At 61.3% G+C, this 56595-nt stretch carries 55 protein-coding genes and 2 tRNA genes (2 of these 57 running past the window's edge); 29 read left to right on the top strand and 28 right to left on the bottom strand.

Going from position 1 to position 56595, the window contains the following annotated elements:
* Window positions 1-108, top strand: partial view of a glycine-betaine demethylase subunit GbcA gene (gene gbcA / locus IRZ56_RS05235; protein ID WP_196143947.1) — the final stretch only. 1185 nt of this gene lie to the left of the window's left edge; 108 of the gene's 1293 nt are visible here — the last part of the coding sequence; the start codon falls outside the window, past its left edge; the stop codon is at window positions 106-108.
* A gap of 673 nt (window positions 109-781) precedes the next feature.
* On the opposite strand, the gene IRZ56_RS05230 is transcribed toward gbcA, so the two are convergent.
* The 6 genes from IRZ56_RS05230 to IRZ56_RS05205 form a co-directional block, all read right to left on the bottom strand.
* Window positions 782-1552, bottom strand: a complete 771-nt coding sequence (locus IRZ56_RS05230) for an electron transfer flavoprotein subunit beta (RefSeq protein ID WP_196143946.1) — start codon at window positions 1550-1552, stop codon at window positions 782-784.
* 10 nt (window positions 1553-1562) lie between these two features.
* A complete protein-coding gene (locus tag IRZ56_RS05225) occupies window positions 1563-2795 on the bottom strand; it encodes an electron transfer flavoprotein subunit alpha/FixB family protein (RefSeq protein WP_196143945.1) in 1233 nt (410 codons plus the stop codon).
* Window positions 2795-4747 (bottom strand): dimethylglycine demethylation protein DgcB, encoded by a 1953-nt coding sequence (gene dgcB, locus IRZ56_RS05220; protein ID WP_196143944.1) that lies wholly within the window; start codon window positions 4745-4747, stop codon window positions 2795-2797. The genes IRZ56_RS05225 and dgcB overlap by 1 nt, the downstream gene beginning before the upstream one ends.
* A gap of 208 nt (window positions 4748-4955) precedes the next feature.
* Complete coding sequence (gene dgcA / locus IRZ56_RS05215; protein WP_196143943.1) at window positions 4956-7016, bottom strand: dimethylglycine demethylation protein DgcA; 2061 nt, start codon at window positions 7014-7016, stop codon at window positions 4956-4958.
* A 15-nt stretch (window positions 7017-7031) separates the two neighbouring features.
* Window positions 7032-7562: a DUF5943 domain-containing protein gene (locus IRZ56_RS05210; RefSeq protein ID WP_043211077.1), complete on the bottom strand. Its 531-nt coding sequence runs from the start codon at window positions 7560-7562 to the stop codon at window positions 7032-7034.
* Between the two features lie 77 nt (window positions 7563-7639).
* Entirely contained in the window at window positions 7640-8617 is a 978-nt protein-coding gene (locus tag IRZ56_RS05205; protein ID WP_084856366.1) for a dipeptidase, read from the bottom strand.
* A 284-nt stretch (window positions 8618-8901) separates the two neighbouring features.
* Between IRZ56_RS05205 and IRZ56_RS05200 the strand changes: the two genes are divergently transcribed.
* Window positions 8902-9303: a lysozyme inhibitor LprI family protein gene (locus IRZ56_RS05200; RefSeq protein WP_196143942.1), complete on the top strand. Its 402-nt coding sequence runs from the start codon at window positions 8902-8904 to the stop codon at window positions 9301-9303.
* Window positions 9304-9708: 405 nt separating this feature from the next.
* On the opposite strand, the gene IRZ56_RS05195 is transcribed toward IRZ56_RS05200, so the two are convergent.
* Window positions 9709-10653 carry a GlxA family transcriptional regulator gene (locus IRZ56_RS05195; protein WP_196144016.1) on the bottom strand — a complete coding sequence of 315 codons (945 nt, stop codon included), beginning with the start codon at window positions 10651-10653 and terminating at the stop codon, window positions 9709-9711.
* 146 nt (window positions 10654-10799) lie between these two features.
* Between IRZ56_RS05195 and IRZ56_RS05190 the strand changes: the two genes are divergently transcribed.
* The 5 genes from IRZ56_RS05190 to IRZ56_RS05170 all read left to right on the top strand — a co-directional run bounded on the left by IRZ56_RS05190 (window position 10800) and on the right by IRZ56_RS05170 (window position 14780).
* Window positions 10800-11744, top strand: coding sequence for a choline ABC transporter substrate-binding protein (locus IRZ56_RS05190; protein ID WP_196143941.1), 945 nt, complete (start codon window positions 10800-10802; stop codon window positions 11742-11744).
* 122 nt (window positions 11745-11866) lie between these two features.
* Window positions 11867-12751, top strand: coding sequence for a 3-keto-5-aminohexanoate cleavage protein (locus tag IRZ56_RS05185; protein WP_196143940.1), 885 nt, complete (start codon window positions 11867-11869; stop codon window positions 12749-12751).
* Between the two features lie 19 nt (window positions 12752-12770).
* Window positions 12771-13736: an L-carnitine dehydrogenase gene (locus tag IRZ56_RS05180; protein ID WP_196143939.1), complete on the top strand. Its 966-nt coding sequence runs from the start codon at window positions 12771-12773 to the stop codon at window positions 13734-13736.
* A gap of 10 nt (window positions 13737-13746) precedes the next feature.
* Window positions 13747-14217: a thioesterase family protein gene (locus IRZ56_RS05175; protein ID WP_196143938.1), complete on the top strand. Its 471-nt coding sequence runs from the start codon at window positions 13747-13749 to the stop codon at window positions 14215-14217.
* Between the two features lie 305 nt (window positions 14218-14522).
* On the top strand, window positions 14523-14780 hold the full coding sequence (locus IRZ56_RS05170) for a hypothetical protein (RefSeq protein ID WP_196143937.1): 258 nt from the start codon (window positions 14523-14525) through the stop codon (window positions 14778-14780).
* Window positions 14781-14916: 136 nt separating this feature from the next.
* Here the strand turns inward: IRZ56_RS05170 and IRZ56_RS05165 are convergent, their stop codons facing one another.
* Window positions 14917-16023, bottom strand: coding sequence for a GlxA family transcriptional regulator (locus IRZ56_RS05165; protein ID WP_196143936.1), 1107 nt, complete (start codon window positions 16021-16023; stop codon window positions 14917-14919).
* Window positions 16024-16416: 393 nt separating this feature from the next.
* Window positions 16417-17793 carry an L-serine ammonia-lyase gene (locus tag IRZ56_RS05160; protein ID WP_196143935.1) on the bottom strand — a complete coding sequence of 459 codons (1377 nt, stop codon included), beginning with the start codon at window positions 17791-17793 and terminating at the stop codon, window positions 16417-16419.
* 443 nt (window positions 17794-18236) lie between these two features.
* On the opposite strand from IRZ56_RS05160, the gene IRZ56_RS05155 reads away from it, so the two are divergent.
* The 3 genes from IRZ56_RS05155 (at window position 18237) to choV (ending at window position 21294) form a co-directional block, all read left to right on the top strand.
* Entirely contained in the window at window positions 18237-19184 is a 948-nt protein-coding gene (locus IRZ56_RS05155; RefSeq protein WP_196143934.1) for a choline ABC transporter substrate-binding protein, read from the top strand.
* 86 nt (window positions 19185-19270) lie between these two features.
* The gene (choW, locus tag IRZ56_RS05150) at window positions 19271-20119 is read left to right on the top strand and encodes a choline ABC transporter permease subunit (RefSeq protein WP_196144015.1); all 849 of its coding nucleotides are present in this window, start codon (window positions 19271-19273) and stop codon (window positions 20117-20119) included.
* On the top strand, window positions 20116-21294 hold the full coding sequence (gene choV, locus IRZ56_RS05145; protein WP_196143933.1) for a choline ABC transporter ATP-binding protein: 1179 nt from the start codon (window positions 20116-20118) through the stop codon (window positions 21292-21294). Before choW ends, choV begins: the two co-directional genes overlap by 4 nt.
* Window positions 21295-21419: 125 nt before the next feature.
* On the opposite strand, the gene hisF is transcribed toward choV, so the two are convergent.
* Genes hisF through hisB form a run of 5 tightly spaced genes read right to left on the bottom strand, consistent with a single transcriptional unit; the run spans window position 21420 to window position 24458 of the window.
* Entirely contained in the window at window positions 21420-22190 is a 771-nt protein-coding gene (gene hisF / locus IRZ56_RS05140) for an imidazole glycerol phosphate synthase subunit HisF (protein ID WP_084856393.1), read from the bottom strand.
* A 10-nt stretch (window positions 22191-22200) separates the two neighbouring features.
* Entirely contained in the window at window positions 22201-22938 is a 738-nt protein-coding gene (gene hisA / locus IRZ56_RS05135; protein WP_084856396.1) for a 1-(5-phosphoribosyl)-5-[(5-phosphoribosylamino)methylideneamino]imidazole-4-carboxamide isomerase, read from the bottom strand.
* A gap of 27 nt (window positions 22939-22965) precedes the next feature.
* Window positions 22966-23226: a DUF2164 domain-containing protein gene (locus tag IRZ56_RS05130; protein WP_196143932.1), complete on the bottom strand. Its 261-nt coding sequence runs from the start codon at window positions 23224-23226 to the stop codon at window positions 22966-22968.
* Window positions 23227-23865, bottom strand: a complete 639-nt coding sequence (hisH, locus tag IRZ56_RS05125; protein WP_196143931.1) for an imidazole glycerol phosphate synthase subunit HisH — start codon at window positions 23863-23865, stop codon at window positions 23227-23229.
* Window positions 23865-24458 carry an imidazoleglycerol-phosphate dehydratase HisB gene (hisB, locus tag IRZ56_RS05120; protein ID WP_084856616.1) on the bottom strand — a complete coding sequence of 198 codons (594 nt, stop codon included), beginning with the start codon at window positions 24456-24458 and terminating at the stop codon, window positions 23865-23867. Before hisB ends, hisH begins: the two co-directional genes overlap by 1 nt.
* A 353-nt stretch (window positions 24459-24811) precedes the next feature.
* Here hisB and IRZ56_RS05115 point away from each other — a divergent pair, with 353 nt between their 5' ends.
* The 5 genes from IRZ56_RS05115 to IRZ56_RS05095 all read left to right on the top strand — a co-directional run bounded on the left by IRZ56_RS05115 (window position 24812) and on the right by IRZ56_RS05095 (window position 29199).
* Window positions 24812-27061, top strand: coding sequence for an AsmA family protein (locus IRZ56_RS05115; protein WP_196143930.1), 2250 nt, complete (start codon window positions 24812-24814; stop codon window positions 27059-27061).
* The gene (mutY, locus tag IRZ56_RS05110) at window positions 27058-28125 is read left to right on the top strand and encodes an A/G-specific adenine glycosylase (RefSeq protein WP_196143929.1); all 1068 of its coding nucleotides are present in this window, start codon (window positions 27058-27060) and stop codon (window positions 28123-28125) included. Before IRZ56_RS05115 ends, mutY begins: the two co-directional genes overlap by 4 nt.
* Window positions 28122-28394: an oxidative damage protection protein gene (locus IRZ56_RS05105; protein ID WP_196143928.1), complete on the top strand. Its 273-nt coding sequence runs from the start codon at window positions 28122-28124 to the stop codon at window positions 28392-28394. The genes mutY and IRZ56_RS05105 overlap by 4 nt, the downstream gene beginning before the upstream one ends.
* 91 nt (window positions 28395-28485) lie before the next feature.
* Window positions 28486-28561: transfer RNA gene (locus IRZ56_RS05100), tRNA-Phe, on the top strand.
* A 194-nt stretch (window positions 28562-28755) separates the two neighbouring features.
* The gene (locus tag IRZ56_RS05095; protein ID WP_196143927.1) at window positions 28756-29199 is read left to right on the top strand and encodes a hypothetical protein; all 444 of its coding nucleotides are present in this window, start codon (window positions 28756-28758) and stop codon (window positions 29197-29199) included.
* A gap of 175 nt (window positions 29200-29374) precedes the next feature.
* On the opposite strand, the gene gabP is transcribed toward IRZ56_RS05095, so the two are convergent.
* Window positions 29375-30775, bottom strand: a complete 1401-nt coding sequence (gene gabP / locus IRZ56_RS05090; RefSeq protein WP_196143926.1) for a GABA permease — start codon at window positions 30773-30775, stop codon at window positions 29375-29377.
* Between the two features lie 606 nt (window positions 30776-31381).
* On the opposite strand from gabP, the gene IRZ56_RS05085 reads away from it, so the two are divergent.
* From IRZ56_RS05085 to IRZ56_RS23115, 13 genes are all read left to right on the top strand, one after another.
* On the top strand, window positions 31382-32155 hold the full coding sequence (locus tag IRZ56_RS05085) for an ABC transporter ATP-binding protein (protein WP_196143925.1): 774 nt from the start codon (window positions 31382-31384) through the stop codon (window positions 32153-32155).
* 11 nt (window positions 32156-32166) lie between these two features.
* Complete coding sequence (locus IRZ56_RS05080; RefSeq protein ID WP_196143924.1) at window positions 32167-32919, top strand: ABC transporter substrate-binding protein; 753 nt, start codon at window positions 32167-32169, stop codon at window positions 32917-32919.
* Between the two features lie 55 nt (window positions 32920-32974).
* Entirely contained in the window at window positions 32975-33667 is a 693-nt protein-coding gene (locus tag IRZ56_RS05075) for an ABC transporter permease (RefSeq protein WP_196143923.1), read from the top strand.
* Window positions 33667-34356, top strand: a complete 690-nt coding sequence (locus IRZ56_RS05070) for an ABC transporter permease (protein ID WP_196143922.1) — start codon at window positions 33667-33669, stop codon at window positions 34354-34356. Before IRZ56_RS05075 ends, IRZ56_RS05070 begins: the two co-directional genes overlap by 1 nt.
* Window positions 34357-34503: 147 nt before the next feature.
* Window positions 34504-35739, top strand: coding sequence for a methyltransferase (locus tag IRZ56_RS05065; protein ID WP_196143921.1), 1236 nt, complete (start codon window positions 34504-34506; stop codon window positions 35737-35739).
* 379 nt (window positions 35740-36118) lie between these two features.
* The gene (locus IRZ56_RS05060) at window positions 36119-36700 is read left to right on the top strand and encodes a hypothetical protein (RefSeq protein ID WP_196143920.1); all 582 of its coding nucleotides are present in this window, start codon (window positions 36119-36121) and stop codon (window positions 36698-36700) included.
* A gap of 9 nt (window positions 36701-36709) precedes the next feature.
* Window positions 36710-36916, top strand: coding sequence for a helix-turn-helix domain-containing protein (locus tag IRZ56_RS05055; protein WP_043211003.1), 207 nt, complete (start codon window positions 36710-36712; stop codon window positions 36914-36916).
* 18 nt (window positions 36917-36934) lie between these two features.
* On the top strand, window positions 36935-37315 hold the full coding sequence (locus IRZ56_RS05050; protein ID WP_196143919.1) for a hypothetical protein: 381 nt from the start codon (window positions 36935-36937) through the stop codon (window positions 37313-37315).
* 22 nt (window positions 37316-37337) lie between these two features.
* Window positions 37338-37586, top strand: coding sequence for a hypothetical protein (locus IRZ56_RS05045; RefSeq protein WP_196143918.1), 249 nt, complete (start codon window positions 37338-37340; stop codon window positions 37584-37586).
* 87 nt (window positions 37587-37673) lie between these two features.
* Window positions 37674-37749, top strand: a tRNA-Thr gene (locus IRZ56_RS05040).
* A gap of 163 nt (window positions 37750-37912) precedes the next feature.
* Window positions 37913-39232 (top strand): tyrosine-type recombinase/integrase, encoded by a 1320-nt coding sequence (locus IRZ56_RS05035; RefSeq protein ID WP_196143917.1) that lies wholly within the window; start codon window positions 37913-37915, stop codon window positions 39230-39232.
* Between the two features lie 928 nt (window positions 39233-40160).
* Window positions 40161-41141, top strand: a complete 981-nt coding sequence (locus IRZ56_RS05030; RefSeq protein WP_196144014.1) for an integrase domain-containing protein — start codon at window positions 40161-40163, stop codon at window positions 41139-41141.
* Window positions 41138-41413 (top strand): hypothetical protein, encoded by a 276-nt coding sequence (locus tag IRZ56_RS23115; RefSeq protein WP_230390334.1) that lies wholly within the window; start codon window positions 41138-41140, stop codon window positions 41411-41413. The genes IRZ56_RS05030 and IRZ56_RS23115 overlap by 4 nt, the downstream gene beginning before the upstream one ends.
* A gap of 120 nt (window positions 41414-41533) precedes the next feature.
* Here the strand turns inward: IRZ56_RS23115 and IRZ56_RS05025 are convergent, their stop codons facing one another.
* Genes IRZ56_RS05025 through IRZ56_RS05015 form a run of 3 tightly spaced genes read right to left on the bottom strand, consistent with a single transcriptional unit; the run spans window position 41534 to window position 44629 of the window.
* The gene (locus tag IRZ56_RS05025; RefSeq protein WP_196143916.1) at window positions 41534-43453 is read right to left on the bottom strand and encodes an ATP-binding protein; all 1920 of its coding nucleotides are present in this window, start codon (window positions 43451-43453) and stop codon (window positions 41534-41536) included.
* Complete coding sequence (locus tag IRZ56_RS05020; protein ID WP_196143915.1) at window positions 43440-43961, bottom strand: ABC-three component system middle component 5; 522 nt, start codon at window positions 43959-43961, stop codon at window positions 43440-43442. Before IRZ56_RS05020 ends, IRZ56_RS05025 begins: the two co-directional genes overlap by 14 nt.
* Complete coding sequence (locus IRZ56_RS05015; RefSeq protein ID WP_185830243.1) at window positions 43958-44629, bottom strand: ABC-three component system protein; 672 nt, start codon at window positions 44627-44629, stop codon at window positions 43958-43960. Before IRZ56_RS05015 ends, IRZ56_RS05020 begins: the two co-directional genes overlap by 4 nt.
* 543 nt (window positions 44630-45172) lie before the next feature.
* On the opposite strand from IRZ56_RS05015, the gene IRZ56_RS05010 reads away from it, so the two are divergent.
* Entirely contained in the window at window positions 45173-45484 is a 312-nt protein-coding gene (locus IRZ56_RS05010; protein ID WP_196143914.1) for a hypothetical protein, read from the top strand.
* A 121-nt stretch (window positions 45485-45605) separates the two neighbouring features.
* Here the strand turns inward: IRZ56_RS05010 and IRZ56_RS05005 are convergent, their stop codons facing one another.
* The 10 genes from IRZ56_RS05005 to IRZ56_RS04960 form a co-directional block, all read right to left on the bottom strand.
* A complete protein-coding gene (locus IRZ56_RS05005) occupies window positions 45606-46979 on the bottom strand; it encodes an ABC transporter ATP-binding protein (RefSeq protein WP_196143913.1) in 1374 nt (457 codons plus the stop codon).
* A gap of 9 nt (window positions 46980-46988) precedes the next feature.
* A complete protein-coding gene (locus tag IRZ56_RS05000; protein WP_230390333.1) occupies window positions 46989-47684 on the bottom strand; it encodes a DUF6875 domain-containing protein in 696 nt (231 codons plus the stop codon).
* A gap of 503 nt (window positions 47685-48187) precedes the next feature.
* A complete protein-coding gene (locus IRZ56_RS04995) occupies window positions 48188-48622 on the bottom strand; it encodes a hypothetical protein (RefSeq protein WP_196143912.1) in 435 nt (144 codons plus the stop codon).
* Window positions 48623-48757: 135 nt separating this feature from the next.
* Window positions 48758-49195: a hypothetical protein gene (locus tag IRZ56_RS04990; RefSeq protein WP_196143911.1), complete on the bottom strand. Its 438-nt coding sequence runs from the start codon at window positions 49193-49195 to the stop codon at window positions 48758-48760.
* The gene (locus tag IRZ56_RS04985) at window positions 49192-50097 is read right to left on the bottom strand and encodes an NAD synthetase (protein WP_196143910.1); all 906 of its coding nucleotides are present in this window, start codon (window positions 50095-50097) and stop codon (window positions 49192-49194) included. The genes IRZ56_RS04990 and IRZ56_RS04985 overlap by 4 nt, the downstream gene beginning before the upstream one ends.
* A 73-nt stretch (window positions 50098-50170) precedes the next feature.
* Window positions 50171-51079, bottom strand: a complete 909-nt coding sequence (gene tagQ / locus IRZ56_RS04980; protein WP_196143909.1) for a type VI secretion system-associated lipoprotein TagQ — start codon at window positions 51077-51079, stop codon at window positions 50171-50173.
* Window positions 51080-51156: 77 nt separating this feature from the next.
* Window positions 51157-52941 (bottom strand): formylglycine-generating enzyme family protein, encoded by a 1785-nt coding sequence (locus tag IRZ56_RS04975; protein WP_196143908.1) that lies wholly within the window; start codon window positions 52939-52941, stop codon window positions 51157-51159.
* Window positions 52934-54136 carry an FtsX-like permease family protein gene (locus IRZ56_RS04970; RefSeq protein ID WP_196144012.1) on the bottom strand — a complete coding sequence of 401 codons (1203 nt, stop codon included), beginning with the start codon at window positions 54134-54136 and terminating at the stop codon, window positions 52934-52936. The genes IRZ56_RS04975 and IRZ56_RS04970 overlap by 8 nt, the downstream gene beginning before the upstream one ends.
* Window positions 54136-54852 (bottom strand): ABC transporter ATP-binding protein, encoded by a 717-nt coding sequence (locus IRZ56_RS04965; RefSeq protein ID WP_230390336.1) that lies wholly within the window; start codon window positions 54850-54852, stop codon window positions 54136-54138. The genes IRZ56_RS04970 and IRZ56_RS04965 overlap by 1 nt, the downstream gene beginning before the upstream one ends.
* Window positions 54852-56595 carry the 3' portion of a serine/threonine-protein kinase gene (locus tag IRZ56_RS04960; RefSeq protein ID WP_196143906.1) on the bottom strand. Its footprint extends 1244 nt past the window's final position, so 1744 of the gene's 2988 nt are visible here — the last part of the coding sequence; its start codon lies off the right edge, out of view; its stop codon occupies window positions 54852-54854. Before IRZ56_RS04960 ends, IRZ56_RS04965 begins: the two co-directional genes overlap by 1 nt.

The following is a 56595-nucleotide window of genomic DNA, read 5'->3' as shown; positions in this document are numbered from 1 at the left end:
ACCTACGAGTTCGGTGTGGTCAACTTCATCGACTGGTACAGCCAGCGCATGCTCGAGAACCTGGGCGCAGAGCCGGCACCGTACCTGAAGGAAGTCAAAGCGCAGTAAGGCTTTATTGACTGAAAAAGAGCAGCCCAGGGCGACCTAGGGCTGCTTTTTTTTTTAGCCGTCAGCCTTGCGAAGTGTTTGTCGTGAAAGATTCGGCGCCTGTTCGATCGAGCGCCGCCCGCGCGATTGACGCATCACCTCCCCCTCAGACAGGGCACCTGCTACCCACTGGCATTTGCCGCCCTGGAGCGCGCTGATCATTTTTTGATCACCCCACCCTGACAGGGCTTGAGCCATAAGCCAACATTTTATCCACAACCTGGCACACACTATTTGTGGAAAGCCATCGGGCAGCTGGGCTCAACGGCCTGGTCATTATTTGATCAGGTCGCTGTATCCCTTTGATTTAGAGGCCTGCAGCGATTACCGAACATCTTGTCCACAGGGCCGCCAACAGCAATTGTGGAAAACGTCCAGGAGGGTTCAGGGGATAAGTGAAACGTAGAGCCTGTTCAATTATTGATCAGAGCTCTGTAGACCAGGAATGACAGGGCCTACAGCGAACCGTGAACACTTTACCCACAGGGTGGCGAACAGATTCGGTGCGTAAAAGATTGGGGCCGCTGCGCGCCCCTTTCGCGGCACAAGGCCGCTCCTACAGGGATCGCATAACCTCTGTAGGAGCGGCCTTGTGCCGCGAAAGGGCCGCAAAGCGGCCCCAGCGTCGGAATGCCTAGCGCAGCACCCCTTCTTCGACCAACAGCTTCAGAATGGCCTCGGCACCTTCCTGCGGCGAAACATCCTTGAGCACCTTGCCGCCTCCACCACTGGCCTTGGCCGTGGCAGCCTTCATACGGTCGGCACCGCTCTTGGCCTTGATCACCTTCAACCGCTTGGGCCGCGGGCGAGCCGGTTGCAGCTCGGACTCGGCCAGCAGTTCATCCTCGACGATCGCCACGTTACGCGCCGCCAGCACACCCCGGCGTGCTGGACCGAACGCGCTCTGGCGCGGCTTGGGTGCAGCGTTATCCACAGTGGCCAGCAGCGGCAGGCGCACCTTCAACCGGCGACGCTGGCCCCGAGGCAATGCCTGCAGGACCTGGGCAGTGCCGTTGTCGATGGACTCGACCTCCGCCAACCCAACCACCAACGGCCAACCCAGGCGCTCGGCCAGCAGGAACGGCAGCATGCCCGAACCCTCGCCGGTTTCCGCCTGGCTGCCGGTCAGCACCAACTGTGCCCCGGCGTCGCGCAGGTAATCGCCCAGGACACCCAGGACATCGGCGCCGGCAGGCTGCTCCAGCACATCGATATGGTCCAGGCCCATGCCCAGGTAGGCCCGCAGGGCCTCTTCACGCGGGTCGCCCGCGTGCACGACCTGCAAGTTATCCCCAGCCAGCTGCAACCCCAGCTCCACGGCACGCGCATCCTGCTCGGCACGACGGGTACGGCCGGAGCTAGGGTGGGCGCCGATGGAGACCAGGCTGATGACTTTCGTACTCATGCTCGTGCCCTTATGCCGCGTCGCGCTGGCCGGCGCTGCGGTAGTTGTCCACAGCCTCGATCAACGCCTGGAGAATTGCCGAACTGTCGCCAATCACCGACAGGTCGGCCCGCTTGATCATGTCGCAGCCTGGGTCCATGTTCACCGCCACCACCTTGTCGCAGGCGCCGATGCCCTGCAGGTGCTGGATCGCTCCGGAGATCCCCACGGCCACATAGACGCGCGCCGTGACCCAGGTACCGGTGGCACCGACCTGGCGGTTACGCGGCATGAAGCCATCGTCCACCGCCACCCGCGAGGCGCCTTCGGTGGCGCCGAGCGCTGCGGCTGCCTTGTGGAAAAGGTCCCAGTCCTTGACGCCGTTGCCGCCGGAGACGATGAACTCCGACTCGGCCATGGCGATGGCAGCCGGGTCCACGGCCACCGGGCCAAGGTCTTCGATGCGCGACAGGCTGCGCGCAACGTTTGTGGACAACTCCACCGGCAACGCTTCGTGGCGAGTTTCGCTGACCGGGTCCGAGCACTCGGCAGCGGCCAGGATCAGGCGTGGCAGGTCACGCTGCAGGTCTTGCTGGCCAGCACCGGCGCGGCCGATGCATTGGCCATCCTTGACCTGCCAGACGCGTGTCGCCGGGCGCTCGCCCAGCGCGGCGCCCAAACGGCGGCCCAGTTCGCCGCCACCGGTGCGGCTGTCGGGCAGCAGCCAGTGGCGCGGCGCGAACTGGTTATCCACAGCGCGCAGGCCCTGCACCAGTTGCTCCGGTGCATAACCTTCGTATGCCTCGCCCTCGATCACCAACAGGCGATCGACACCAGCGGTGGCGAAGTTGCTTTCCTTGTGTTCGCCGAACACGATCGCCAGCACTGCCCCGTCTTTGCCCGCCAAGCTGTGGGCCAGGCCCAACAGGTCGCGGTCATGACTGCCGAGGCGGCCACCGACCATGTCCGGAACCACGGCGATGTAGAACGCCGGGTCCGCGACCTGGTGCAGCGGCAACTGCACTTCGGCCGCAGCGGTGCGGCGTGCGCCACCTGTGGTGCCTTGCTGGGCGCCGCTGCGGTCGATGCGCTTGATACCGTTGGGGCCGACGAAGCCCGCGGCGATCGCATGGGGGTTCTTGCGGATGATGCCGTTGGGGCCCATCCAGCTGGTCTGCTGCGTCTGCATCGCTGCATGCAGCGGATGCAGACGGTTACGGGCGATCCACTCGGCGCGTGGGTCGCGGCGGATGATGTCGCTCATCAGTGCACCTCCGCAGTTTCACGTTTAGCCGCTTGCGACTTTCCCGCCGCAGGCGCGTCGTCTTCGATCAGTACGTCCGCCACCAGCTCGGCGATGTCCTTGATCAATGGGCGTGGCTCGACCACACCTTCGAGCATCGCGGTGCACTGTGGGCAACCCACGGCCACAACCTCCGCTTCGGTCTGGCGGATATCGTCCATGCGCATGTCCGGAATACGCTGCTTGCCCGGAATGTCGGTGATCGGCGCGCCGCCACCACCACCGCAGCAGCGGGACCGGAAGCCCGAACGCTCCATCTCGCGTACTTCGATGCCCAAGGCCTTGAGCACGTCGCGCGGTGCTTCGTACTCGCCGTTGTAGCGGCCCAGGTAGCAGGGGTCGTGGTAGGTGACGCTGCCACCCTTGTGCTGGCCCAGGTTGAGCTTGTTGGCCGCGATCAGTTCGGCGATGTAGGTGCTGTGGTGCTGCACCTGGTACTCGCCGCCCAGGGCGCCGTATTCGTTCTTCAGCACATGGAAGCTGTGCGGGTCGCAGGTGACGATGCGCTGGAAGCGGTACTTGTTCAGCGTCTGGATGTTGCGCTTGGCCAGTTGCTGGAAGGTCGCTTCGTCGCCCAGGCGGCGCGCCACGTCGCCGCTGTCGCGCTCTTCCAGGCCGAGCACGGCGAAGTCGACGCCCGAGGCCTTGAGCACCTTGACGAACGAACGCAGGGTACGCTGGTTACGCATGTCGAAGGCGCCGTCACCGACCCAGAACAGCACCTCGGTGCTCTTCACCTCGGACAGCAGCTTGAGGTTGAGGTCGGCCGCCCAGTTCATCCGGCCACCCGGGTTGAAACCGCCAGGGTTGTCGGTGGCGATCAGATTGTCCAGCACCTCGGCGCCCTTGTTCGGGGTCGCGCCCTTTTCCAGGGTGAGGTGGCGGCGCATGTCGACGATGGCATCGACGTGCTCGATCATCATTGGGCACTCTTCCACGCACGCGCGGCAGGTGGTGCACGACCACAAGGTCTCGGCATCGACCAGGCCGTTGACGATCGGCTGGTGCGGATGGCCGCCGTGCTCGCCGATCGGCTTGCCCGGGTAGGGGCTGCCGGCGAATTTGGCGTCGGTACCGCCTGCCAGGCCAATGACCATGTCCTGGATGAGCTTCTTCGGGTTCAACGGCTGGCCAGCGGCGAAGGCCGGGCACATGGCTTCACATTTACCGCACTGTACGCAGGCATCGAAGCCCAGCAGCTGGTTCCAGGTGAAGTCCACCGGCTTTTCCACGCCCAGGGGCGCGTTCGGGTCTTCGAGGTCCAGCGGCTTGAGGCCGGTGGAACGGCCGCCACCGAAACGTTCGGCACGGCGGTGCCAGGCCAGGTGCAGGGCACCGGCGAAGGCGTGCTTCATCGGGCCGCCCCAGGTCATGCCGAAGAACAGCTCCGACACACCCCATAGCACACCGACGCCCAGCACGGCCACCAGCAGCCAGCCACCGGTGCCTTCAGGCAGGATGCCAGCGACCGGCAGGGTCGCGATGAAGAAGCTCGCGGCGAACACCAGCAGGCTCTTGGGCAGGCGCATCCACGGGCCCTTGGACAGGCGCGCAGGCGGGTTCAGGCGACGTTTGAAGACAAAGATGGCGCCGCTGAACATGATCACCGTGGCGACCAGCAGGGCGTAGCCAAGGATCTTGCTCTGCAGGCCGAAGCCATGCACCAGGATCGCCAGCACGGCCGACAGCACGAAGCCGCCGGCAGTGGCCACGTGGGTCTTGGACATGTACTTGTCGCGCTCGACCACATGGTGCAGGTCCACCAGGTAGCGACGCGGCATGGCCAGCAGGCCGCCGATCAGGTTGACCTTGGACGGTCGGCCGCGCCGCCACATGCGCACCCGGCGCAGGGCGCCGAGCACCGCCAGGCCAAGGGCAGCGAACAGCAGGATGGGTAGAAGGGTGTTCAACATGGGAGGCTCCCACAACAGCTGGATTCTTGCGCTGCCCTCGAGGGTGGCGCGGACCCCTGTAGGAGCGGCCTTGTGCCGCGAAAGGGTCGCCAAGCGACCCCAGCATTCCAGCAGTGCTGCAAACTTGCTGGGGCTGCTGTGCAGCCCTTTCGCGGCACAAGGCCGCTCCTACAGGGGAGCCAATCCCGCCTCTAGCGAGGCGGTGCGATCAGAAGTCCTTGCACAGGCGCAAGGCGTCGTAGATCGCCGCGTGGACGTTACGCTGGGCCACGCAGTCGCCGATGCGATACAGCAGGTAGCCTTCGCCCGGCTGGCTGAGGATCGGCTGCGGCTTGATGGCGAACAGCGCCTCGACGTCGATCTGGCCCTTGTTGCGCGAACCATCCTTCAGTGCGTAGTACAGCGCCTCGTCAGGACGCACGCCGTTTTCGATCACGACTTGGTCGACCACGCGCTCTTCCTTGGCACCGGTGTATTCGTTCTCCAGCACTGCTACCAGCTTGTCGCCCTCGCGGTAGACCTTTTCCAGCATCATGTCGCCGGTCATGATCACCTCTTTCGGGTAGACGCTACGGTAGTAGGTCGGGAAGGAGGTACCGCCCATGGCCACACCCGGCTTGATATCGTCGGTGACGATCTCGACCTGGGCGCCTTTGTCGGCCAGGAAGTCCGCGGCCGACATGCCGGTGAATTCGCAGATGGTGTCGTACACCAGTACGTTCTTGCCCGGTGCGACCTTGCCGTCGAGCACGTCCCAGCTGCTGACCACCAACCCTTCGGCGGCGCCCCAGTGCTCGTTCTGCTCGACGAACGGGTGACCGCCCACCGCCAGCACCACGACATCCGGGCGCAGGTCCATGATGGTCTCGGCATCGGCAGCGGTGCCCAGGCGCAGGTCGACCTTCAGGCGTGCCAGCTCCAGCTGGTACCAGCGGGTGATACCGGCGATCTGGTCGCGCTGCGGTGCCTTGGAGGCCGTGGTGATCTGCCCACCGATCTGGTCTTTCTTCTCGAACAGGGTCACGTCGTGACCACGCTCGGCGGCGACGCGGGCCGCTTCCATGCCGGCGGGGCCGGCACCGACCACCACCACCTTGCGCTTAGGCCCGGTGGTCTTCTCGATGATATGCGGCACGCCCATGTATTCACGGGAGGTCGCGGCGTTCTGGATGCACAGTACGTCCAGGCCTTGGTACTGGCGGTCGATGCAGTAGTTGGCACCGACGCACTGCTTGATCTGGTCGACCTGGCCCATCTTGATCTTGGCGATCAGGTGCGGGTCGGCAATGTGCGCGCGGGTCATGCCGACCATGTCGACGTAGCCGCCTTCCAGGATACGGGTAGCCTGGTTCGGGTCCTTGATGTTCTGCGCGTGCAGCACCGGGACCTTGACCACTTCCTTGATGCCGGCCGCCAGGTGCAGGAACGGCTCCGGCGGGTAGCTCATGTTCGGGATGACGTTGGCCAGGGTGTTGTGGGTGTCGCAACCCGAACCGACCACGCCGATGAAGTCGAGCATGCCGGTGGCGTCGTAGTACGCGGCGATCTGCTTCATGTCCTCGTGGCTCAGGCCATCGGGGTGGAATTCGTCGCCACAGATACGCATGCCCACGCAGAAGTCGTCACCGACCTCGGCGCGCACGGCCTTGAGGACTTCCAGGCCGAACTTCATGCGGCCTTCGAAGGTACCGCCCCATTCGTCGGTACGCTTGTTGACGCGCGGGCTCCAGAACTGGTCGATCATGTGCTGGTGCACAGCCGACAGCTCGACGCCGTCCAGGCCGCCTTCCTTCGCCCGACGCGCGGCCTGGGCGTAGTTGCCGATCACACGCCAGATCTCCTCGACCTCGATGGTCTTGCAGGTCGCGCGGTGAACGGGTTCACGGATACCGGACGGCGACATCAGGGTCGGCCAGTTGAAGCCGTCCCAACGCGAGCGACGGCCCATGTGGGTAATCTGGATCATGATCTTGGCGCCATGCTTGTGCATGGCGTCGGCGAGGTTCTGGAAGTGCGGGATGATCCGGTCGGTCGACAGGTTCACCGACGACCACCACTCCTGCGGGCTGTCGATGGCGACCACGGACGAACCGCCGCAGATGGCCAGGCCGATGCCGCCCTTGGCCTTCTCCTCGTAGTACTTGACGTAACGCTCGGTGGTCATGCCGCCGTCGGTGGCGTAGACCTCGGCGTGCGCAGTGCTGAGCACGCGGTTGCGGATGGTCAGTTTGCCGATCTGGATCGGCTGGAACATTGCTTCGAATGCCATGTCGCTTACTCCGACTTACAACGGCTTGACGATGAACAGGCCGTCGTCGTGGCCTTCTTCCGAACCACCGTAGACCTGCTCGGCAACGGTACGGATGGAGCTGCCACGGGCGGCGAGGATCTGGTCCATGGCACCGGCGAACCAGCCAGTGAACATGTAGTCGACCTTGCGGCCGCACTTGCCATAGACGTAGACGAATGCAGAGTGCTTGAGCTTGACGCTGCAGGTGCCTTTGTCCAGGTCGATGTCCTGGATCTCGAACAGGCCCCAGCCGCGCTGCGACAGGCGCTTCATGTAGTGCTCGAACACCGCGACGCCTTCCAGGCCATGGCATTCGGCTTCTTTTTCGCACCAGTGCCAGGCGGACTTGTAGCCGGCCTTGTAGAGGATCTCGGCGTAGGCGTCAGCGCCCAGCACTTCCTCGATACCGATGTGGTTGTTGACGAAGAAGTGACGCGGCACGTACAGCATCGGCAGGGCGTCAGTGGTCCATACACCGGTCTCGGTATCGACTTCGATTGGCAATTGCGGGGCGATCTTGGCCATGGAAACTCAACTCCAGAAAAATTTTTGTTCGGTTGCCCCGGCATTGCTGGCCGGGGCCTTCAGGCTCGGAGTGCGGCTTATTCGCCCCACACATCCTTGAGGACGTTTACCCAGTTCTCGCCCATGATCTTGCGCACCACACGCTCGGAGTGGCCACGCTTGAGCAAGGTCTCGGTGAGGTTCGGGAATTCGCCGACAGTGCGGATCCCCAGCGGGTTGATGATCTTCCCGAAATTGGTCAGGCGACGGGCGTAACCCTTGTCATGGGTCAGGTACTCGAAGAAGTCCTGGCCGTGGCCCTGGGTGAAGTCGGTACCGATACCGATGGCGTCTTCACCGACGATGTTCATGGTGTACTCGATGGCCTCGGCGTAGTCGTCGATGGTCGAGTCGATGCCCTTGGCCAGGAACGGTGCGAACATGGTCACGCCGACGAAACCGCCGTGGTCGGCGATGAACTTCAGCTCTTCGTCCGACTTGTTGCGCGGGTGTTCCTTCAGGCCCGAAGGCAGGCAGTGGGAGTAGCAGACCGGCTTCTTCGATTCGAGGATGACTTCCTCGCTGGTCTTGGAACCGACGTGGGACAGGTCGCACATGATGCCGACACGGTTCATCTCGGCGACGATCTCGCGACCGAAGCCAGACAGGCCGCCGTCGCGCTCGTAGCAGCCGGTGCCTACCAGGTTCTGGGTGTTGTAGCACATCTGCACAATGCCCACGCCCAGCTGCTTGAACACTTCGACGTAGCCGATCTGGTCTTCGAACGCATGGGCGTTCTGGAAGCCGAACAGGATGCCGGTCTTGCCCAGCTCCTTGGCCTTGCGGATATCGGCAGTGGTGCGCACCGGCATGACCAGGTCGCTGTTCTCGCGGATCAGTTTCTGGCTGGAAGCGATGTTGTCGACGGTCGCCTTGAAGCCTTCCCAGACCGACACCGTGCAGTTGGCCGCGGTGAGGCCACCTTTGCGCATGTCCTCGAACAGTTCGCGGTTCCACTTGGCGATGATCAGACCGTCGATGACGATGCTGTCGGCGTGCAATTCGGCTGGGCTCATCAGGCTGTCCCCTTTTATTGAGTTTGCTCGCGCCAAACCTTGTGCCGGCGCTTTGGGGCCAGCATATGCCTGCGGCCCGAGGCGCCCCGGTGCAAAAACGACAGGGGGTTTGCCGAAAGCGTCAAAGGCCGACAAGGCGCCCTCTGGCGCGCCATACGGCGATGAGAGGCGGTCTCGACAACCGCCGTTTTCGGCTTCCATGAACTTTTCATCGAGGAGCTACCAAGCAGGCCGCGGCTGAGCGAGAATCCCGGCGATTCGACAGCCTGTTGAGGAGAAAACGGATGAAATCAATGGCATGGCTGGTCCTGGCGGCCGTGGCCTTCGGCGCCCAGGCCAACGAGGACGAAAGCACACCCTGCGACAATGTCGAAAACGACACGCAAGGCTATGCCTGTGCGGCCTACAACAAGCAGACCGCCGAACGGGAGCTCGCGGCGGCCTTCGATGATCTCATCCAGCGCGTTACCGACCAGTACCCGGACGAAAACGACAAGGTGCAACAACTGACCAGCCGCCTGGAGGCTGCCCAGCGCTTGTGGACGCAGTTGCGCGATGCCGATTGCAAGGTCGAGACCTTTGCCGAGAAGCCTGGCACAAAGGCGTTCGAGTCGGCCTGGAACACCTGCCTGGCACAGCGTAGCGATGAGCGGTCGGAGTATCTGCAGTCCATCGGCCAACAGTAGGGATGCGTTGCTTGTACCGGCCCTATCGCCGGCAAGCCGGCTCCCACAAGATCTGTGCTGTTATCGCAAGCGGTGATGCGACAGGGATCTGTGGAAGATCCCCCAGCCCTTCGGGCTGCGCTGCCGCGCAAAGAACAAATGGCTGGCGCCCATCCCCTGTGGGAGATCACCCAGCCCTTCCGGGCTGCGCTGTCGCGCAGAGAACAATGTACCTCTGTGGGAGCGGCGGTGCGGCGGTCCGACTTGCCCCGCGATCAAGGGCAAAGCCCTTGCCAGGCGACGGTGATATCGGGTCCAGCCTAATCGCGGGACAAGCCCGCTCCCACAAAGGACCTGCAAACTCAAATAGTTATGCGTTGTTCTATGAGAGCCGGCTTGCCGGCGATGGGTCTACAGGCAACACCCTCACACCGCCCTGGCCATCCGATCCTCCCGCGGGCAGCGCTCGAACCGCGCCCGGTAGCAGCGGGTGAAATACGACGCCGACTCGAAGCCGCAGGCGATGCTCACTTCCAGCACGCTCATGTCGGTCTGGCGTAACAGCTGCCGCGCCTTGTCCAGGCGCAGTCGCAAATAGAACCCACTGGGTGTGTCGTCCAGGTGCAGGCGGAACAGGCGCTCCAGCTGGCGTCGGGTGATCTGCACGCTATCGGCCAGCACCTCGGTATTGAGCGGCTGCTCGGTGTTGCGCTCCATCTCGCCGATTACCCGCACCAGCTTCTTGTTGCGAAGACCATAGCGGTTGGCGATCTCCATGCGCTGGTGGTCCTGTCGCGGACGGATACGTCCAAGCACGAACTGCTCCGACACCTGCACCGCCAGCTCGCTGCCATGGCCCTGGCCGATGAGGTCGAGCATCAGGTCGATGGACGCGGTCCCGCCAGCACAGGTGATGCGTCGGCGATCGATCTCGAACAGCTCCTGAGTCGCCTGCAATCTTGGGTAGCGCTCCTTGAACGCCTCCAGGGCTTCCCAATGCACGGTCGCCCGGTGGCCGTCGAGCAGGCCCGCCTCAGCCAGCACCATCGCACCGGTATCGATGCCGCCAAGTAACACGCCCTCATGATCCAGACGCCGCAGAGCCTGGTACAACGCCGTGCCATAGCAGGCCAGCGGGTCGAACCCTGCGACGATCAAGAGCATGCGCACCGCCTCCTCTTCCCCCAGTACTCCATCGGCATTCACCGACATGCCATTGCTGGCCTTCACCGCACCGCCATCCAGGCTCAGCACACGCCAGCGGTACAGCGGCCCGCGGAACCGGTTGGCCACGCGCAGGGGTTCCAGGGCGCTGATGAAGCCCATGGCCGAGAAACCCGGCAACAGGAGGAAATGAATGGTTTCCGGCATCGCATGCTCCACGGCAAAAGTGGTCGCCTCCGTGCAATTGTTGGTCGCCAGGGTGCGAATTTCCACCCTGCCACCAGCGTAGCGTGTTCTCACGGCCCGCAGAGGCCGGCCCCAATAACAATATGCACTGCCGTTGGAGAGCCACCATGCACAGCTTCATCCGCCGCAGCCTGTTTTCCCTTGCCCTGAGCAGCACCCTCGCAACTCCCCTCCTCGCCGCCGAACCCGCCGTGTGCAAAGACGTGCGCCTGGGCGTGGTCAACTGGACCGACGTCATCGCCACCAGCGCCATGGCCCAGGTCCTGCTCGACGGGCTGGGCTACCAGACCAAGCAGACCAGCGCCTCGCAGCAGATCATCTTCGCCGGTATCCGCGACAAGCGCCTGGACATGTTCCTGGGCTACTGGAACCCGATCATGACCCAGACCATCACGCCGTTCGTCCAGGCGGGGCAGGTCAAGGTCCTCGACAAACCCAGCCTGGAAGACGCCCGCGCCACCCTGGCGGTGCCCAAGTATCTGGCCGACAAGGGCCTGAAGAGCTTCGCCGACATCCATAAGTTCGAGAAGGAGCTGGGCGGCAAGATCTACGGCATCGAACCTGGCTCGGGCGCCAATACCCAGATCAAGGCGATGATCGCCAAGAACCAGTTCGGCCTGGGCAAGTTCCAACTGGTCGAGTCCAGCGAAGCGGGCATGCTCGCCGCTGTCGACCGCGCCGTGCGGCGCAAGCAGGCCGTGGTGTTCTTCGGCTGGGCGCCACACCCGATGAACGTCAACCTCGACATGGTCTATCTGAGCGGCAGCCAGGACGCCCTGGGCCCTGACGAAGGCCGCGCCACGGTATGGACCGTCACCGCGCCTGACTATGCCCAGCGTTGCCCCAATGCCCACCGCCTGCTGGCCAACTTGAGTTTCAGCGCCGAGGACGAGAGCCGCATGATGCAGCCGCTGCTCGACCACAAGGACCCGCTGGAATCTGCCCGCCAGTGGCTCAAGGACCACCCCGAGGACAAGGCCCGCTGGCTCGAAGGAGTGACCACCTTCGATGGCAAGCCCGCCGCCGAGAACATCAAGCTCACCGCCAACTGAAAGGTCTTCATCGCCGGCAAGCCGGCTCCCACAGAAACAGTGCTCACCAGGGTTGACCACGAACCCTGCGGGAGCCGGCTTGCCGGCGATAGGGCCAACACGGACAACAAAGGAACCCCACCATGAACCATGACGTCATCATCACCTGCGCCCTGACCGGAGCCGGCGACACCGTAGCCAAGAGCCACCTGGTCCCAGTTACCCCGAAACAGATCGCCGAGTCCGCCATCGAAGCCGCCAAGGCCGGGGCCACCGTGGTCCACTGCCATGTCCGCGACCCGCAAACCGGCCGTTTCAGCCGCGATGTGGCGCTCTACCGCGAAGTCATGGAGCGCATCCGCGAATCTGACGTCGACGTGATCGTCAACCTCACCGCCGGCATGGGCGGCGACCTGGAGATCGGCGCGGGCGAGACACCCATGGAGTTCGGCCCAGGCACCGACCTGATCGGCCCACTGGAGCGCCTGGCCCACGTCGAAGCACTGCTGCCGGAAATCTGCACCCTGGACTGCGGCACGCTCAACTTCGGCGACGGCAATGCCATCTACGTCTCCACTCCCAGCCAACTGCGCGCCGGCGCCAAGCGCATCACCGAACTGGGCGTGAAGGCCGAGCTGGAAATCTTCGACACCGGCCACCTGTGGTTCGCCAAGCAGATGATGAAGGAAGGCCTGCTGGATGACCCGCTGTTCCAGCTGTGCCTGGGCATCCCGTGGGGTGCACCGGCCGACACCACCACCATGAAGGCCATGGTCGACAACCTGCCTGCTGGCGTCACCTGGGCCGGCTTCGGCATCGGTCGCATGCAGATGCCCATGGCAGCCCAGGCCGTACTGCTGGGCGGCAACGTGCGCGTCGGCCTGGAAGACAACCTGTACTTGGACCGTGGCGTGCTGGCCAGCAACGGCCAATTGGTCGAGCGCGCGGTGGAGATCATCACCCGCCTTGGCGCTCGCGTACTGACCCCGGCCGAAGGCCGCGAAAAAATGAACCTCAAGCGCCGCTGAAGCCATCTGGAGAATCGTCATGTCTTTCATCACCGAGATCAAGACCTTCGCCGCCCTCGGTAGCGGCGTGATCGGCAGCGGCTGGGTCGCCCGCGCCCTGGCCCACGGCCTGGACGTCATCGCCTGGGACCCGGCCCCAGGCGCCGAGCAGGCCTTGCGCAAGCGTATCGCCAATGCCTGGCCAGCCTTGGAAAAGCAAGGCCTGGCGCCAGGCGCCGCACAGGACCGCCTGCGTTTCGTGGCCACCATCGAGGAGTGCGTGCGTGACGCCGATTTCATCCAGGAAAGCGCTCCCGAGCGCCTGGACCTGAAGCTCGACCTGCACGCCAAGATCAGCGCCGCGGCCAAGCCGAACGCGATCATCGGCTCCAGCACCTCGGGCCTGCTGCCCAGCGAGTTCTACGAGTCGGCCACCCACCCCGAGCGCTGTGTGGTGGGCCACCCGTTCAACCCGGTGTACCTGTTGCCGTTGGTGGAGATCGTCGGCGGCCAGAACACCGCGCCCGAAGCCATCGAAGCCGCCAAGACCATCTACACCGCCCTGGGCATGCGCCCATTGCACGTGCGCAAGGAAGTCCCGGGCTTCATCGCCGACCGCCTGCTCGAAGCCCTTTGGCGCGAAGCCCTGCACCTGGTCAACGACGGCGTGGCCAGCACCGGCGAAATCGACGATGCGATCCGCTTCGGCGCCGGCCTGCGCTGGTCGTTCATGGGCACCTTCCTGACCTACACCCTGGCCGGTGGCGACGCCGGCATGCGCCACTTCATGGCCCAATTCGGCCCAGCGTTGAAACTGCCCTGGACCTACCTGCCGGCACCGGAGCTCACCGACAAGCTGATCGATGACGTGGTCGAAGGCACCGCCGAGCAACTGGGCGAGCGCAGCATCGCCGCGTTGGAGCGCTACCGTGACGACACCCTGCTGGCGGTGCTGGACGCCGTGAAGAACAGCAAGGCACGCCACGGCATGGCCTTCGGCGACTGAGGAGATGACCATGCCTGCACTGATCACCTACCGCACCCCAGTCCAGGAGGACTGGGTCGACTACAACGGACACCTGCGCGATGCCTATTACCTGCTGATCTTCAGCTTCGCCACCGATGCGCTGATGGAGCGCATCGGCCTGGATGCGGATAGCCGCGGGCAGAGCGGCAATTCGCTGTTCACCCTTGAGGCGCACATCAACTATCTGCACGAAGTGAAGCTTGGCACCGAGGTGTGGGTGCAGACGCAGATCATCGGTTTCGATAAAAAACGCCTGCACCTGTACCACAGCCTGCACCGCGCAAGCTTCGACGAAGCCCTGGCGGCGAGCGAGCAGATGCTGCTGCACGTGGACCTGGCAGGGCCGAAGTCGGCGCCGTTCAGCGAGCTCAGCGCGGGGCTGCTGCAGGAGTTGGTGGCGGAGCAACAGGACCTGCCAGCTGCGGAATTCGTCGGGCGGGTGATGCGGCTGCCGGGCTGATCCCAGCCATCTTCGGGGCTGCTGCGCAGCGGCCCTGAAAGCATGAACGACAGGCAAAAAATAACCCCGGAAAGCCGTGAGCATCCGGGGCCAAGAGCGAGCAAACATCCACTTTAACGAGTGAGGGTGACCAAGCCCTCCGTACCGTGAATGAGTTCAGTTTGCTGACTTCCCCCAGGGTGGATTTAGCCGGGAACGACCTGTTCTTAGCCAAAGCGGCCATGGCGACATTCTGCCCTTGCGGGCGTGTCGCCATGAACACAGAATCGGTCGTAAATCACAGCGGCAAACAAGGACAAGAAACCATGATGCATGCGGATTTGATTGACCAGGACGACCTGCTGGGCCACCTGCGCGCCCTGGGCTTCGAGATGCCGGCAGGCGCCACGGCCGAGCAGGCTTGCGAGGCGGTGGTACGAGGCCTGACCGAGCCCAATGCGCGGGCCCTCAAGGGTATGGTCGAACAGATGTACACCAGCAGCGCCACCATCCTCCCGGCCGTGCGCCAGGCCATCGAAAAGCAATTGCTGCCGGCATTGGCCCAGTTCAACAAGCGCACCTGACCTACCTTTTTCCAGCGAATACAAAAACCCTGTGAGAGCGGGCTTGTCCCGCGATTGCGTCAGTAGCAACAACAGTGCTGTTACTGCAGGCGCAATCGCGGGACAAGCCCGCTCCCACAGGGGTTATGCGTTTGCTTCAGAGCCTTACGCTGGCGAACGTCGACTCGTTGCGCGCCTGGCTCAGCGAAGCCATCGGGCCGCTGTGCGGGGTCAGGGCCATTGCCTGCGGGATCGGCATCATCGCCACCTGCTGCGCGGTGTTGGAACCTACGCGCTCGTCACGCGGCGGAATGCCGAAGTATTCGCGGTAGCACTTGGAGAAGTGCGGCGTGGAGACAAAGCCACACACCGAGGCCACCTCGATGATCGACATGGGCGTCTGCTTGAGCAGCTGGCGCGCGCGGATCAGGCGCAGCTTCAGGTAATAGCGCGACGGTGAGCAGTGCAAGTACTTCTGGAACAACCGCTCCAGCTGACGACGCGACACCGACACGTAAACGGCCAGTTCGTCCAGGTCGATCGGCTCTTCCAGGTTGGCCTCCATCAGCGCCACGATCTCCTGCAGCTTCGGCTGGTTGGTGCCGAGCATGTGCTTGAGCGGCACACGTTGGTGGTCCTGCTCGTTGCGGATACGCTCGTAGACGAACATTTCGGAGATCGCCGCCGACAGTTCGCGACCGTGGTCGCGGCTGATCAGGTGCAGCATCATGTCCAGCGGCGCGGTGCCGCCGGAGCTGGTGAAACGGTTGCGGTCGAGGGTGAACAGGCGCGTGCTCATGTTGACCCGCGGGAAGGCCTCCTGCATGGCCGCCAGGCACTCCCAGTGCACGCTGCAATCGAAGCCATCGAGCAGGCCGGCACAGGCCAGCGCCCAGCTGCCGGTGCACACCGCACCCAGGCGGCGCGACTGACGGGCCTGGGCCTGCAGCCAGGTGACATGTTCACGGGTGACGGAACGCTGAATGCCCACACCGCCGCAGACGATCACCGTGTCCATGGGCGGTGCATTTTGAATCGCCGCATCCGGGGTGATTTGCAGGCCATCGCTGGCCCAGACCTGGCCGCCATCGACGGTCAGGGTATGCCAGCGGTACAGCTCGCGACCGGACAGCTGGTTGGCCATGCGCAGCGGCTCGACGGCGGACGCGAGGGAAATGAGAGTGAAGTTATCCAGCAGGAGAAACCCGATGGACTGGGGGGCGGTGCGGTTCTGGGCCGGATTCCCGGAGGTGTAGGTCGTCATCGCGGATTTCTCCTCGCACAATGCAGGGTGTGCCTCAGGCAGGCACTGTTTCTTGTCATGGCCCCAGTTCGAATGCAGGGGCTTTGCCAACTTCAACGCAAACGCCGTGCCTGAAATTGAACGGCTATTCAAAAAAACCCAAAAACGACGTCGCGCTGCACGGTTTTCGGGTGTTCTCTCAGGTCCGGTGAATGAACGCAAACAGGCAAGCCAGCGCCTTTACCTGTAACGGTTGAGCAATTCGGTAGCACTTGTGGGAAGGATGCCCAGAAGCGACAGACTTAAGTGTCACCGACAATGCCCTTTCGCGTAACGACACGCGACGATCGGTAGGGGAAACGCCCGGTGCGCCAACATGCGGCATACCGGGCAAAAACGGGTGAAAATGGCGCATCAGCACTCGATGGCGCTGACCGCAAGACCGCCGCGGGATGTTTCCTTGTACTTGTCGTGCATGTCGGCGCCGGTGTCACGCATGGTGCGGATCACCTGGTCGAGAGAGATGAAGTGCTCGCCATCGCCACGCAGGGCCATTTGCACCGCGTTGATCGCCTTCACCGCGGCAATGGCGTTGCGCTCGATGCATGGCACCTGGACCAGGCCACCGACCGGGTCGCAGGTCAGGCCCAAGTTGTGCTCAAGGGCGATCTCGGCGGCGTTTTCCACCTGTGGCGGGGTAGCGCCCAGCACTTCGGCAAGGCCGGCAGCCGCCATGGCGCAGGCCGAACCGACTTCACCCTGGCAGCCGACCTCGGCACCGGAAATGGACGCGTTCTTCTTGCACAGGATGCCGACCGCGGCCGCGCTGAGGAAGAAGTCCACAACGTTGGATTCGTCCACCACATCCGAGAAGCGCATGTAGTAGTGCAGCACTGCCGGGATGATACCGGCGGCACCATTGGTAGGCGCGGTGACCATGCGCCCGCCAGCGGCGTTCTCTTCGTTGACCGCCAGGGCGAACAGGTTCACCCACTCCATGGCGCTCATGGTCGAACCAATCACGTTGGGTTTGCCCAGCTCCTGCAGGCTGCGATGCAGCTTGGCGGCGCGGCGGCGAACATTCAGCCCGCCAGGCAGCGTGCCTTCATACTTGAGGCCGTTGTTCACGCATTCCTGCATAGCGTCCCAGAGCTTGAGCAGGCCGGCACGGATTTCTTCCTCGCTGCGCCAGGCTTTCTCGTTCGCCATCATCAATTGCGACACGCGCAGGTCGTTTTGCTTGCACAGCTGCAGCAGTTCGGCTGCGCTGTTGAAGTCGTACGGCAGCACGGTCTGGTCAGCGTCAAGCACGCCGCTGGCGGCCTGGGCGGCGTCGACGACGAAGCCGCCACCGACCGAGTAGTAGGTATCGCGGTGCAGTTCGCCCTGCGCGCCTTCGGCGATCAGGGTCATGGCGTTGGGGTGGTAGGGCAGGTTCTCGTCCAGCAGCAGCATGTCGCGCGCCCAGACGAACTCGACCGGCAAGCGGCCATCGAGCTGCAAGGTATTGGTTTCACGCAGCTCGGCGATACGCGGGGCGATCACCGTGGGGTCGATGGCGTCGGGCCATTCGCCCATCAGGCCCATGACCGTGGCGTTATCGGTACCGTGGCCGACGCCGGTGGCCGACAGCGAGCCATACAGCCGCACTTCCACTCGCCGCACCTGCTCCAGCTCGCCTCGTTCACGCAGACCCTGGACGAACAGGGCGCCAGCACGCATGGGGCCAACGGTGTGGGAGCTGGAAGGCCCGACACCGATCTTGAACAGGTCGAACACGCTGATGGCCATTGTCGAATCACCTCTTGATGGGCTTGTCTGCCCGCGGCATATGGCGGGATGAGCAACTGCTAGGCTAATGACGCGGGTTGCCGCGAATGCACGCATCATCGGGCTTTTGACCCACCCCCCGCCGTCTGCAACCGACGTACTTTTGTCCAGCAACGCCGCCCTGTCCGGGTCACATGACCGCCGTTTTCAGAGGCCCTGGCGACGCAAAAACACCCGGCGGTGGGTGGAAAAATCCATATGCGACCTTGCCCTTACTGGATGCGACCCGTCCTGTACTGGTTACGACCCCACCAGTAGGCGATTGCCGAACGCTGGGGGATTATCGAAAGCGACTCGTAATACACGGCCTCGCAACCTGCCCTCTGCAGGCCTGGTCGACCGGAGCCTAGAGAAAGCCCGGCGCCCCGCGAGAAACCCGAAGAAAAAATCACAGGAGTCCACCCATGAAAGGTTCACCCTCGCTCTTGCTGGCCGCGATGCTCGCAACCCCCCTACTGGCTCAGGCCGTGGAGCCCGAGCAATGCCAGACGGTGCGGTTCTCGGATGTCGGCTGGACCGACATCACCGTGACCACCGCCGTCACCAGCGTTGTCCTCGAAGCTTTGGGCTACAAGACCCACACCAACATGATCTCGGTGCCGGTGACCTACAAGTCGCTGGCCGCCGGCAAGGACCTGGACGTGTTCCTCGGCAACTGGATGCCGACCATGGAGAACGACATCAAGCAGTACCGTGACGCCGGGACGGTCGAGACGGTGCGCGCCAACCTGGAAAACGCCAAGTACACCCTGGCGGTCCCCCAGGCGCTGTACGACAAGGGCCTGAAGGATTTCGCCGACATTCCCAAGTTCAAGAAGGAGCTGGGCGGCAAGATCTACGGCATCGAGCCTGGCAACGATGGCAACCGCACCATCCAGAGCATGATCGACAAGAACGCCTTCGGCCTGAAGGACGCCGGCTTCAAGCTGGTCCAGTCCAGCGAGGCGGGCATGCTGTCGCAGGTGGACCGTTCGCAAAAACGCGGCGAGGCGGTGGTGTTCCTGGGCTGGGAACCGCACCCGATGAACAAGCGTTTCAAGATGCAGTACCTGTCCGGTGGGGATGATTTCTTCGGCCCCGAGTTCGGCAAGGCGACCGTGCTGACCAATACCCGCAAGGGCTACACGCAGGAATGCAGCAACGTTGGCCAGTTGCTGAAGAACCTGTCGTTCACCCTCGACATGGAAAGCACCCTCATGGGTAACGTCCTGGACGACAAGATGAAGCCAGAGGCTGCCGCCAAGGCGTGGCTGAAGAACAACCCGCAAGTGCTCGACACCTGGCTGGCCGGGGTGACGACCGTGGATGGCAAACCGGGGCTGGAGGCGGCCAAGGCCAAACTGACGCAATAAACAAGGATGCAGTAGCAATTGGCACTACCTCGGGGCGGGCTCGCCTGCCCCGGACTGATTTCAATCTTTGCAGGTGGAAGCTCGCTATCATGCTTATCGATCAGAAAATACCGCTGGGGCAGTACATCGCCTCCTTCGTCGAATGGCTGACCCAGAACGGCGCCAACTATTTCGATGCCATCGCCCAGGGCCTCGAATTCATGATCAGCGGAGTTACCAGCTCCCTGACCTGGTTCAACCCCTACGTCCTCATCGCCCTGTTCGCCGCCCTGGCGCACTTCATCCAGCGCAAATGGGCGCTGACCGTTTTCGTCGCCCTGTCCTTTTTGCTCATCTTTAACTTGGGCTACTGGCAGGAAACCATGGAAACCCTGGCGCAGGTGACCTTCGCCACGGTGGTCTGCGTGGCCATCGGCGTGCCGCTGGGCATCGTCGCTGCGCACAAGCCGATGTTCTATACCGCCATGCGCCCGGTCCTGGACCTGATGCAGACGGTCCCAACCTTCGTCTACCTGATCCCGACCCTGACCCTGTTCGGCCTGGGCGTGGTCCCGGGGCTGATCTCCACGGTGGTGTTCGCCATCGCCGCGCCCATCCGCCTTACCTACCTGGGTATCTGCGACGTGCCGCAGGAGCTGCTCGACGCCGGCAAGGCCTTCGGCTGCTCGCGCCGCCAGCTGCTGACCCGCATCGAACTGCCGCACGCGATGCCGAGCATCGCCGCCGGCGTCACCCAATGCATCATGCTGTCGCTGTCGATGGTCGTGATCGCCGCCCTGGTGGGCGCCGACGGCCTGGGCAAACCGGTGGTCAACGCACTGAACACCGCCGATATCGCCCTCGGCTTCGAGGCGGGCCTGGCGATCGTGCTGCTGGCGATCATGCTGGACCGTATCTGCAAGCAACCGGAGCTGCCGGCACGAGGTGAGCAATGAGCATCATTCGTTTCGAAGACGTTGACGTCATCTTCTCCAACAAGCCGCGCGAAGCGCTGTCGCTGCTCGACCAAGGCCAGACCCGCGAGCAGATCCTCAAGAAGACCGGCCTGGTGGTGGGCGTCGAAAAAGCCAACCTGGATATCAATAAAGGCGAGATCTGCGTGCTCATGGGCCTGTCCGGCTCGGGCAAGTCCAGCCTGCTGCGCTGCATCAACGGCCTGAACACCGTCAGCCGTGGCAAGCTGTTCGTCGAGCATGAAGGCAAGCACATCGACATCGCCCACTGCACCCCGGCAGAACTGAAGATGATGCGCACCAAGCGCATCGCCATGGTGTTCCAGAAATTCGCCCTGATGCCGTGGCTGACGGTGCGCGAGAACATCAGCTTCGGCCTGGAAATGCAGGGCCGCCCCGAGAAGGAGCGGCGCAAGCTGGTGGACGAGAAGCTCGAGCTGGTGGGCCTGACCCAGTGGCGCAACAAGAAGCCCGACGAGCTCTCCGGTGGCATGCAGCAGCGCGTGGGCCTGGCCCGTGCGCTGGCGATGGACGCCGACATCCTGCTGATGGACGAACCGTTCTCGGCCCTCGACCCGCTGATCCGTCAGGGCCTGCAGGATGAACTGCTGGAGCTGCAGCGCAAGCTGCATAAGACCATCGTGTTCGTCAGCCACGACCTGGACGAAGCCCTCAAGCTGGGTAGCCGCATCGCCATCATGAAAGATGGCCGGATCATCCAGTACAGCAAGCCCGAGGAAATCGTCCTCAACCCGGCTGACGAGTATGTGCGCACCTTCGTCGCCCACACCAACCCGCTCAACGTCCTGTGCGGCCGCAGCCTGATGCGCAGCCTGGACAACTGCAAGCGGGTCAATGGCTCGGTATGCCTGGACCCAAGCGGCGATTCCTGGCTGGACCTGGGCGAAGGTGGCTCGATCAAGCGCGCTCGCCAGGGCCAGAACGGCCTGGACCTGCAGAACTGGGCGCCGGGGCAGGATGTGGAGACCCTGGGACGCAGGCCGACCCTGGTCAACGCCGACATCGGCATGCGCGATGCCTTGCAGATTCGCTACCACACCGGTAACAAGCTGGTGTTGCAGGAGAACGATAAGGTGGTGGGGATTCTGGGCGACAGCGAGCTGTATCACGCGTTGCTGGGCAAGAACCACGGGTAATGAAATGGGGCCGCGCTGCGGCCCTATCGCGGCACAAGGCCGCTCCCACAAGGATGGTGCAATACCTGCCTTGTGGGAGCGGCCTTGTGCCGCGATAGGGCTGCAAAGCCCCCCCAATCAATGGCTCAGCGCACGACGATCCCACGCGAAGCCATGTAGGCCTTCGCCTCTGGCACCGTGTACTCACCGAAGTGGAAGATGCTGGCCGCAAGCACCGCACTGGCATGCCCTTCCAGGATCCCGTCGGCCAGGTGTTGCAGGTTGCCCACGCCGCCGGACGCGATCACAGGGATCCCCAGCGCATCGCTGATGGCCCGGGTGACACCCAGGTCGAAACCGCTCTTCATGCCGTCCTGGTCCATGCTGGTCAGCAGGATCTCGCCGGCACCCAGGCCTTCCATCTTCTTCGCCCACTCCACCGCGTCCAGCCCAGTCGGCTTGCGCCCGCCATGGGTGAAGATCTCCCAGCGCGGCGTTTCGCCAGGGCCCGAGACCTTCTTGGCGTCGATGGCGACGACGATGCACTGCGAACCGAAACGGTCGGCGGCCTCGCCCACGAATTCCGGGTTGAACACTGCGGCGGTATTGATCGACACCTTGTCGGCACCGGCGTTGAGCAGGTTGCGGATGTCCTGCACGGTACGCACGCCCCCACCAACGGTCAGCGGGATGAACACCTGGCTGGCCATGCGCTCGACGGTGTGCAGGGTGGTGTCACGGCCGTCGACGCTGGCGGTGATGTCGAGGAAGGTGATCTCGTCGGCCCCCTGCTCATCGTAGCGGCGGGCGATCTCCACCGGGTCGCCGGCATCGCGGATGTTCTCGAACTTGACGCCCTTGACCACCCGGCCGTTGTCCACGTCCAGGCAAGGGATGATGCGCTTGGCCAGTGCCATTTATCGTTCCTCAGCCTTGGTAGTTGTCGCAGAAGGCCTGGGCCTCGGCGACATCCAGGGTGCCTTCATAGATGGCGCGGCCGGTGATGGCGCCGATGATGCCGGGAGCCTTGGCGTCCAGCAGGGCCTTGATATCGCCCAGGTTGTGGATGCCGCCCGAGGCGATCACCGGGATCGAGGTGGCTTCGGCCAGGGCCTTGGTGAAGGGCACGTTGCAGCCCTGCATCATGCCGTCCTTGGCGATGTCGGTGTAGACGATCGCCGAGACGCCGTCGGCCTCGAAGCGCTTGGCCAGGTCGATGACCTGCACCGAGCTGACCTCGGCCCAGCCGTCGGTGGCGACGAAGCCGTCCTTGGCATCCAGGCCGACGATGACCTTGCCGGGGAAGGCCTTGCACGCCTCGGCCACGAACTCAGGCTGCTTGACCGCCTTGGTGCCGATGATCACGTAGCTCACGCCAGCCTTGACGTAGTGCTCGATGGTTTCCAGCGAACGGATGCCACCACCGATCTGGATCGGCAGGTTCGGGTAGCGCTTGGCGATGGCGGTGACCACTTCACCGTTGACCGGCTGGCCTTCGAAGGCGCCGTTCAGGTCGACCAGGTGCAAGCGACGGCAGCCACCTTCGACCCACTTGGCGGCCATGCTCACCGGGTCGTCGGAAAATACCGTGGAGTCGTCCATGCGGCCTTGGCGCAGGCGTACGCAGGCACCGTCCTTGAGATCGATAGCGGGGATAATCAGCATCTTGGGAACCTGTCTAATCAGTGGAATTCAGGGCTTCTCGAATGCCCACAGGTCGCTCTCGATGCTCTCGAACCGCTCCTTGAGGTGCAGCTGAACATCGGCAATCGCCCTGTTGTAGTAATGAGGTGCAATTTCCTTGCTGAACAGCTCGAGGACCTCGGCCACCTCGAACGACCCCAGCGCCAGCTCGAAGCGGTCTTCGAGAAAACGCTTGAGCGTGTCGAGTGCCTCGCGCTCCTGTTCCGGGGCCAGGGTGATGACCGGGGCCTTGGTCCGCGACCTGCTCATTTACCAGCGCCCGTCCCAGGCGACGAAGTTCTGCAGCAGCTGCAGGCCATGGGTATGGCTCTTCTCTGGGTGGAACTGCACGGCAAAGCGCGAGCCGTCGGCCAGCGCGGCGGCGAAATCGACGCCATAGTGGCCGCGACCGACCACCTGGCTCGCCTTGCCGGCTTCGATGAAGTAGCTGTGCACGAAATAGAAGCGCGCGCGGTCGGGGATGTCATGCCACAGCGGGTGGTCATTGACCTGGCTGACTTCATTCCAGCCCATGTGCGGCACCTTCAGGTGCTCGCCATCCTCTTGCAGGCTCTTGCCGAAGAAACGTACCTGGCCGGGGAATAGGCCGATGCAATCGACGCCGTCGTTTTCCTCACTGCGGTCGAGCAGCGCTTGCATGCCCACGCAGATGCCGAGGAACGGGCGGTCCTGGCTGACCTCACGCACCAGGCTGTCGAAGCCCAGGCGGCGGATTTCGGCCATGCAGTCGCGAATCGCGCCAACACCGGGAAACACCACGCGGTCGGCCTCGCGGATCACGTTAGCGTCGCTGGTGACCAGCACCTTCCCGGCCCCTACGTGCTCGAGGGCCTTGGCCACCGAGTGCAGGTTGCCCATGCCATAGTCGATTACCGCAACCGTCTGCATTACAGGCATCCCTTGGTGGAAGGCATCTGCCCGGCCATGCGCTCGTCCAGCTCGACGGCCATGCGCAGGGCGCGGCCGAAGGCCTTGAAGACGGTTTCGATCTGGTGGTGGGTGTTGTGGCCACGCAGGTTGTCGATGTGCAAGGTCACCAGGGCGTGGTTGACGAAGCCCTGGAAGAATTCCTGGAACAGGTCGACATCGAAGCCCCCCACGCTGGCGCGGGTGTAGGGCACGTGCATCTGCAAGCCCGGGCGGCCGGAGAAATCGATCACCACTCGCGACAGGGCTTCGTCCAGCGGCACGTAGGAATGGCCGTAGCGGCGGATGCCTTTCTTGTCACCGATGGCCTGGGCGAATGCCTGGCCCAGGGTGATGCCGACGTCTTCGACGGTATGGTGGTCGTCGATATGCAGGTCACCCTTGCACTCGATGTCCAGATCGATCAGCCCATGCCGGGCGATCTGGTCGAGCATGTGTTCAAGGAAAGGCACACCGATATCGAATCGGGCCTTGCCACTGCCATCGAGGTTGATCGAGGCTTTTACCTGGGTTTCCAGGGTATTGCGCTCGACGGAAGCCTTACGTTCGACCATCACCAGCTCCGCAAAATCATTGGGCGAAAAGGCTGCCATTATAGGCCTAGAACGCGCCCGCTTGGAACGCGGATGACATATGGCAATGTCGCATATCTGTAATTTTTCTGTTTGCTCCGCGAGGCGACCGGCCAACGCCGGACTTGTGGGAGCCAACTGTCTTGAGTGGCTTGCCCCGGTCCTATCGCTGGCAAGCCAGCTCCCACAGGTACGGCGGCGTCTCTGAAAACAGCGCAGGCCCGCTCCCACAGCATCAGCACCCGACCGCCGCTCCCACAAACTACGCAGACGTCATACCCACAGCGCTATACTCTCCCGCTTGAATTTCAAAAACGGACTACAAGGACTCGCCCATGAAAGCGTTCGGCAAAATCCTGGGACTGGGGCTTCTCGGGTTGCTGCTGATCATCGTGGCACTGGGCTTCGCCCTGACCCACCTCTTCGATCCCAACGACTATAAAGACGAGATTCGCCAACTGGCCCGCGACAAGGCCCATGTCGAGCTGACCTTGAATGGCGATATTGGCTGGAGCCTGTTCCCCTGGTTGGGCCTGGAGCTGCACGAAGCCAGCATCGCCACCCTGACCAAGCCAAAGGAGCCCTTCGCCGACCTGCAGATGCTCGGCCTGTCGGTCCGTGCGCTGCCGCTGCTGCGCCGCGAAGTGCAGATGAGCGATGTACGCGTCGAAGGCCTGAACCTGACCCTGGCCCGTGACGAGCACGGCCACGGCAACTGGGAAGACATCGGAAAACCGCTGCCCGCGCCAGACGCCAGCACCACCCCGGCCAACAAGGACCAGGCACCCGCTGCCACCGATACCGAGGCCTCGGCAAACAAGGAAGATACCCGCGAGCGCATGGTCAAGCTGGACATCGACAGCCTGACCGTCAACAACGCCCAGGTGCAGTACACCGACGCCAAGACCGGCCAGACCTTCAGCGCCGAGAGCATCCAACTGAGCACCGGTGCCGTCCACGAAGGTTCGAACATTCCGCTCAAGGCCAGCGCCTTCCTCAGTGTCGGCCAACCAAGCCTCAAGGCACGCACGGAGCTGACCGGCGAACTGCGCTTCGATCGCAAGCTCAAGCGCTACAACTTCGAAGATATGCGCCTGACCGGCGAGACTTCCGGCGAACCGCTGGCCGGCAAGACCATGACCTTCGCCGCTCAAGGCCAACTGCTGGTCGACCTCGCGGCCAACGTGGCGTCGTGGAACGGCCTGAAGCTGTCCGCCAACCAACTGCGCGCCCTGGGCGAGCTGAACCTGCGCGACCTGGACAAGACGCCACAATTGAGCGGCGGCCTGTCCATCGCCCAGTTCGACTTGCGCACCTTCCTCGACAGCATCGGCCACCCGTTGCCGGCCACCGCCGACCCAGCCGCGTTCGCCAAGCTCGAACTGGTCACCCGCCTGCAGGCCAACCCCACCAGCCTGGCCCTGGAAGACCTGGCGGTGAAGCTGGACGACAGTACCTTCAGCGGCCGCGTGGCCATCGAAGACTTCGCCAAGCAAGCCCTGCGCGTCCGTCTGAAGGGCGACAAGTTCGACGCCGACCGCTACCTGCTGGCCAAGAGCGAGCAGGCCAAGGGCGCCACCGCCGCACGCCAGGCCGAGGTCAAACAGCAGGAAACCACTGCCGTGGCCGGCCCGAGCACCACACCGCTGCCCAAGGCCCCGACCCAGGTGGCCTGGAGCAACGACAAGCTGCTGCCGGTGGACCGCCTGCGCCAGGTGGACCTGCAGGCCGACCTGGCGTTCGGCGCCCTGACCCTGGACAAGCTGCCGATCACCGACGCCCAGCTCAAGGCCAACGGCCAGGGCGGCCTGCTGACCCTCGAGACCCTGCGCGGCGGCCTGTACGACGGCACCTTCGAGGCCAAGGGCACCGTCGACGTGCGCCCTGCCGTGCCGCAGGTCGGCGTGAACACCAAGATCAATCGCGTGCCGGTGGAGCACTTCATCAAACGCGACAGCCCTGACCAGGCGCCGCCACTCAAGGGCCTGCTGACCCTGGCCAGCGACCTGACCGCCACCGGCAACAGTCAGAAGGCGCTGGTCGACACCCTCAACGGCAACGCCAACTTCACCATCACCGATGGCGTGCTAGTCAATGCCAACCTCGAGCAGCAGCTGTGCCACGCCATCGCGACGCTCAACCGCAAGACCCTGAGCGGCGAACCCCGCGGCAAGGACACCCCCTTCCAGGAGCTGCGCGGCAGCCTGGTGGTGCGCAACGGCGTTGCCAGCAACCCCGACCTCAAGGCACGCATTCCGGGCCTGACCGTCAATGGTCACGGTGATGTGGACCTGCGCGTGCTGGGCATGGACTACAACGTCGGCGTGATCGTCGAAGGCGACCAGCGCGCCATGCCGGACCCGGCCTGCCAGGTCAACGAACGCTACGTCGGCGTCGAAATCCCGCTGCGCTGCCGCGGCCCGCTGGAGCTGGGCGCCAAGGCCTGCCGCCTGGACCAGGACGGCCTGGGCAAGGTGGCCGCCAAGCTGGCCGGCAACCGCCTGCAGGAGAAGCTCGACGAAAAGCTCGGTGACAAGGTGAGCCCGGAAGTGAAGGACGTGCTCAAGGGGCTGTTCAAGCGATGAGCCCCGAGCAGTTCTCCAGTGCCGTATTGCAGTGGTACGACCAGCACGGCCGCCATGACCTGCCCTGGCAACAGGGCATCACGCCCTACCGGGTGTGGGTGTCGGAAATCATGCTGCAGCAAACCCAGGTGAGCACCGTGCTCAACTATTTCGACCGCTTCATGCAGGCCCTGCCTACCGTGCAGGCCTTGGCCGAAGCGCCGGAAGACGAAGTGCTGCACCTGTGGACGGGCCTTGGCTACTACACCCGGGCGCGCAACCTGCAGAAGGCTGCCCGGATGGTGGTCGAGCGCCATGGCGGTGAGTTCCCGCGCAGCGTCGAGCAGCTCACCGAACTGCCCGGCATCGGTCGCTCCACCGCCGGGGCCATCGCCAGCATCAGCATGGGCATCCGCGCGCCGATCCTGGACGGCAACGTCAAGCGTGTGCTGGCCCGCTACACCGCCCAGGCCGGCTACCCCGGCGAGCCCAAGGTGGCCAACATGCTCTGGGCCACCGCGGAGCGCTTCACGCCGCAACACCGGGCCAACCACTACACCCAGGCGATGATGGACCTGGGCGCGACGCTCTGCACCCGCAGCAAGCCCAGCTGCCTGATCTGCCCGCTGCAGCGCGGTTGCCAGGCTAACCTGCTCGGCCAGCAAACCCATTACCCCGAGCCCAAGCCGCGCAAGACGCTACCCCAGCGCCGCACCTTGATGCCGCTGCTGGCCAACCAGGAAGGCGCCATCCTGCTCTACCGCCGCCCTTCCAGCGGTTTGTGGGGTGGGCTGTGGAGCCTACCGGAGCTGGAGAGCCTCGAGCAGATCGACGACCTGGCCTACCAGCACGGCCTGCGCACCACCGCCAGCCAGGCCCTGGACGGCCTGACCCACACCTTCAGCCATTTCCAGCTGGCCATCGAGCCCTGGCTGGTGCGCGTCGACCCGCTCGGCCCGCCCGTGGCCGAGCCCGACTGGCTCTGGTATAACCTGGCCACCCCGCCGCGCCTGGGCCTCGCCGCCCCGGTCAAGAAGCTGCTCAAACGCGCGGCCGACGAATTGATTGCAGGAGACGCCCGATGACCCGCACCGTGAAGTGCCGCAAGTACAACGAAGAACTCCCCGGCCTGCCCCGCCCACCCTACCCGGGCGCCAAGGGCCAGGACATCTTCGACAATATCTCGCAGAAGGCCTGGGACGAGTGGCAGAAGCACCAGACCATGCTGATCAACGAGAAGCGCCTGAACATGATGAACGCCGAGGACCGCAAGTTCCTCCAGGCGGAAATGGACAAGTTCTTTGCCGGCGAAGACTACGCCCAGGCCGAAGGCTACGTTCCACCCAGCGAATGACCCCGAAAAACGTAAGCGACGGAATTAATTTAAAAAAATTTCAAAAAAGTCGTTGACGGAAGGCCTGAAAACCTTTTTAATTCGCCCCGTCGCCCAGATAGCTCAGTCGGTAGAGCAGAGGATTGAAAATCCTCGTGTCGGCGGTTCGACTCCGTCTCTGGGCACCACCTTCAGCTTCTGGTGGTTGCAAAGTTACCCGAAGCGACAACAAGAAACCCGCCTAGTGCGGGTTTTTTGTTGTCTTGGATTTTGGAAGCTGCTGCCCCGCGATGGGTCGCACAGCGGCCCCGTCCTGCACTTGGGTTTCTCCGACAACTGCGCTTCAATACGCGCATTTTCCAGACACCCCAAGGATTCGCCCATGGCCTCCAATACCAAGCAACAGAAACGCGCCAAGCGCGCCGCCACCAAGGCCAAGCAGAACCGCATGGTGCGCAGCGGCCAGGCGGTCAAGGCCAGTGCCGGCGACAGCGCCAGCGTCGAGCAGGTGTTCAAGAAAGCCATGGACTCGGGCAGCTACACCAGCCTGTTCGAGAAGATGAAGGAAGCCCAGGAGAACGGCCTGGTGCCGATGATCTCGGTGTTCCTGGTCGACCCGCTGCTGGCTCTGGTGCTCAAGGGGCACAAGGAAGAACACGCCACCGACTACATCGTCATGGTGTTCACCGCCTACCGTCAGTGGCTCGACGGCACCGACGAGGATGCAACCATGGCCTGGCTGGAGAGCGACGAGTTCCAGGAAGCCTATGTAGCGGCCTCGGAAGTGGTGGCCAAGCAGCAGCAACAGCAGAAACAGTTCGGCTGAGGTTCCTTCATTTCCATTGCCGGGCCTGGCCCTATCGCCGGCAAGCCGGCTCCCACCGGGGCTCTGCTTGCACCATTCCTGTGGGAGCCGGCTCGCCGGCGATAGAAGCCACCAATACGAACAAAAAAGGCCGCACCCTTCACCGGGCGCGGCCTTTTCATTTCAGCCAGCCGGGTCAGTTATCCAGCACAGCCCGACCTTCAGCCTGGCCCTGAGCCTTGCGCTTGCGCTGCACCAACAGGCCGGCGGCTACCACACCAATGCTCAGCAGCGCAGTGGCGATGATTTCGGCACGGTGATCTTCACGCAGCGCCATCACCGCCAGCACGGCGACGATGAAGGCGATGGTCGCCCAGGTCAGCCCCGGGAACAGCCACATCTTGAAGGCGATCTTCTCACCACGCGCCTCACGCTGGCTGCGCATGCGCAGCTGCGACACGGCAATCACCAGGTACACCAGCAGAGCGATGGCGCCGGAGCTGGCCAGCAGGAACTCGAACACCGCCGCCGGCGCCACGTAGTTGGCGAACACGCAGAGGAACGCCGCCGCGGTGGACAGCAATACCGCCCAGTGCGGGGTGCCCGCTTTGGTGGTGCGCTGGGCCACGGCCGGGGCATCGCCACGCTTGCTCAGGGAGAACAGCATGCGCGAGGAGGTGTAGAGCGCCGAGTTCAGGCAGCTGGTCACGGCGATCAGCACGACGATGTCGACGATCAGCTTGGCGTTCGGCACGCCGATGCGGCTCAGCACGGTCTGATAGGAACCGGTTTCGGCCAGGGCTGGGTCGTTCCACGGCACCAGGGCCACCACCAGGAAGATCGACACCAAGTAGAACAGGCAGATACGCCAGATCACCGAATTGGTGGCGCGACTGATCTGCTTGCCCGGGTCCTTCGACTCGGCTGCGGCGATGGTGACGATTTCGGTACCCATGAACGAGAACATGGTGGTCAGCATGGCTGCCAGCACCGCGCCCAGGCCGTTGGGCATGAAGCCCTGGGTGTCGAACAGGTGGCTGGCACCGCTGACCTGGCTGCCCGGCACCAGGCCGAACATGGCCACGCAGCCGACCACGATGAAGCCGATGATCGCCAGCACCTTGAGCAGGGCGAACCAGAATTCGAACTCACCGTAATTCTTCACGCTGCACAAGTTGGTCAGGGTCAGCGCCAAGGTGATGATGAGGGAGAAGGCCCAGAGGTCCACAGCGGGGAACCAGGCATGCAGGATGGCGGCGGCGGCGTTGGCCTCCAGCGGGATCACCAGCACCCAGAACCACCAGTACAGCCAGCCGATGGTGAAGCCTGCCCAGCGACCGATGGAGCGGTCGGCGTAGGTAGAGAAAGAACCGGTGTCCGGCGAGGCGATGGCCATCTCGCCGAGCATGCGCATCACCAGCACCACCAGGGTGCCGGCAGCCGCATAGGCCAACAGCACGGCCGGGCCGGCTGCGGCGATGGCGTGGCCGGAGCCGACGAACAGGCCGGCGCCGATTACGCCAGCGATGGACAGCATGGTCACATGCCGTTGCTTGAGCCCCTGAGCGAGGTCATTGGAATTGTGCTTACCGCTCATAAAACTACCTTTGTAAGGAGTGGACCACCCGAACTGCATGAACGAGGCGCGCCTGGGGTTGATTTAGGCGTCGCTGCAGTCGGCCCTTTCCCAATGGCAATAACCGCGCCATTCGGCGATCACGTTCGTCCGAATGCTGTAGGGCTCCCGAAAAACAGGGCCCAGCAGGCCTTTCGGCCATGGCTTGACCAAAAGGGCGTCAAATACCGGAATCAGGAACGGATTACTGAAATACTCACTTACAAACGCCCCAAAGGTGCCCCTCGGTAACACCTTCGCACAAAAAAGCGGCAAGCAAAGCGCAACCCGAGGGCGCAACCCACGCTACGCATAACGGCCAAGGAAGTGCCACCCGGCCAAAAACGGCTTCCCAGGCACGTCCAAAGCTGGCACCATCGCGCCTTTTTTCATCAAGGCTCCGGTGCTGGGCGAGCGCGTTGCGGACATCCTCGCGACAGTCCACTGCGCCAATGCGACAAAGTGTCCCGCCAGTGACCCGAGCCGCCTGCGACCTGGTTGGCCGCCGTTGCGCCGCTATGCTAGCTTGGCGCTCGCCAGGAAGGCCGCCAACAGCTGGGAACGCACCCGAACATATGAGGACCGCACATGGCCCAGGCCACGCCCGCGCTGGAAATCCGCAACCTGCATAAACGCTACGGCGAGCAGGAGATTCTCAAGGGCATTTCTCTGACCGCTCGCGACGGCGACGTGATCTCGATCCTGGGGTCGTCCGGTTCCGGCAAGTCCACCCTGCTGCGCTGCATCAACCTGCTGGAGAACCCACACCAGGGCCAGATCCTTGTGGCCGGCGAAGAGCTCAAGCTCAAGTCGACCAAGAACGGCGACCTGATCGCCGCCGACAATCGCCAGATCAACCGCCTGCGCAGCGAGATCGGCTTCGTCTTCCAGAATTTCAACCTGTGGCCGCACATGTCGATCCTCGACAACATCATCGAGGCCCCACGCCGCGTGCTTGGCCAGAGCAAGGCCGAGGCCATCGAGGCAGCCGAGGCGCTGCTGGCCAAGGTCGGCATCCATGACAAGCGCCACAGCTACCCCGCCCAGCTTTCCGGTGGCCAGCAACAACGCGCCGCCATCGCCCGGACCCTGGCCATGAAGCCCAAGGTCATCCTGTTCGACGAGCCGACCTCGGCGCTCGATCCGGAAATGGTCCAAGAAGTGCTTAACGTCATCCGCGCCTTGGCCGAAGAAGGCCGTACCATGCTGCTGGTGACGCACGAGATGAACTTTGCCCGCCAGGTGTCCAGTGAAGTCGTGTTCCTGCACCAGGGCCTGGTCGAAGAGCAGGGATCGCCGCAGCAGGTGTTCGAGAACCCGACCTCGGCGCGTTGCAAGCAATTCATGTCCAGCCACCGCTAACGGAGCAACACATGCAGACCTACAAGAAATTCCTCCTAGCCGCTGCCGCCACGCTGGTCGTCTCGGCCAACGCCATGGCCGCGGAAAAACTGCGCATGGGTATCGAAGCGGCTTACCCGCCGTTCAACAACAAGGACGCCAGCGGTAACGTGGTCGGCTTCGACAAGGACATCGGCGACGCCCTGTGCGCCAAGATGAAGGTCGAGTGCTCGGTCGTGACCTCCGACTGGGACGGCATCATCCCAGCCCTGAACGCCAAGAAGTTCGACTTCCTGGTGTCCTCGCTGTCGATCACCGATGAGCGCAAGCAGGCCGTGGACTTCACCGACCCCTACTACTCCAACAAGCTGCAGTTCATCGCCCCGAAGAACGTAGACTTCAAGACCGACAAGGCCTCGCTCAAGAGCAAGGTGATCGGCACCCAGCGCGCCACCCTGGCCGGCACCTGGCTTGAAGACAACTACGGCGACGACGTCGAGATCAAGCTGTACGACACCCAGGAAAACGCCTACCTCGACCTGGTCTCCGGCCGCATCGACGGCATCCTGGCCGACAAGTACGTGCAGTACGAATGGCTCAAGAGCAAGGACGGCCAGAACTTCGAGTTCAAGGGCGAGCCTGTGGTCGACAGCGACAAGATCGGCATCGCCGTGCGCAAGGGTGACCCACTGCGCGAGAAGCTGAACACCGCCCTGAAAGAAATCAAAGCCGACGGTACGTACAAGAAGATCAACGACAAGTACTTCCCGTTCAGCATCGAATGATACGCCCCGACCGGTGCCGCTCTGCGCGGCGCCGGTCCTTTGAACGCACCTACCCATGAATATCGACCTGCACGGATTCGGTCCGGCCCTGGCGGCTGGCACCCTGATGACCGTAAAACTGGCGCTTTGCGCCCTGCTGCTGGGGCTGGTCCTGGGCCTGCTCGGCGCCCTGGCCAAGACGTCCCCGGTCAAGCCGCTGCAATGGCTTGGCAGCACCTATTCGACCTTGGTTCGCGGCGTACCCGAGCTGCTCTGGGTCCTGCTCATCTATTTCGGCACCGTCGGGCTGATGAACAGCCTCGGCGAAGCCCTGAACTTGCCTGGCCTGGAGCTCAGCGCCTTTTCCGCGGGCGTGATCGCCCTCGGGCTGTGCTTCGGCGCCTACGCCACGGAAGTGTTCCGCGGCGCCATCCTGGCCATTCCCAAGGGGCACCGTGAGGCCGGCCTGGCCCTGGGCCTGTCCAAGGGGCGCATCCTGTCGCGGATCATCCTGCCGCAAATGTGGCGCGTCGCCCTGCCCGGCCTGGGCAACCTGTTCATGATCCTGATGAAGGACACCGCGCTGGTATCGGTGATCGGCCTGGAAGAGATCATGCGCCACGCGCAGATCGGCGTGACCGTGACCAAGGAGCCGTTCACCTTCTACATGGTCGCCGCCTGCATCTACCTGTGCCTGACCATCGTGGCCATGACCGGCATGCACTTCCTGGAAAAACGCGCCGCTCGCGGCTTCGTGAGGGCCGAATAATGAACTGGGAAGTCATCATCAAATGGCTGCCGCGCCTGGCCCAGGGCGCCACGCTCACGCTGGAGCTGGTGGCCATTGCCGTGATCGCCGGCCTGATCCTGGCCATCCCGCTGGGTATCGCCCGCTCCTCGCGGCACTGGTACGTACGCGCCCTGCCCTTCGGTTACATCTTCTTCTTCCGCGGCACCCCGCTGCTGGTGCAGCTATTCCTGGTGTACTACGGCCTGGCGCAGTTCGACCTGGTGCGCAGCAGTTCGCTGTGGCCGTACCTGCGCGATCCGTTCTGGTGCACCGTGCTGACCATGACCCTGCACACGGCTGCCTACATCGCCGAGATCCTGCGCGGCGCGCTGCAGGCCATCCCCAAAGGCGAGATCGAGGCCGCGCGGGCGCTGGGCATGTCGCGGGGCAAGACGCTGTTCTACATCATGCTGCCGCGTGCCGCACGCATCGGCCTGCCGGCCTACAGCAACGAAGTGATCCTGATGCTCAAGGCCAGCGCCCTGGCCAGTACCGTCACCTTGCTGGAACTGACCGGCATGGCGCGGACCATCATTGCCCGTACCTACCTGCCGGTGGAGATCTTCTTCGCTGCCGGGGTGTTCTACCTGGTCATCTCCTTCGTGCTGGTCCAGGGCTTCAAGGTGCTGGAACGCTGGTTGCGCGTGGACGCCTGCCAAGGGCGATGAAAAATGTGTGGGGCTTGTCCCGCGATCAGGCCGCCCCTACCATGCGCCCTTGATCGCGGAGCAGGTCGGACCGCCGCACCGCCGCTCCCACAACCTTGACGAAGGGCCGCACAGCGGCCCTTTTTCGATTTGCGCTCCGGTGCTCCCATGAACACACCTCCCTTCCTGCAAGCCGACCAACTCCTCGAACGCTTCCGCGCCCTGGACAGCTTCCTGGTCGAGCATCAGCACCTCTGGCACCCACGCCCCTTCACCCAGCTGCGCCTGGGTTGGGAAGCCGAGCACCCCGAACTCTCCACCTGGCTTCGCCAACGCTCCCTGGCCGACGCCGAGGCCTTCCAGCACCACCCCGAACAGCTCCCGGCGCCCGCTCCGTTCCCACAGCTCGCCGAGCAAGCCAGGCAATTGGCCGCCATAGGCGAGCTGCCCGATGCCGGCCTGCCTCCAGCCGGGCATCGCCTGGACGTGCACGTACCTGGCCGCAAGTGGCAGCAGATCGAAGCCTTCAGCCGTCGTCTGACATTCCGTGAGCGAACCCACCAGTGGTTGGACTGGTGCTCCGGTAAAGGCCACCTGGGCCGCCGCCTGCTTCAGCCAGGGCAACACCTGACCTGCCTGGAATACGACGCCACGCTGGTCGCCGCCGGCCAAGCGTTGAGCGACCATCACCAGTTGCCGGCCACCCATGTGCAACAGGACGTGCTGGCCGAAGGCAGCGCCGACCAGCTGCAAGCACACCAGAGCGTGGTCGCCCTGCATGCGTGCGGCGACTTGCATGTGCGCCTCTTGCAGCTCGCCAGCGAGAAAGGCTGCCGCCAGCTGGCCGTGGCCCCCTGCTGCTACAACCGCATCCATGGCGAGCACTACCAGCCGTTATCCACAGCCGCCCAGGCCTCGAAACTGCGGCTGGACGTGGCCGACCTAGGCCTGCCCTTGAACGAAGCCGTTACCTCGAGCCTGCGCGTACGACGCCAACGGGACACCTCCATGGCCCGGCGTCTGGGCTTCGACCTGCTGCAGCGCGAGCAGCGCCAGTGCGATGAATACTTGTCGACACCTTCGCTTCCAACCGCCTGGCTGGAAAAGCCATTCGAAGGCTACTGCCGCGACCTGGCCGAACTCAGGGGCGTGCACATCAATGGCGAGCCGAACTGGGCAGCACTGGAGGCTGCCGGCTGGCAACGCCTGGCCGAAGTGCGCAACCTGGAACTGGTGCGCAACCTGTTCCGCCGACCGCTGGAATTGTGGCTGGTGCTCGACCGCGCCCTGCTGCTCCAGGACCACGGCTATTCGGTGCGCCTCGGTACCTTCTGCGACTATCCCCTGACGCCCCGCAATCTCTTGCTGCTGGCCGAACGCGACGAGCCCTCCCAGCCCGCTTGAAACCTGTGGATAACTCTGTGAACAAGCTTGTGATGAAAATCACGAAATCTTGGATCCAAAGGCTATTTCAGGCGTTTCCCTTATTCCACCAAACGAACCAAAACCAGTAAAAACAGGCCTTTGCGCAAAGACCGACGGTCCGCACCGGTGGCATGCCTTTCGCTGGCGCGTGGCATTGTGCTTGTGCATAAAGGTTCCAGCATCAGCGTGAACCAAGGCTTTGCAGCCTCTCTCAGCGAAAGCGTGCCCATCACAGGAGCGCGCAAGCCAGCCCCTTGCGGCAAAACGCCGCGATATCAAATTAGCAGCAACAAATTATTGTACTGCGATAATTTTTCGCGAATAATCTGCCCCGCTCATCACTGTACGGAGGCATCCCATGAACAACAGCAGATCCGTGGCCTATGCCCGCTCACGCTTGCGTACCATCGGCGCATTCGCCGCTTTCCTGGCCTGGACCACTGCCGCGGTGGAATTGTTCGGCACCCCGCTGCTCTGGGTATTCGACTATCCCGATACCGTCACCGCCTACCTGCAAACCCACGGCATCAACATGCCCCTGCTGCTGGAAGACGGCTACCAACCCTCGCAACTGGCCATGGGCCTGGTGCTGGCCCTGGCGATGATTCCCGCCGCGCTGTCGGCATTCGCCCTGCTTCTGACCGGCCTGTTCTTCCTGCGCCTGTCCAAGGGCCACACCTGGAGCCCGGCGAACATCAAGATGCTCTGGTGGGTCGGCCTGATCTGCATCGGTACACCGCTGCTGTGGCCGGTGATCGATACCTTGCAGGGCCTGGCCCTGGCCATCGACCTGCCGGCCGGGGAGCGCACATTCGTGGTGTCTATCGGTGTATCATCCGAGGCTGTCTACGAGATCATGAAAGGCATTCTGCTGTGCGCCTTCTCGCTGGTCATGCGTGACGCCAAGATCATCAGCGATGAACACAACTGTTATGTCTAGCCGCCCCCTATGCCGATAATCATCCGCCTCGACGTCGTCATGGCCAGGAACAAGATCCGTTCCAAGGACCTGGCGGAAATCATCGGCATAACGGAAGCGAACCTGTCACTGCTGAAGAACGGCAAGATCAAGGGTTTCAAGATCGAAACCCTGGAGAAGCTGTGCCGCGCGCTGAACTGCCAACCCGGCGACCTGCTGGAGTTCAGCGAAGAATGATCAAGGACCGTTACACCCGTGGACACCCCAGAACAACGCCTCGCCGCCCTGGTGCTGGCGGCCCTGCTGCTCGGCGGCTGCGGCCCCTCCTATACCTATAGGTACTCGCCACCGCCCAGCGCCCATGGCATCAATTGCATCAACAGCTGCCAGACGGAACGCAACCACTGCAAGCAGATGGCCCGCCTGGAGGAAAACAGCCAACGCGCCCTGTACCAGGCCGAGCTGCGCAGCTACCAGTATTGCCAGGACAGCAAAACCAAGAAGGACGCACGTCACAAATGCCACTACCCAAGCTACCCGTACTCGAGCGGCGCGAGCTACAGTTGCGACCGCGACTACGACAGCTGTTACCTGGCCTGCGGCGGCACCATCCAGCGCATCCTGAACACAGACTGACCCACCTACGGACTTTGCCCACGTGACCCAAGCCAAGCCCCTTGCCCTGCTCAGCCTCGCCCTGGCCCTGGCCGGCTGCGCCAACGACACCTATTCGCCCAAGACCTCGTCGCTGGGCTGGGAAACCCCCGGCATGCAACTGGGGGGCGACCGCGGCCTGCCCCTGCGCGTCGACACCCCGTGCCGCAAGCGCGGTTGCGACAACGACAAGCTATTCTTCAACCCCGCCACCCCCGAACCGAGCGTCAACAGCATCCACCGCGGCTGGTAGGAAAATTCTCCTTTCCTGTGGGCAACGTAAGCTATTGGAAGGAATAGGTTTACAGCCGCCAACCGATCGCTATAATGACGCCCCATTGCCGGTATAGCTCAGCTGGTAGAGCAACTGACTTGTAATCAGTAGGTCCCGGGTTCGATTCCTGGTGCCGGCACCATTCAAGGTTCCACAGAAAGCTTTCAAAATCTCTGGAACCCCCGAAAAACCCGCCTTCTGGCGGGTTTTTTCGTTTTAGCGTTCCGTCGGATTCCGAGGGTAGCCAGCGCTAATAAGGGTAGTTTTAAGGATAGAGGTCCGTTTCGATATCGGAGACTACCCTTATGGCCCGCACCACTGCCCCGCTTACCGATACCGCCTGTCGCACGGCAAAGCCCAGAGAGCGCGAATACAAGCTCTTCGACGGCGACGGTCTTTACCTGCTTGTGCAACCCAACGGCCGCAAAGGCTGGCGACTCAGGTACGTGAAACCCGATGGCCGCGAAGGCCTGACCGCTCTCGGCAGCTATCCGGTGGTCGGGCTGGGCGACGCACGCCGCAAGCGCTTCGAGATCAAGCAGCAGCTTGCCAACGGCATAGATCCCATCCAGTACAAGCAACAAACCAAGACTCAGGCCGTGATCAACGGCCGCACCTTCGAAAGCGTTGCGCTCGACTGGCACGCGAGCATGGTGCCGAAGTGGGCGCCCGGCCACGCCAAGACTGTGCTCAGCCGATTGAAGACCCACGTGTTCCCTTTGATCGGTGCCAGAGCAATTGTTGAGCTGGACACCCACGACCTCATGCAGCCACTGGAAGCCGTGACGAAGCGCGGCACCATCGACGTAGCGCTCAGGATCAAGAACTACCTGCAAAGCATCATGCGCGAAGCCAAACGGCTGCGGCTGATCACGGCGAACCCGGCTCACGACCTCGATGGCTCGATCAAGACACCACGGGTAACTCACCGGCCCGCACTACCCCTATCGCGGCTTCCAGAGCTATTGGCATACATCGAGGACTACAGAGGTCGCCCGCTCACGCGCCTCACGGTAATGCTGTCGTTGCATGTATTCGTACGCTCCAGCGAACTGCGCTTCGCCCGTTGGAGCGAGTTCGACCTCAAGCGCGGAATCTGGGAAATCCCCGACACCCGCCCGGCGCTGGACGGCGTGCCGTTTTCCACAAGGGGTACGAAGATGGCCGGGGACATCCACGTTGTACCCTTATCGCCGCAAGCCGTGGCCTTGCTTGAACAGATCCACGCGATCACCGGCAAGTTCGACCTGGTGTTCGCGGGGGATGCCAAACCGTGGAAACCGATGTCCGAGAACACGGTGAACGCGGCGCTCAGGACGATGGGTTACGACACCAAGGTGGATATCTGCGGACACGGGTTCCGCGCCATGGCGTGCAGTGCGCTGGTCGAGTCTGGCCTATGGTCGGAGACGGCTATCGAACGGCAGATGAGCCACAAGGAACGCAACAACGTGCGCGCCGCCTATACCCACAAGGCCGAGTTCCTCGAAGAACGCCGGATGATCATGACCTGGTGGAGCCGGTTTTTGGAGGCGAACCGCAAGGACCATGTGACGCCGCATGAGTTTGCCAAGCAAATGGGCGAGAACGTCACGCGGCTTCGCAGTGCCAAGAGGACCGAGTAACCCGCCGCACCACCACCTCAACTCGCTGTGAAGTTACCCACAGCACCGCATGAGGCTCCTCCGCGCGGGTCCTTTCAAACGGGGCTGCAAAGCCGCCCCGTTTGAAAGGACCATACCTAAGAAAAAAACCGCTGGCACAGCTCACGTCTGTGGAAAACCACTGATGTCCACCGGGGGATAGTTTTATCCACAGGCGCTAAATCTCTGATATCGCGCAGCTTGACGCATATTGTCCACAGGCGTAGACCGGGAGTCGCAAGCGCTGTCGATGACAGCACCCAGGTGGCCCGAACCTTCAAGGTCACGCCGCTTTATGCGGTGGTTCTCCCAAGGGCGATTAGCATCCGGCAGCTCGCCCGGTCACTACCCATGTGATGGATGCTCTTACACACATGGCGCTCGTGCGCCAGATACACCGTACCTCGCTGCCCTGCAGCAACCTATCCACTTGGCCGAATACTGCGCCAGCCTGTGCCCGTCTCTTTCTTCTGGAAAGAGACGGGCACTTCTAACACTGCTGCAGCCCTGATCACACATGGCTTTGCGGCAATCCCCCTCGTGACAATCGGCGTGACAAACGCCGATGTCACCAGCAACAGCCCTGTAGATGATGGTGCCGCAGACCAAGGAATGGACTGCACCTGACTGACAGTCAGGCACGCCCCGGTCATCGCATTGCTGCTTGCACATGGCTCAGGATCTCGCGGCACTGGTCTCGTCAGCCAATGCAGCCTCCACCCGCCCACCGGTAACGGTGCTCAGGAGGCCAGATCATGAGATGCCCTTGCTCCCGGACGTAAGGAGCCGCCAGTCCCGCGCTAGAGGACATCCCCACAGGTCGCAGGGGCCTTGATCCTTGATAACACTCAGCATTCTTGGCGGGATGACGTGGGGCGAGGATCGGAAAGCGAACGATGAGGTGACAGACATGGCATTGGTGGGTAGGCACGACGGCCGCAATTTTGGCTACGGCAGGCAATTGAGCTATGCAGGGCCGCAGGCACTGAAAGACATGTTCGGTGGTGGCCATTACGGAACGGTCAAAGCGCACTGTGACCGGTGGTTGGCATTCGTAAAGTGGTGCCGCTCCGAACAGGGGCCCGGCATCAATGATGCGCGGCAGATTGATCGAAAGGTATTGGCCGAATACGCGGCGTATCTGCGCGACATTGTTAAGCGCGGTGATCTCGCCGTCAGCACCGCGCAAAACCGACTATCCAGCGTTAACAGGACCATGGCAGCGCTTCGCGGTGATCAGCATGTGAAACTGCCAAGTCCGAGCAAGGCGTTGGGTATCCAGCGCAGCGGAGTTCGCCAATCGGCTCCGCAAGGCCAAGACCGCGAACAGGTTAAGCAGATCTTCGATGCGCTTTGCGGTCGTGGCCAGAGACGGGCCGCCGCGATCGTCCTGTTGGCAAGAGCCACCGGCGTGCGTTTGCGTGAGGCCATCCTAGCTGACCTGCCACGGTTGAGCCGTGAGGCTAAAGAGCTAGGCAGGATTAACATTCAGGATGGCACCAAAGGCGGCCGTGCCGGAGCAACGGCTCCCCGCTGGATATCAGTGGACAACCATGTTCGAGGTGCTCTTGAGTTTGCACGGCAAGTGTCGCCTGCAGGTAGCCGCAACCTGATTGCGCCACACGAAAGCTACCTGAATCTTCTGCAAGAAAGCATCCGCCCGGCGCGGGACATCATGCATGCACACAACCTCAAGGGCTTCCATGAGCTACGAGCGGCGTACGCATGTGAGCGCTACGAGCAGATCACCCGACACCCCGCACCAATCAGTAGCGGCCAATGTTGCCAGGTAGATAGGCACCTAGATCGTGAGGCCAGAAGGCAAATCAGCTATGAGCTGGGGCACGGTCGGATCGACGTGGTCACGGCCTACATTGGGGGGCGGGTATGACCAAGGCATTTGATATGGAGGTGTTCCTGGCGGGAGTGCTGCCTGGATCACATGCTACACGGCAACGCCATTTGCGGCAGGCGAAGTTCATCCATGCTGAAATTGCAGAGCGCTGGCACCGAGGAACACCCTGGTCTTGGCAGAGGAAGCACCTAGCGTGGTTTCTTAAGCATCGTCTCGCCACACACAGCGCAGCAAGTCGGTATTACTACCTACTGACTGTGCGGCTGCTCGCTCGTCGGCTCGCAAGACCATGGATATTTAATTGCTGAAAGTTCGCCAAAATTTATGATCTTGACTAATCGTTGCTAGTCATAAAAATTCAAGCCTTCAATATGCCAACTTAGCTGCGATCTTGTCCATCAGCGTAGAGAAGATCACAGCACCGCTACCTATTTCCACAGTTCAATAGTCGGCTCATCTCTCGTGGAGTAGCGACCGACTGTATAAGAGGTATTGTCCAATCCAGGATCAATCATCGCAGTCGCATAAATTATTTGATGCTTAGCTTTCAGCTGGGATGATCTACTGACTAGAAGTCGCTGAAAATTTTGACTCCTAACCTCTTCAACACCCATATTTTCCAGCGTATCTATCATGCAGAACCTTGGATGTCTAAAAAATTCTTCATCACTTGCAGCAGCAGTAAACCCAGCAAAAAAGCTGCTCTTCAAAATAGCCCTAGAACTTGCCGAGAAATAGCTCTGACCATCTACAGTTAAGCGGTTAGCCTCAAAAGAAAAACTTATACCCTTAGCGTTCTCAAAAGAATCTTGCCTGCGGAGGTCATTATGAAGCAAGAACTTCACCTCTTCCGAAATTAGTAAATATGCACGATTCAGCCTATCTTGTTGCGCATATCTTAATTTTTGATTTTTCTCATCAAGCAAGTTAATTTTTAACTGCAAATCAGTTTTTTTCTGAGAAAGGCTCGAGATAACCTCGGACATCTTAGATTTCTGATCTAAATCCTCGATCACTCTATCTATATATCCTGATTTACGCTGCAACTCCCTCAGCAATTGCTGATTCTCTGAGGAAGGACGTCCAAGCTGGGAGGAAAGTTTTTGTGCCGCTGACTTCCATCCCTCAAGCAAAGAATCTAAACCCTGCTCCAAATTTAACAGCTTCTCTTTACGACGTTCTTGGAGCACTTCTGACTGCTTTATCTGAACCGCCGATTCATTCACCAGTCCCGCTATGCGGGCTGCCACTTGCTCCGAACTATACGGAGTCTTACATAGATGACATGCGTAACTTACCGACTCCTCTTCACCATCTAAAATGCTGAAACAAGCCGGGCATGAATGAAATTTTATTTCCTCTAAATTTTTAGCTACAATCGCAGAATCTCGGAGATTGTTTACTTTCTCCTTAAGACCATTTACAAATGCATCCGAATCGGCAATATCGAGCATTAGCGAGTGAATCGCCTGTTTAGCTTTGGCTATTTCAACTTGCTTTTTTCTAACGAGATCGTAAGATTCCGTCTGATCCTTCATACTAATAGGATCAGGCGAGAGAGAGGCCATCTTTCTCTCAAGCAAATCTATTTCTTCTTCAACCTGACGCTTCTGCTTTAAGAGCTCTTCGCGCTCAGCGGAGAGCCAATCTGTGGTCGAAACTTCTTGCTCAGCTTTTCCCAAGACCACAAACAAGTTTCGCAACTGCACATCAATCTTGTCAAATTCTTTCTTCAAAGACTTTAGATCTTGAATATTTTCATACAAATCATTTGTATATGCTCCACAAAGCAATCGACCAATCGTGTCCCTAGTATCTTTTTGTTCAAACTGCTCAAATCTGAAAATTTCATCCACAGGACTCAATTGATCGGCGTAAAGCAAGCGCAGCACTTGGTGCATTGTAATGTTTCCGGACACTTCCAAAGAAACATCAGGCATGCCAAGCAACCTGAACAGTACCTGAGAGAAACTTTCAGTCGTCAGCGATCGACGATACGGATATCGGTTCCATGCATTTGGTGGCTGTTCTAAAGACAGATCGTATGCGCCACTAAATATATCCATAGGAGAACCAGGCTTCTCAGATATATCCCTAGCCAGTGTGACAACGATACCGTTAAGCTCGACCTCCAAATATACACGACTGCAAAGAAGCGCAGCAGTGCTCCAATCAGTGAGATCTCCCCCCAATCCATAATATATAAAATTAAGTATAGTTGACTTTCCCGACGCATTCTCCCCACGAATTACATTAACCCCTGGGTGAAGTCGTTCGTCATACACAGACTTAGCGCCCTTTATAACGATCAGCCGCCTAACTATAAGCGATGGTTCAAACTGTGTCATATCGATACTCCAGCAATCCTGTTCTGGCCTTCAACCCGTCACGTCCAAAGATAGAATATTCAGAAGCGAGCACGTTAATCAAATCAACTAATTTTGATTGCTCTTCGTTCAAGGCATGAATGCGAGCAAGGACCTCTGACGGCGCCAACTTCCCAGTTAGCTTTATTTCTTTCCGGCTATAAGCCGTAGCATCTAGATAGCCATTAGAAACCAAAGTATCAAGCGCCGCAACTTGCATACTTTGCATTCGAGAAAAAAGCACAAATGAATCAGGCAATTCACCGTATGGCTTTAGATAATTAAAATCAGACGCCACACGTTTGTACTTACGATGCTCGGAGCGCAACTTTATTTCCCCAGAGCGAAATGGATAAAGCAAATAAAAATCTAAAATACGAGCATGATCTACTGTCAGCGAATCCAATCCGCTAGTTATTTCCATGATTCGAAAAAATCTAAACAGGGCATGAAAAGGGTCAAAAGCCGCTTGGAATGTAATCTGGATCATTTATGCCACCGCACGTAGCACTGCTCCGCCAGCCAATACACCATACCCATTGCTACACTATGATCCATGGATAAGACCCCAGCACCACAGTCATCAATAGTTGGCACAATAATCTTCGCGTCGACCAACTCATTAACTTCGACTATTGACAAACCATCAACCTGCGGATAAATAAAACTTTGGAAACTATATTCAACTCTCGCAAGTAAACAAGCCAATATCTCTTGCGCCGATGCGTAGTGAGAATATCGCTCAAGCATTTTCGAAAAAAGTTCTTTCTTTTCTAGAGCGTCATAGATTTCATATTCCCGACCACCAGCCTTTAGCTTTGCTTCTAAACCTTCGACCCCATCTATAGCGCGTTTTTTATGAAATCTACTCAGGCTATCTAAAGTATCTCTAGCTCGTTCATTTGACTCAATCTCTTTCCCCAGCTTTTCGAGCAGCAACTCAATCTTATTAGTCGGCTTGGCTGGCAATAAATTATAGTTGGTTATCTTGTCGCGCCCGACAATATCTGCACCCGCAGATGCACCTGTTTGATCTACAGCAACTGGCAAATCAACCATTGGAACCAGTCCAGACTTATTTGTTTCTGGTAATTTTATCCCTGCCGACAACATCTCCCCCAGCCCGAGCCTTGCTTTGATCGGTAATAACCCCACCATTCTTTACACTACTCCTTGTGAATTTTAGGGTTACAGCGGCTCCGCCCGCCGCACCGGCTACAAAACTTACGATCTCGGACAGGTACTGCATAACTATATTCATGACCAAAGCTCCATCTTAGACATCAAAACGCCATCCTATACGCAAGCGCCTCCGAGGTACAGTTGGATCCACAGCGTCTGACCTCACACAGAGCGATTTTTGAGCGTTCATAGCCCTATAGCTAAGCGAGCATGCTTTGAATCTCTTCTCGGAGAATTATGGAAAGTGTCAAAAGGATAGAAATTGAGGTAGCCGACAAAAAACTAAAATTATAAGTTATTGAAATATATTGATTTATTCATTTTTTTCGACTCCTGGTGCCGCACCATTCAAGGTTCCATAGAAAGCTTTCAAAATCTCTGGAACCCCCGAAAAACCCGCCTTCTGGCGGGTTTTTTCGTTTTAGAGTCGCCCATTCCTACCTGCTACAGCTGGATACGAATTCGATCACTTGACCGCCAGTCCGCGGGCGACGGATCAAATCGAACTGAGAGGTTCATATGAGCTTTGTCGAGCAGTGCCTGGAAGGCAGCGTGCTGGAACAAGAAATCGACCAGTTTGTCGAGGCCTGGCATGAAGGTCGTGAAGGCGCAGACATGGAATTGCACGAGTACCTCGGCATGACCTGGGAGGAATACCAGTTATGGGCTACCACTCCCTCAGTGCTGCCATTCGTGCTGACCGCGCGAAAACGTGGCACTACTCTGGAGCAGGAACTGGCACAAGACCGGTTCGCCATGGCTGCGCGAGCCAGTTCGGAGGGGGAAGCTACCAGGGTCGAAGCCTGGCTGCGTAGCATTGGTAGGATTTGATGCTTCCAATAGAGAAGATGGCTCGCCGTGTACTAGTGTGGTGTTTCATAAATAACAACCATACATCGCGGCGCTTTTTGGTCGTATTTGCAAAACACCACACTAGATCATGACACCTTGTTCAGCCGACCTCGCCAGCCTCGACAGGCAGGGCGGATCGATTATGCCGCGAATGTCGTACTTCAATAATGATGACCCGACAAGATACGGCGTCCAACAGCGCGTCGATTCTTCTACAGTTTTCTTCATCAAGGTTCGCATCCCACTCATCCAGCATCAATACGGGAGGTAATGACGCAAGTGCAAACTCAATTTCCCGGATACTTGACTGCCCAGTGGATAGCGCTTTATCGAACGCCAAAAAGCGAGTCTCTGGTGTCAGCAGCAACGCGTCGGGGACGCTTTGCTTGATTACTTTCAAAAACGTGGACTTACCAGAGCCATTACTGCCCGTCACCGTAAACCGGCCACTCTTGATCTGAGAACCCACGATCACCTTCAAAAGAGTCTGTGGGGGCACGCAAGCGGCGGTCGCGGTCTCAATTATCGACACGCCGTGCAAGGGAGCTGAATACATGGCGTAATGAGTGTCGAGCGTGTGGATGAAACCTTCCAGATTACGTAGCTTGGCACGCACGAGGTAGAACTGGCTCAGGTAGATGCTCAAGGAGTGCACGCTACCGAAAACCTGCAAGCTGCGGGGTAGAACAGCCACCAGGGCGCCTATTGTGGCCAAGGTGAACAAGTTTGAATACTGCAGTAACAGCAGGACTGCCGCTGTCGAAATAATGATGGGAAAACAGGCAACAACCTGCTCCATAAGTGCATACCGGTTGACCTCGCCAAAGTATCCGCCAACCTTGTCGTGAAGTTCACCAAACCCGGCCTTCCGCATGGGACGGTTACCGAACATGGCCGCATTCCAAGTGCGCTCCACCGATAGCAGAGCATCAAGCTTGTGCTGCTGCATCGCGCCCGCCGCTTGCTCGATCCGCTTACGCAGCACCAAGACGAACACCAGAGACACCACCAGGGAAGCGCCCATGACCAAGGTGATCTGCCACCCTATGGAGAGATAAAAGACCAGCAGTGTCAACACGATGTTCAAACCGACCGAAATGAACCCAACATAGAAGGCGCAAGTATAGTTGAGCGTGGACAAGGCCTCCCCACCTAACCACTGGGAAATCGTTTTCTTGTTTTTTTCCGAGGCCAGCTGTAAATGCTCAGTCGAATTGGCCAGTGTGTCAGTAACATATTGCTCCCAAGCTGCATTTGACGCGCGGTTGGAAAACAGGCTGGCGATCGAGCTAGCAACGTAACCCAGTAGCGCAAATAGGAAAAAGATGCTGATGCATGCCATCGCCTGGTCGATTTCACTCTGTCCTAGTGCCAATCCTGCCCGAGCAATGTAATACGTCGACAGCGCCAGCAGGATTTGCTGAGTTACTGTGAAACCCAGTGCTGCCAGCATTCGCCAATCACGCAGTATCATTGTGCTCCCTCAGATAAATAATAGGCCGCCGATCAGGACCAGCACTACACATAAACCGACCCCGGCCCCCAGTATCATCCTGTATCGTCGGCGCATCGCCAACGCTTCACCGACCTTGCTCTTGGCATAGCCTTTCACATGCTCGCTCGAGAACTTGCCAATGAACGAGTTCAAGAACTTAAGCTTTGAGAACACACCATAATGACCGGGTGTCAGAAATTGCAGGTCCTGTGCAGTCAAGTCCCGCAGTACCAGCGTGGGTGTGGGAGTGCGTAACGGAAAGTAATGATGGGAATGGAGGCTGGGAGCTTGGCTGTCCTTGTACAGCGCGCCAATCATCAGTTCGTCCTTGATGCAGTCGGGTTTAGCTGCAATGTGAATACGTAGCAGGCGAACGATGTCGAAATCGGCTTCAAACAGGATGACGACCGCACCGAATGAGCGATTGTCGCGAGCTTTGTAAAAGGTTATGCAAGATCTAATCAGCTCAAGTAGTTGCTGGTCAGAATGGCGGCTCTCAAAGTAAGTAAGGTAGACATTGTTCTCTGCCAATGCCTTTGGCATGAACGGGCACATAACTCCATTTCTATGAGGATGCGGTGCGGTCAAAAAGTCCCGCAGGTAGGGCAGGACTCCTTCACAGCAAGTGTTGACGAAAGATGGAGCGTCGATAGGAACCGGCTCTGCAATTGACCACAGACTCATGCGTTTTCCTTAACGTGAAAGCCCCCCAATCCGGGGGGGCTAGCATCGCCGACTTACCAGTTCCAACCGCAAGGTGGACGGATTGGGTGGATTGGCATGCCACAGCCGCTAACGGCAGCGTACAGCTTTTTCAACAAACTCTGCGGGCGAGCATCACCAAAGGTGGCGCCATTGCGGGCTTGAGTAAATGCCTCAGACTTCGGATCGGAAAAGTTTGCGTCCATGTAAAGCTCCAGATGAGAAATTCTATCAAACGCTTTTGATAGTCATTTGACCATACGCTAGCACGTTTTCTTTCGCAAGCATCTCGCTCCCATAGTCGAAGCGGTGCAGATCCGATTGGAGCATGACCCAGGAAAGATGAAGATTGGCCGGGAGCCGGTGGAGCAGCCCTCCGGAACGCCAAATACTGGATGGGAAGCACCCACTCGCTGCAGACGCCGAATAACCCGCTGCAGGCCAAGCCGACAAGCTAACCCGGCCTCAGTATCCTGAACCCAGACTCATCGCCTGGAACATCGCTCGGCACTACGCTGCTGCCGGTAACCGGCCAATCGCTCACGCATCTCTCGATAGCGTCGGCTGTTGAGTAACAGAAGGGACAACAGCGCCGCCAACAGGCTGCCGCTGTAGATAAACATGTTCGGTCGATACCCATAGGCAGGAAGCGTGATCACCAGGCAGCCGATGCACAACCCGGCCACCAACCACGCTCCCCAGGTACGCCCACGTACCACGGCACCATGGCCCAGCATGAAGACCGCCAGGGTGACGAACAGGCTCCAGGGGAACACCCCCTCCTGCGAGCAGTGTCGGCAATACGTGCTCCATACCAGTGCAAAGGTCCAGGCAACGGCAATGATGGAGGAGAAGTACGCCCCGATGAACACCCCGAAATAGCGACCGAGAAAGCGCTTCAATTCCGGATTAATCATCATTCCGATAATTCCTTATATAAACCGACCTTTCCCTCTGCTGGCGGCCTACCACCATCAATTTGTCCCCGCCCGTTCTCTCAACGGGTTCTCAGAATTTGAGTAGGCAAGGATTCGATCAGTACCCTGATCCAAGGCTCATCGCCTGGAACGTCGCTCGGCAATTCGCTGCTGTCGGTAATCGGCCAGACGCTCGCGCATTTCGCGATAACGTTTGCTATTGAGCACCAGCAATCCGAGCAGCCCGCTCAGCAACGTGGAAATGTATGAGACTGGATGGGGGCCAAAGGGATAGCTGGGCAGGGCGACAAGTAGGCTCAGTACCAGTATTCCCACGATGCCCCAAACGCCCCAATAACGGCCACGAGCCACGGCAAGATGTGTCAGCGCCGTCATCAGGCCCACTGCAAGGGCCGTGATCAGCATCGGATTACCGCCTGCCGAGTACTCACGCAGATAAGTCGCGAAGGAAAGTGACACTGCGCCAGCATACGTGAAGCAGCACAGGAAAAAGCCGGCGATGAACACAGGGAAGTAACGCGACATGAAGCTCTGAAACTCAAAACTGCGATTCACTCCGTCACTTCCTCGTATAAGCCAACGGCTATGCTTTGTACCGTGCTGCTACCCACGAGCCCAATGCCTGCCCCCAGGGAGTCCTTGATCAATGTCTGGGTCGCATGAGTAATCTGAGTTGGGGTATAGCGTTTCACCAATTCCCCGGCGCTTTGCCGGAGCTTGAGCTGCTTGGCAGTCAACGAGGGGTGCTTGATCCTCAGCAATTCGTCGGTGAGCGACTTGCGCTGCTGCCGGCTGAGCGAACGGGTCAATTCTTGCCAACTGCGTCCCGTGGCCGCCTTGCGCACCTGCAGATAGCGTACGGTTGTAAGCCCCGAAGCCCCCACACCCAGGAGGGACAATGCATCCAGTAAAGGGGAAGTTGCTTGGTACCAAGCCTGGTCATCCATCCGGTCGTTAGCAGCTGGATCGTTCAATTCGTTGTGGGTTCGGACGAGGCCAATACCACATTGCGCCGTACTCGCCAGCGTAGCCGCCGTGCTTGCATAGGTCAGGGCCAGACTGGCACCGCCAGTGAAAGGTACGGCAATAGTCCCGCTGAACAACACAACCCATCCGATGAACGCACCCGCGCAGGATAACGTCGTGCCTACTGCTTCCTTCACTACCCGCGACTCTCGCGGGTTGGTCTGCAGTTGGTTCATGAATTGCTCAGGCGAGGTATAACGCGGTGCCTCGCGCAGGATCACGCGCTTAGGCGCGACACTGCAAATCGGCTGGAACTCGCGCAGCACGATAACGTTGTAATCGGCATCGATGTACACGACGCCGGCACCGACAATGCCGGGGTCGGCGTCGATGGCCTTGAAGAGCTTTTGCTGGTTGACCATGCCCTGGACACGCTGCCGGGCCACGAATTGCGAGGCGCTGCCCAAGGGTTTGGGCAAGAAGTCTGTCATGGGGTGGTGTCCTTACTCATATACGGATGACGCTGTGTCGCGATAGGGGCGCTAGACGCCCCCCGCTTCAACCTCACACGTTCGGGCAAGGTACCGGCGCCCAGTCACCCATGTCTGGGTTGCGGCACATATTGTTGACCTGGTCTACACCGGCCTTGGCCACTTGTTGGGCCTCGGTCTTCTTGGTGGTGGCATTCTGCAGAGTCTTCTCGGTGCTCACGGCTTCCTTCGGTACCGCCGGCAGCTTCCGCGACTTGGTCTTGGAGCCGGAGGTCTTCGCTGTCTCGGCCTGCGCCACTACGGTCACGTCCGAACGTGGTACGCCGACCTGCTTGAGATCCTGCTCGTAGGCCTGGGTGTAGTTGTCCAGGTTCTCTCCCAGACGACCGTTGACCGCAGTGATCAGGTTGTTCGATTCCTGCAGGCCCGAGACGATCTCGGCCAGGCGCTTGCGCCCTTCGGTGTCGTTGATGCGACCCGCCTTGCGACCGTCCAACAGGTTGGCGAACTCACGCTGGTAGCAGCTTTGCGAGGCTTTGGCGTAGGCCGTGGTGCGGTCCATGTCCGCCGCGCTCTTGTCGATATCGGTGGCGTAGGAGGCGATGCGCTGCTTGTCGTCACTGATCTGCTTCTGGCGCTCGGTGTAGTAGCCCGCAGCACCACCCACCAGGGCACCGCCAGCGGCGCCGATGGCAGCGTTGCGACCGCGGTTGTCACCATCGACCAACGCACCGGTCAGGGCGCCGCCGACTGCGCCGAGCAGTGCGCCGGTGGCCACCGAGCGGGTCATGTTGGAGTCGGTGGCACGCAGGTGCTGCACGGGCTCGTAGCAGCTAGGGTAGTACTCGACCTTGGTGCTGGCGCCGATCCTGGAGACTGGCGAGCTGGCGCATCCGGTCAGCAGAACGCTGCTGAAGCCTGCGGCCAGCAACAGAGCGGTGCGGGTGTGGGAGGTGGAGATCAGCTTGCGTGTGAAAAGCATGGTCAGGTTCTCTCTTGGTTTGAACACGCCCGGGCAGCGTCATGCCAGCCCGGGATTCCTTTCTTGGTTCAGGTACTTCAGGGTCTCGGCGCTGCCGATGCGAGCAGCTCCTTGAGGATCGTCGCCGGGTCGGCTCGCCGGTTCTGGCGATACTCCCCGACGTGGCGGACGAACAAGGTGGCGCGGGTCACCAGGCTCTTGCCCAGGACCGGTTTGCGATTGAGCTCTTCCTTCACGCGCTGGAACTGCGCCTGGATCACCGCATCGGTGTAGCGCGTCCCGCTGGCCAGGTTGTCGATGTAGATCGCCACGGCGCCATCCAGGGCGCTGCGGCCGTTGGCGATGGCAGCCGCAAACAGGCGTGCGCTGGCCTGGTCGCCCGAGGTCTGGGCCTGGCGCTGGGTTTTCTGCAGATTGGTCAGGCGAATGTTGTAGTTATTGATGGTCTCGGCCACCAGGGCTGCGGACTGGATCAGGTTCCCGGCCGCTTCCTCACGTTGCCGGGCAATCAGCGAGACATTGCGCTTGAGCTCTTCGTTGACCAAGCCCAGCTCGGCTTGCAGGCGCGGGTCGGCTGAAGTCGCGATAATGCCGTCCAGGCGCTTGGTGGGATCCTGGGCGTCGTCGATGGCGTCGGTCAGGCTGGCCAGGCGGCCCTCCTTCTGCCACTGCTCGAACAATTCCTGATAACGCGAGCGTGGCGCCGACAGGGCACCGATGGCCACCCGGAACCCCGTGGTCTCGTTGCGCTGCTCGGTGCCATCGGCGCCAAACAGGGGGTACTCCCGGCGCATGCCGGTGAACAGCGTGCCTTCGCCTTCGAGGTAGTTACCACCCTTGACCACGAAACCGCCGTAAGCGCCTTGGCGCCGGCCGGCATGAACCAGTTGGAACGACTCCTGGACCATTTCCGCGGCGTTGCCGATCACATCGAACAGCCCCAGCGGGTTCGGTTGGCGGGTACCGATCGGCATCAGCCGCGCAGCCTGCCCGGTGCCCCCGGCGACCTGATTGAACACCGCCCAATCGGCCAGGGGCCCTTCGCTGTCGCTGCCCTGGACCTTACGCGGGAACAACCGCCCTTCCAGTTCCTGGCGACTGACGAGCGAACCGCCACGGGCAGCGAACTCCCACTCCACTTCGGTAGGCAGACGCACGAAGCCGACCCCTCCTTCCTCGGGCTTGCTGCCGCGGCCACTTACCGGTAGCAGGTCGCGGTGATGCTTCATCAGCCAGGCGCTGTAGACCGCGGCGAAACGCTCCGCTTCGAAACGCGACAGCTTGACCTTGGGCAGGCGGCCCGACGCTTCGGTCACTGGCTCGCAGGCAGTGGCCGCCTGACCGCTGGCCAACGATTGGGCTTGGGCCATGACCTGCTTGTACTGGCGCTCGGTAACCTCGTACTTGCCGATGAAATACATCATCGGCTTGAGCGGGCTGCCCGCCTCGATCACGGGCAGGCTTGGCCCAACCAGCTTCTGCCAGGATGGCGCCAGGTCCGCCTGGCTGAACTGGCCATTGATGAAGTCACGCCGGTAACCGGAGATGAACGACTGCTTGTAGCCGGCCTCGCCCTCACTGAACGGATAGCCCAAACTGACCTCGCGATCATCCAGGCTGCCTTGGGCCAGCACATAGACATGGCGGAACACCATCTCACCGCCACAGGGCAGCGGCAGGCTGACGTCATCGCTCAAAGGCTTGGGGTTGTCCAACTTGCTGGTGGAAACGGGCGCAGCCTTGTTGCCGGCCTCGGCTGGGGCCTTGGTCTTGGCTTTGTCATCGTCCTCGGCCTGTGCGCAAGCGACCAGCGTCAGGGCGGCAACGACCAGGGCGGCGGCCCGTAGACGACATTCAGACATCACGGATTCCTTCACAGGTTTCGATCCGCGCCGCTCGCCAGCCACCCAGGATGGCAGCGACGGAGCTCGCCAAGAGGACGGCCAACAGCGCGATCAGATAGTGCATGGGCAGCAGGTGACTGGCGTATTCGCCTGGCCCCTGCGTGAAAAGACGGTTCAAGCCGTGTTCGGCCACTAGGTACAGCAACGCCGCCAGGCCGGCTGCCAAAACACCGCTGTACAAAGCCTGGAGCACCACGAACGCCAGCAGCGCGGCGGTGCCGAAGCCCAGCAGGCGCAACACTGCCAACTCGCGCCGCTTGCGCTCCACCGCAGCCAGCGCGCCAGCGGCAGTGGCAGCGACCGCACCGGCGATGGCCAGGGCAGCGATGATCCAGAACACCAGGTCCAGGTTGCGGCTCAAGGATTGCACTTGGGCGATCTGCGCGGCCTGGGTCGACACCAGCAACTTACGTTCGGCGAACAGCCGGCGCAGCGGCTCGACATCCGCGAGCGTCCGGGCATACAGGCGAAACGCCGGGTACACCCGCAGGGCCGGGTCACCCGCGGCCTCCCCGTGCCAGCCCAGGGCCGGCACGGCGCGGCCATCGCGATAGTCTTCGGCGGCCATCAACAAAGCCAGCGGGGCGAACAGGCCATCCCGCTCGAACGCCGCCAATGGCAATACGGCTACCACCCGCACGGGGGCCTGGCGCCTCTGCAGCTCGCCTGCCTGCTGACGACCGAAGCTGGCCACCAGGGTATCGCCCGTCTTCACGCCCAGTTTTTCCGCGGCGGTGAAGCTGAGCACCACCTCCTGCAAGCCGGTCGGCTGCACTACGCCTTGCAGCAATGGATCGCCATCGGCAGTGGGCAGCATTTCAACCGTCACTAAACGCCCCTTGGCTGGCGACAACAATTCGGCGGTAGCGGCGATCTGGCGAGGGCGTGGGATCGCGAACGCCACATCCGCTCGGTTGGCCAGGGCGGTGACAAAAGCCGTATCGAAGCGCCCACCGCCCATGGGAATGATCTCGCGCACACCGGGGTCGCGCTGCAAACGCTCGGTGAGGCTGCCGACCAGGCCGAACTTGAGGCCGAACAGCACCAGCAATGGCGCGATCACCGCCACCAGCGCCAGCACACCGCAGGCCGACAGCCGCGCATCGTTGCGGTAGTCCTGCCAGGCCAACCCGGCGATCAGCAAGGGGCGTATCATGCCGACCGCTCCAGGGTCGCGGTGACGCCGCCGTCTGCATCGCGGCGACAAGCCATGCGCAAAACGACCAGGCCCGCGTTGCGCACCAAGGCCTCGTCATGGCTGGCAACGACGCAGGTGACGCGGTGCGCCTGGGCCTGGCGCAACAGCAGGTGCATGACGCGCTCGGCATTGACCGGGTCCAATGCCGCCGTGGGCTCGTCGGCCAACAACAGAGCCGGCCCGTGGGCCAGCGCACGGGCACAACTGACCCGCTGACGCTGGCCGAGCGACAACGCCGCCGGACGCTTGCCCAGTTGTTCATGGATATCCAACGCCGTGGCCAGGCGCTCGACGCTACCGTCGTCGTCCAGGCCCAGCAAACGACGCGGCAGGCTGATGTTGCCACGCACGCTCAAGAAACCGAGCAGGCCGCCAGCCTGCAACACATAGCCCAGGTGTCGGCTGCGCAGGGTTGCCAGGCGGTCGAGGCGACGCTGGCGCCAGAGCCCGGCAATGTCCTGGTCGCTTCCTTCGACGCCCAGGCTGAAGCATTCGGCTTTATCCGGCGCCAACACCAGGCCCAGCAGGTCGAGCAACGTGCTCTTGCCACAACCACTGGGGCCGACCAGGGCCAAGCACTCGCCCATCGCCACCTGCAGCCGCTCGATCTCCAGACTGTAACGCTGGGCCCCCTGCCCGCGCGTCTTGTGCACTCCCTGCAGATGGACCATCACGGCAGGGTCGACAGCGGGACACGGTACAGAGCATCGCCCGGCTCGGCATTACCGAAGCGCACCCAGTTGGCCATGTCGTTGTGGAAGGTTTCGTACAAGCGGATCTTCGACTCCAACTCGTCGATGAAGTCCTCCTGCTCGGCGACGGAGAGCGACAGCCACAGGTCCTGGGTCATGCCCAGGGATTTGCTGCGGTACGGCAGACCGTCCAGGTACTCGCCCAGCACACCGCTCTGAGCCAGGTTGGCGCCCTTGCGCAGGGCAGCCGGATCACGGCTCATGTAGGCACTGGCGCTGGCGATCTCATTGAAGAAATCGCCTGGCGAACTGCGGGACTTGCGTGCGGCATCGACGATCAACTTGAGCGATTGCTGCAGGTCGTTGAGCTGCAGCTTGGTCAGCATCACGCATACCTGCAGCGTCGGCAACGCCGGGTTGGTCAGGTCGCGATCGGCTGTCCAGGCGCTTACCACCCGAGGTGCCTGGCTGGCGCTGCGACGTCCGAGGAAGTCCATATGCATGGCGTATCCGATGGCCTGCGACTTGGCCGCCAAGGTCGAAGCCGAGGTCAGTAATGGCGCAGGCTGCGGCTGCTTGTTGCGGACCTGATGGACCAACTCGGCGAAAGTCGAGCCGATCTCCCTCACGCGCTCGCCGAACAGCGTCACGTCACCGCCCGGCACCGAGACGTAAAGGTCGCCGATACGTGGGTTGCTGTCGGCGGTGAGCACCCGGTACTGCTGCTCGGCCGAGCCATGGTTCTTCACCCCGGCTGGCGTGCGCAAGTGCAGGGCATAGATCTTGATCTGCTTGCTCAGGGCCGCCTGGCGGACCTCCGCTTCGTTCATCTGGGTGCTGCTGTACGGGTCGCTCTTGCGCAGCGCCCCTGCGTCGCTGACCAACAAGATCAGACGGCCACCATAGCCCGACCAATCCATGCCCTCGACAGCCTGCATGACGCCGGCAAAGGCGTCTTCGTTGAAGGAGTGGCTGGACACCGTAGTGGCCTTGACCTGCGACGCCGCCTTGAGAAAGCGTGCCGGGTCGCGGCCTTCCTCCAGCGTCACCAGGGTACGGCTCAGGTAATCCAGCCCTGGGGTGCGCCTGGTATTGTTGCGGAACCCCACCAAGCCAAAGCTGACGTTATCCAGCTCGCCCCGCGCGGCTAACTGCTGCTGCAGTTCGCTGACCACCTGGCGTACGCGGTCGATATAGGGCTGCATGGATACCGAAGTATCCACCACCAGGACCACGGCAGTGCGAAACGCCTTGTCATCAGCTGTCGCCACACCTGCGGCGTCGGGCGCTGCGGCGCTGCCACCCGGGTCGATCGAGGCGATGTTGAGCAATTGCACCGGTTGCCCTTCGGCGTCGAAGCTTTCACGGTAATCGAAGATCGGCATCAGGTAGAACTGCGTCTGAGGCACGGCACTGTCGGTCGGTTCCAGAGCCATCACCTGAGGCACCTGGTCCGGTGCGGTCTGCGCTTTGAGCAGTTCAGCGCGGGCCAGGCGGCTGTCGTCGAGCAACTGCTGCACATCCTCGGGCTGGCGCATGAACATCACAGGCGAACGTCCAGAGCGCTCGGTGAACTTGAGCACCAGGCTCTGCTTCCAGTCACTGGCCTGGCTGGCCTGTAACCAGCCGTCGCGCTGACCGTCACTGGCGGCCCCGACCTGCAACCAGGTCTGCCCCTGCGCATCCTTGCGCTGGTAGACGTAGAGCACGCTGAAGGCCGGC

Origin of the sequence: Pseudomonas guariconensis (assembly GCF_015680235.1) — a bacterium.
GTDB classification, from domain to species: domain Bacteria; phylum Pseudomonadota; class Gammaproteobacteria; order Pseudomonadales; family Pseudomonadaceae; genus Aquipseudomonas; species Aquipseudomonas guariconensis_A.
The sequence above is the reverse complement of the archived record's forward strand: the minus strand, read 5'-3'. Positions and strand labels throughout refer to the sequence as shown.

Excerpts from the sequence above, each read along its gene's own strand:
- IRZ56_RS04965 (WP_230390336.1), bottom strand. The coding sequence starts at position 54,852 with ATGGTCCATCTGCAGGGAGTGCACAAGACGCGCGGGCAGGGGGCCCAG.
- choV (WP_196143933.1), top strand. The coding sequence starts at position 20,116 with ATGAGCATCATTCGTTTCGAAGACGTTGACGTCATCTTCTCCAACAAG.
- IRZ56_RS05180 (WP_196143939.1), top strand. The coding sequence starts at position 12,771 with ATGTCTTTCATCACCGAGATCAAGACCTTCGCCGCCCTCGGTAGCGGC.
- IRZ56_RS04975 (WP_196143908.1), bottom strand. The coding sequence starts at position 52,941 with ATGTCTGAATGTCGTCTACGGGCCGCCGCCCTGGTCGTTGCCGCCCTG.
- IRZ56_RS05190 (WP_196143941.1), top strand. The coding sequence starts at position 10,800 with ATGCACAGCTTCATCCGCCGCAGCCTGTTTTCCCTTGCCCTGAGCAGC.
- IRZ56_RS05065 (WP_196143921.1), top strand. The coding sequence starts at position 34,504 with ATGAACACACCTCCCTTCCTGCAAGCCGACCAACTCCTCGAACGCTTC.
- hisB (WP_084856616.1), bottom strand. The coding sequence starts at position 24,458 with ATGGTCGAACGTAAGGCTTCCGTCGAGCGCAATACCCTGGAAACCCAG.
- IRZ56_RS05225 (WP_196143945.1), bottom strand. The coding sequence starts at position 2,795 with ATGAGCGACATCATCCGCCGCGACCCACGCGCCGAGTGGATCGCCCGT.
- IRZ56_RS05035 (WP_196143917.1), top strand. The coding sequence starts at position 37,913 with ATGGCCCGCACCACTGCCCCGCTTACCGATACCGCCTGTCGCACGGCA.
- IRZ56_RS05205 (WP_084856366.1), bottom strand. The coding sequence starts at position 8,617 with ATGAGCCCAGCCGAATTGCACGCCGACAGCATCGTCATCGACGGTCTG.
- IRZ56_RS05115 (WP_196143930.1), top strand. The coding sequence starts at position 24,812 with ATGAAAGCGTTCGGCAAAATCCTGGGACTGGGGCTTCTCGGGTTGCTG.
- gabP (WP_196143926.1), bottom strand. The coding sequence starts at position 30,775 with ATGAGCGGTAAGCACAATTCCAATGACCTCGCTCAGGGGCTCAAGCAA.
- IRZ56_RS05015 (WP_185830243.1), bottom strand. The coding sequence starts at position 44,629 with ATGGTGGGGTTATTACCGATCAAAGCAAGGCTCGGGCTGGGGGAGATG.
- IRZ56_RS05080 (WP_196143924.1), top strand. The coding sequence starts at position 32,167 with ATGCAGACCTACAAGAAATTCCTCCTAGCCGCTGCCGCCACGCTGGTC.
- IRZ56_RS05210 (WP_043211077.1), bottom strand. The coding sequence starts at position 7,562 with ATGGCCAAGATCGCCCCGCAATTGCCAATCGAAGTCGATACCGAGACC.
- IRZ56_RS05010 (WP_196143914.1), top strand. The coding sequence starts at position 45,173 with ATGAGCTTTGTCGAGCAGTGCCTGGAAGGCAGCGTGCTGGAACAAGAA.
- IRZ56_RS05230 (WP_196143946.1), bottom strand. The coding sequence starts at position 1,552 with ATGAGTACGAAAGTCATCAGCCTGGTCTCCATCGGCGCCCACCCTAGC.
- hisH (WP_196143931.1), bottom strand. The coding sequence starts at position 23,865 with ATGCAGACGGTTGCGGTAATCGACTATGGCATGGGCAACCTGCACTCG.
- IRZ56_RS05195 (WP_196144016.1), bottom strand. The coding sequence starts at position 10,653 with ATGCCGGAAACCATTCATTTCCTCCTGTTGCCGGGTTTCTCGGCCATG.
- dgcA (WP_196143943.1), bottom strand. The coding sequence starts at position 7,016 with ATGGCATTCGAAGCAATGTTCCAGCCGATCCAGATCGGCAAACTGACC.
- IRZ56_RS04985 (WP_196143910.1), bottom strand. The coding sequence starts at position 50,097 with ATGACAGACTTCTTGCCCAAACCCTTGGGCAGCGCCTCGCAATTCGTG.
- hisF (WP_084856393.1), bottom strand. The coding sequence starts at position 22,190 with ATGGCACTGGCCAAGCGCATCATCCCTTGCCTGGACGTGGACAACGGC.
- dgcB (WP_196143944.1), bottom strand. The coding sequence starts at position 4,747 with ATGTTGAACACCCTTCTACCCATCCTGCTGTTCGCTGCCCTTGGCCTG.
- IRZ56_RS05060 (WP_196143920.1), top strand. The coding sequence starts at position 36,119 with ATGAACAACAGCAGATCCGTGGCCTATGCCCGCTCACGCTTGCGTACC.
- IRZ56_RS05175 (WP_196143938.1), top strand. The coding sequence starts at position 13,747 with ATGCCTGCACTGATCACCTACCGCACCCCAGTCCAGGAGGACTGGGTC.
- IRZ56_RS05055 (WP_043211003.1), top strand. The coding sequence starts at position 36,710 with ATGCCGATAATCATCCGCCTCGACGTCGTCATGGCCAGGAACAAGATC.
- IRZ56_RS05030 (WP_196144014.1), top strand. The coding sequence starts at position 40,161 with ATGGCATTGGTGGGTAGGCACGACGGCCGCAATTTTGGCTACGGCAGG.
- hisA (WP_084856396.1), bottom strand. The coding sequence starts at position 22,938 with ATGCTGATTATCCCCGCTATCGATCTCAAGGACGGTGCCTGCGTACGC.
- IRZ56_RS05000 (WP_230390333.1), bottom strand. The coding sequence starts at position 47,684 with ATGAGTCTGTGGTCAATTGCAGAGCCGGTTCCTATCGACGCTCCATCT.
- IRZ56_RS23115 (WP_230390334.1), top strand. The coding sequence starts at position 41,138 with ATGACCAAGGCATTTGATATGGAGGTGTTCCTGGCGGGAGTGCTGCCT.
- tagQ (WP_196143909.1), bottom strand. The coding sequence starts at position 51,079 with ATGCTTTTCACACGCAAGCTGATCTCCACCTCCCACACCCGCACCGCT.
- IRZ56_RS05085 (WP_196143925.1), top strand. The coding sequence starts at position 31,382 with ATGGCCCAGGCCACGCCCGCGCTGGAAATCCGCAACCTGCATAAACGC.
- IRZ56_RS05170 (WP_196143937.1), top strand. The coding sequence starts at position 14,523 with ATGATGCATGCGGATTTGATTGACCAGGACGACCTGCTGGGCCACCTG.
- IRZ56_RS05095 (WP_196143927.1), top strand. The coding sequence starts at position 28,756 with ATGGCCTCCAATACCAAGCAACAGAAACGCGCCAAGCGCGCCGCCACC.
- IRZ56_RS04995 (WP_196143912.1), bottom strand. The coding sequence starts at position 48,622 with ATGATGATTAATCCGGAATTGAAGCGCTTTCTCGGTCGCTATTTCGGG.
- IRZ56_RS05025 (WP_196143916.1), bottom strand. The coding sequence starts at position 43,453 with ATGACACAGTTTGAACCATCGCTTATAGTTAGGCGGCTGATCGTTATA.
- mutY (WP_196143929.1), top strand. The coding sequence starts at position 27,058 with ATGAGCCCCGAGCAGTTCTCCAGTGCCGTATTGCAGTGGTACGACCAG.
- IRZ56_RS05160 (WP_196143935.1), bottom strand. The coding sequence starts at position 17,793 with ATGGCCATCAGCGTGTTCGACCTGTTCAAGATCGGTGTCGGGCCTTCC.
- IRZ56_RS05130 (WP_196143932.1), bottom strand. The coding sequence starts at position 23,226 with ATGAGCAGGTCGCGGACCAAGGCCCCGGTCATCACCCTGGCCCCGGAA.
- IRZ56_RS05165 (WP_196143936.1), bottom strand. The coding sequence starts at position 16,023 with ATGACGACCTACACCTCCGGGAATCCGGCCCAGAACCGCACCGCCCCC.
- IRZ56_RS05200 (WP_196143942.1), top strand. The coding sequence starts at position 8,902 with ATGAAATCAATGGCATGGCTGGTCCTGGCGGCCGTGGCCTTCGGCGCC.
- IRZ56_RS05185 (WP_196143940.1), top strand. The coding sequence starts at position 11,867 with ATGAACCATGACGTCATCATCACCTGCGCCCTGACCGGAGCCGGCGAC.
- IRZ56_RS05075 (WP_196143923.1), top strand. The coding sequence starts at position 32,975 with ATGAATATCGACCTGCACGGATTCGGTCCGGCCCTGGCGGCTGGCACC.
- IRZ56_RS05155 (WP_196143934.1), top strand. The coding sequence starts at position 18,237 with ATGAAAGGTTCACCCTCGCTCTTGCTGGCCGCGATGCTCGCAACCCCC.
- IRZ56_RS05070 (WP_196143922.1), top strand. The coding sequence starts at position 33,667 with ATGAACTGGGAAGTCATCATCAAATGGCTGCCGCGCCTGGCCCAGGGC.
- IRZ56_RS05005 (WP_196143913.1), bottom strand. The coding sequence starts at position 46,979 with ATGATACTGCGTGATTGGCGAATGCTGGCAGCACTGGGTTTCACAGTA.
- IRZ56_RS05105 (WP_196143928.1), top strand. The coding sequence starts at position 28,122 with ATGACCCGCACCGTGAAGTGCCGCAAGTACAACGAAGAACTCCCCGGC.
- IRZ56_RS05020 (WP_196143915.1), bottom strand. The coding sequence starts at position 43,961 with ATGATCCAGATTACATTCCAAGCGGCTTTTGACCCTTTTCATGCCCTG.